This is a genomic window from Streptomyces sp. NRRL F-4489 (assembly GCF_001509485.1).
Lineage (GTDB): Bacteria > Actinomycetota > Actinomycetes > Streptomycetales > Streptomycetaceae > Streptomyces.
The window spans coordinates 108,713-165,213 of record NZ_LLZI01000221.1 but is presented as its reverse complement, the minus strand read 5'-3'; the positions used below and the strand labels follow the sequence as shown (position 1 = coordinate 165,213).

Here is a 56,501-nt window from a genome sequence, read left to right as displayed (position 1 = left end):
CCCGCAGGCGCCTGCGTTCCTCCGCGAGGAAGGCGCGGTTGCGGGACTGGTCGAGGACGAGGAACGCCGAACGGGTGCTGATGTTGGCCAGGTGTGTGTCAAGGCCGATCACCCTGCTCCAACGCACCTGGCGACGGGTGACCCGTAGCCCGGACAGGCCGGCCAGGCGGATGGCGGTGTCGTCGTCGGGGCGGGTGGCAGGCTTCGGTTCCGTACCGCAGTGGTGGGCGATGCGGTCGTGCTGGGCGCGGATCCAGGGCACGTCGAAGGCGGTGGTGTTCCACCAGATCGCCAGCGTGCCGTCCCGCCGCAGGACGCGGAGCGCCTCCGGTACGGAGCGGGTGGGGTCGGTCCACTGCCAGGACTGGGCGTAGGTGAGGAGGTCGTGGGAGGCAGTGGCCAGCGGCAGGGCGTTGCCGTCGCCGCGTAGGACCGGTACGTCCGGCAGCGCCCGGCGGCACTGCGCGGCCATGGCGTCGCCGGGTTCGACCGCGATCACGTCGGCGCCGCGCTCGCGCAGCAGCGCGGTGGCGATCCCGGTGCCCGCGCCGACATCGGCCGCACGGGCCCCGGCCAGGCGCCGGCCCATGCATTCCTCGATGGCGTCGAAGACCGCGGGCGGGTACGAAGGCCGGCTCGCCGCGTACCGGGCGGCGGCCGCGTTGAATGAGTGGGCGCGTGAGGTGGGCATCCTTCCTCCCGGTCGGAGTTGGCAGGTTGGAGGGCCCATCAGATCACGCGGATGGCCGCCCTTCTGCGAGTTGACCTGGCGTTGACCGATTCACTCGGAGGCCGGTCAGCGGCTCGGCCACCGATCCGGCCAGCGGTTCGGCAGCGCCAGGAAACGCAGTCAGCGGTCGAAGGAAGTCCCTGTCGCTCCCTGTCGCCCCGGCACCAGTACCCCCGTTTCATACGCGACCACCACCGCGTGGGTCCGGTTGTCGGCGTTCAGTTTCGCCAGGACGTTCGCCACGTGGGTCTTGACCGTCTCCAGTCGTACCGCCATCCGCCCGGCGATCTGCTGGTTGGACAGGCCCTGGGCCATCAGCCGCAGGGTCTCCTCCTCCCGAGCGGTGAGGGAGGCGGCGCCGGTGCCGCCCACGCCCCGGGCCTGCGGTATCGGCTGCTGCTGGGCGGCGAGCCGCCGGACCGCGTCCGGAAAGAGGAGCGAGTCGCCCTGCGCCACCATCCGTACCACGTCCGCCAGTTGGGCAACGGGAGCGCGTTTGCGGATGAAGCCGTCGGCGCCGGCCAGCAGCGCGTCCCAGACATAGGTGTCGTTCTCGAAGGTGGTGATGACGACGACCTTCGGGGGATCGGCCAGTTCGGCGCGGAGCCGCTTGGTGGCCTGGATCCCGTCGAGCCGGGGCATCCGGACGTCCATCAGCACCACGCGCGGGCGCAGCCGCCGCACGAGCGGAAGGACCTCGGTGCCGTCCGCTGCCTCGCCAACCACCTCCAGGCCGGGCTGTACGGACAGCAGGGCGCGCAGGCCGGCGCGGGTCAACTCCTCGTCGTCCACCACGAGTACGGTCACCGGCGCCGCGGATTCCTCAGTGGGCTGGTGGCCAGGCAGGTCAGGGGTGGGGTGGGCGGCGTTCACGCGTGCGGCCCCAGGGGGAGGTCGGCGGTGACGTGCCAACGGCCGTCGCCGGTGGGGCCCGCGGACAGTTCTCCGCGCAGCAGCCGCACGCGTTCGCCGAGTCCGTCCAGGCCGTGGCCGGGGCGTGCGGTGCGGCCGGTGGGCGGCGGGGTGGGGAGCTGGTTGGTGACCGCCAGGCGCAGCCGGTCACCGCGGACGGCGACGTACAGACGGATGCCGTCCCTCGCGCCGTGCTTCAGCGCGTTGGTCAGGCTCTCCTGAAGGATGCGGTACGCCTCGCGGGAGACCGTGGCCGGTACGCGTCCCAGGTCGCCCTCCGTCTCCACGGCCGGCGCGGCGCCGGTCCGCCGGATCCGCTCGGTCAGCGCGCCGAGGTCGGTGAGGGCGGGCTGCGGCCGGGTCGGGGCCGGGGCCTCGCGCAGGATGCCGACCACGTGGTCGAGGTCGTCCATCGCCGCGCGGGAGGTCTCCTCGATGCTGCTGAGGGCGCGGCGGGCCGCCTGCGGATCGCGGTCCAGCAGCTCCTGCGCGACGGCTGCCTGGATGGTCGAGGCCGTCAGGGTGTGGCCGATGGAGTCGTGGAGTTCCTGGGCGAGGCGGTTGCGCTGGGCCAGCATCCTCGACCGGGCTTCGGCCGCGGCAGCCCGTTCCGCGGGGCCGGGGCCGAGGAGAACGGGCGCGAGGCGCCGCAGCAGCGCCGTCCCGGCCCAGACACACCCCGCGCCTACCAGCAGGAACGCCACCGCGGCCGGCAGGGTCCAGGCACCCGGCAGCCCGCGCGGCGCGGACGCGGTGAACCAGAACACGGCCACCTCGCCGTGGCCGCCCAGCCACACCGCCGGCAACATGAAGGCCGCCATCAGGCACAGACCCGTCACCGCCGCCACCACGCCACCGACCGCCGCGTGCACCGGCAACCAGGCCGCCGCCCGGGCCCGGTCACTCCACGAGCGGGGCGGACCGAGCGGCCGGGGCAGGTCCGTGCCCAGCAACCCGTTGGCCAGGCGCACCCCCGCACGCCGTACGCCGTGCGGCAGCCCCATCGCCCAGGCCGCGATGGCGAATCCGGCAAGGAGCACAGCCACCCGCGCCCCGCCCGGAAACCTGGGCGTCGCGGCGACAACTGCCATCCCCCAAGCAGGAATTCCCCCCACGGCACCCGCACAGGCATACAGCCACCCTCGCAGCTGGGCCCGCCCCGCCGTCCCACTGATCACTTCGCGCATGCCCCGCATGCTACGGATCCGCCCCGGCCCCCACCTCCCCCGATAGAGCCAGGCACCGCCTCGCACATGAGGGCCCCCGGCCGGTGGCTCAGTTGAGTGATGTGCCTGGTGGCGGTCGGTGGAACGGTGAGCGGCCTCGGCCCCGGTTCGCGGCCAGGAACCACCGAATCGCAGAGAGAGCGAAGCGCACCATGACGAGAACAGACGGACGAGACGACACGCGACGCGACGCGGCCAGGCGGGAGAAGTCCGAAGAGAAAACAATCCCCGGCCCGGCGACGCCCGCAGCGCCCGCAGCGCCGGCAACGCCCGCAACGCCCGCAACGCCCGCAGCGCCGGCAACGCCGGCAACGCCCGCAACGCCCGCAGCGCCGGCAACGCCGGCAACGTCCATCGAAGGCACATCACGCCACCGCAAAGGTGTCGCCGCGTTCCTGGTCATAGCCTTCGGTGGCAGTTGGGCGTGGCTGTGGTGCGCGACGGTCGTCCTCGGCCTGTCGCCCGTCCACCCCCTGCTCCAGATACCGGTGGGCTGCATGCCTGGCATCGCGGGTGTGGTGGTACGGCGGTGGGTGACCCGCGAGGGCTTCGCCGATGCCGGGCTGAGGCCCCGGCTGAAGGCTGCCTGGCCCTACTACCTGGCCGCCTGGCTCGGCCCCCTCGCCCTCGCCCTGTGCACCCTCGGCCTCGCCGCCCTCCTCGGCGTGTGGCACCCACGGCTGTCCGGCGCCGCGGGCATCCTCCCCTCCACCGCAGACATACTGTCCGTGCTGGTCCTGATGGTGATCGCGCTGGTGCTCACCCCGCTGTACTGCGGCGAGGAGTTCGGCTGGACCAGCTATCTCCGGCCACGGCTCTTCGGCGGCGCACCCGTGCCGTCGTCCCTCGTCACCGGGCTGATCTGGGCGGTGTGGCACTTCCCCCTCGCCTTCATCGGCTATGTCGACTTCCCGAACGTGGTGCTGGGCCTGCTGATCTGGACCGTCTCCTTCCAACTCCAGGAGATCCTCCTGCTCTGGCTCTACACCCGCAGCGGCAGCATCTGGGTGGCCAGCCTGGCCCACGCCGGCAACAACATGGTGCTGTTCTTCCTGCTGGGCCACGTACTCGACGAGGGAGCCGGGCTCGGCCCGACCTGGCCCATGGCCCTCTCGGCAATCCCGATGGCCGCCCTCTGCCTGGCCATAGCGGCGACATCACGCCGCCGGTCGAGCGACGGGGGGCGGTGACGGCGGGCGGGGCGCCACCGCTGCGCCTTTTCCCGGTCCGGGATGAGCTGTCTCGACTGAGCCACCGCGTACCTGGACGATCTGGACCTGGCGCCGGACATCCTGATCGTGCGGCCGCGCATTCGTTGTTGACGGCAGTCGTGCCTGTTCACCGGGCGTTCGGCAGCGGGTTGGTGGCGGCGGTCGGTGCGGCGTCGGTCGCGGCGCTGACGAAGGCTCGTACGCGGGCTGTGGTGTTCGCCTCGGACCAGATCAGGCCCCGTTCGATGGGTTGGGCGTCGTGCAGGGGCACGTAGGCGAGGTCGGGGCGGGGGTAGTACCGGCGGGCGTGTTCGCCGACCGGGAGGACTCCTCTGCCCATGGCGACCAGGGTGAGCATTTCCGAGAACGAGCCGCCTACGGGCCCCTTCGGGACGGGTCTGCCCGACGGGGTGTGGTCCGGTGTGCGGTCCCGTTTGAAGGTCACGGAGGTCGCGTCCGGGTATTGGATCACGGGATGGTCCGCGAGGACTTCGAGCGATACCGACCGTTCACCGGCGAGCGGATGGCCGGCCGCCACCGCGAGCACCCTTGACTCCCGCAACAGCACCGGGCCGCGGGCCATCCCGTCGAAGGGGAAGGAGGCGAGGAGGATGTCGATCGAACCGTCCCGCAGGCTCGCGCGGGAGTTGGAGAGGTGGACCTCCCGTACCTCGACCCGGCAGTCGGGGTGGCGCTCGGTGAACAGGCTGACCGCTCTGAGCAGTACGGGTGCCGTGACCTCGCCGAGGAAAGCCACCCGCAGCTCTCCCGTAATACCGCGACTGGCGTCGGCCGCCCTGCGCAGTGCGTCGTCCATGGCGGCGGCCAAGGGCGCGAGATCCTCCGCCAGGCACCGCCCGACGTCGGTGAGCCGGACGGTACGGCTGGTGCGTTCGAACAGCGTCCCGCCGATCCGGCGCTCCAGTTGTTTGACCACTTGGCTGACGCGCCCGGTGGTGATCCCCAACCGCTCGGCGGTACGGCCGAAGTGCAGTTCCTCGGCGAGGGCCAGGAAGACCTCGGTTTCCAGGCGTTCCAGCATGCCGGCCCCACCCCACTCCCCCAGCGTTGAACGTGACTCAACGATCGTATCGGGATCATGGCTTGATGGCGCTGGTCCGGTGGCCGAGAGTGGGAGGTGTCGCAGGCGGCGCGGGTGGCGGTCGTCACCGCAGTCGCCGCCGTCGTCACCGCGGTCGCCATCGCCGTCGACTGTGCACGAGGGCGACGGCACCATGATCTGACCACCACCGGCCGGCTCCGCCGTGCCCTCTCTCTGGAAGTGAAGTGACCACTGTGCGCGTCAAGGCATTCGATCACCTGGTTCTCAACGTCGCCGATGTGGAACGGTCCCTGGAGTTCTACGCCGGGCTGCTCGGCCTGGAGCCGGTACGGGTCACCGAGTGGCGGGCGGGCGAGGTCTCCTTCCCGTCGGTCCGGGTCACGCCGGAGACCATCATCGACCTGGTCAGCCGGCCCCGGAACGAATCCAACGTCGACCACATCTGCCTCACCGTGGAACCGTTGGACTGGGACGAGGTCATCGCGTCGGGGACGTTCCACGTCCTTGAGGGTCCCGTGCAGCGGTTCGGTGCGCGAGGCGACGCGACGTCGGTGTACGTGCAGGATCCGGACGGCAACACCGTGGAGCTGCGGTGGTATCCGGAGGACGCGGCAGAGTGAGGGAGCCGCCGGTCAAGTGCCTGGGCCGGGGCTCGGCCCGGGACGGGACGGGGCGAGGCGGTGGGACGGGGCAGGTCCTGACCGAGCGCTGAGTGCCCAGCGCTGAGCGCGGAACTCCCCCGCCCCCGGGGCTCCCGGCTCCCCCATCCCCCCTCGGCGGTGCCGTGCCGCCTCGTACCACGTCACCGCCCCTCACAGGCTCAATGCGATCGCCGCGGTGATTCCGCCCAGGCCGGCGGCCACGGCGGCTCCCGGCCAGCCGCCCGCGCGCCAGGGGAAGAAGCGGTCAACGGACAGCCGGCCGGGGCCGATGGCGGCGACGGCCAGTGCGACGACGGCGATGCAGACGCTGTATTCCACACCGCCGTCCGTGTCCCACAGGCCGTGGGCCGCGGTGACGGTCACCATGGCATTGATCATGACGCCGATGAGGGCGGCGGCCGCGAGCGGTGTGAGGAGGCCGAGGGCCAGACCGAGGCCGCCGAGGAATTCCGAGAGGCCCCCGATCAGCGCGAAGAGTTTGCCGGGGTGGTAGCCGAGGGCCGCGAAACCGTCCGCTGTCCGGGTCAGGCCCCTGCCGCCGAGGATTCCGAAGAGTTTCTGCGAGCCGTGCCCGGCCATCAGGAGCCCGAAGGTCAGCCGGATGAGCAGGAGCCCCCAGTCCGAGGCGCAGGAGAGCGCCCGGGTGGGCCCCCGCGTCGATGTCGATGATGGTGTACGGGGTGGCGCCGGTGTGGGTGCCAGGAGGTGGGTGAGGCGCTTGGTAACCATCGGAGCGCTCCGGTCGTATCGGTCGCCGGACCGGTCCCGTGGTTGTCGCCCGCGGCCGCTCGGCGCCGCGGTACTGGCCTGGTCGTGTCGTGGTGACTGGTCGGTCAGTCGGAGCGCCGGGTGGCGTCGGTGACGTCCTCGGTCGGCAGCTCGGCGAAGTCGCTGTGGTGGCGGGGGCCGCGCATCATCCCGTCGCAGGGCCCAGCTGCACGCAGCATTCCCCGGGGCGCGGGGCGAGGACGGCCTCGACGCCGCTGACCTCCAGGCCCTCCAGATAGCCTGCGAGGAAGGCGTGGTTCATACCGCAGACCAGCTCGGGAGCCTTGGCCGCCAGGGGGTGGAACGGGCAGTTGCGCAGCCGGAGTTGGGTGGGGGTTTCGCGGACCGGCTCGAAACCGTGCTGGTCGAGCATCCGCTCGCAGACGCTCAGTCCACGTTCGGCGCCGAGGCGGCCGGGGCGGGACTGCTCCCGTTCCCGCTCGCCCAGTTCGCGACCGCGCCGGCCGGCTGTGCGCACGGCGGCGTGGGCCGCGGATTCGCCGTCGTCCTCGGTCAGGACGGCTTCCAGCAGGAGATCGGCCAGCAGCTCATGGCGGCGGTCGGGGATGCTGACGTGGAGGTGGCTGTCGGTGGGTTCGTAGACCTTGGGCTGACGGCCGACCTTGCGGATCCCGCCGGGTGATTCGTAGCGGGCGCGCAGCAGGCCGGCGTCCACCAGCTTGTCGAGGTGGAAGGCGGCGAGCTTGCGCGAGATGCCCACGCTGGCGGCGGCCTCGTCCCGGGTCACGGGGCGGCCCTGCCGTCGGATGAACGCGAACATCCGCCGCCGGGAGTCCTCCCCGAGGACGCTGAGGGACTCGATCGCCGCGTCGCCCACGGGAGGCTGCGGCGTTGCGTCAGGGGTCACATCTCCACGATAACGCGTATGCCGGTGGGTGCAACCGGCGAATGCCGTACGACTGTGCGGCCGCGACCTGGGCGTCTTGACGCCCGCCTTGAATAAGTCAAAGATTTGTTGGTGAAATGTGGAGGGGTACGGGAACGGAGCGGGCGGGCCGGAGCCGTGGCGATCGCCCGGTGTGCACTGTTCACCTCGGTGAGCACCGCTCTCGGCCGCTTCCGCCTGGGATATCCGCACCGGCCTCGGCATCCGCACCCGGGGACGCGCCCGCGCCCGCGTCCCCCTCGGCACCCTCATCAACCCCCAGCACCGGCGGTAATTGACATGTCCCAGCCTTCCGAGACTGCCCAGCCCTCCCACCCCGCCCGGCGCCCCGCGGTGAGCGCCCTGGAGACGGGGAGACCGATACCCGCCCAGCCGGCCCTGCGCGTCGTGCACGACACCGACGGCATCGACCTGGCCGCCGCCGAACGCGCCGCCGGGGAGTTCCTCAGGGCTCTCGGCATCAGCACCGATTCCGAGAGCCTGCAAGGCACCCCGGGGCGCATGGCCCGCGCCTACGCCGAGCTGTTCAGCCCCCGCCCGTTCGACCTGACCACCTTCCCCAACGACGAGGGCTACGACGAACTGGTCCTGGCCCGCAGCATCCCGGTGCGCTCGGTCTGCGAACACCATCTGCTGCCGTTCGTCGGCACCGCCCACGTCGGCTACCTGCCCGGCCGCCGCATCCTGGGCCTGTCGAAACTGGCCCGGGTGGTCGAGCACTTCGCGTGCCGTCCGCAGGTCCAGGAACGCCTCACCAAGCAGGTCGCCGACTGGCTCCAGACCCAGCTGGAGCCCAAGGGCGTGGGCGTCGTGATCGAGGCCGAACACACCTGTATGACCCTGCGCGGCGTCCAGGCAACCGGCTCCAGCACGCTCACCTCCACGCTGCTGGGCACATTGCGCAACGACGCCCGCTCACGCGGCGAATTCCTGGCCCTGGCCGGTCTCACCTGATTTCTCCAGCCCTGACAGCCACAGCCCAGTCGTAGTCCCAGCACAGTCACAGATATAGACACAGCCACTCCGCGAGGCCCCGCTTCGCCCATACCGAACGAAAGGCACCGACCCCATGGAAATCTGGATCAACCCCGCCTGCTCCAAGTGCAAGTCCGCCCTGTCGCTCCTGGACGCCGAACAGGCCCAGTACACGGTGCGGTACTACTTGGAGGAACCGCCGACCGTGGACGAGCTGGACGCCGTCCTCCGGCGCCTGGGCCTGGAGCCCTGGGACATCACCCGCCTCGGCGAGCCGGTCGCCGCCGAACTGGGCCTGGCGGCGTGGCCCCGCGAAGCCGCCGAACGCACCCGCTGGCTGGAGGCGCTGGCCGCCCACCCCGCCTTGATCCAGCGCCCGATCATCACCGCCGACGACGGAACGGCCGTACTGGGCCGCTCCCCGGAGGCGGTGCGGTCGGTCCTCCCGTAGCGCGGCCGTCCCGAGGGCGCGCCACCCACCCGCCATCCCCCCAGGTCAGCGGCGCCCGTTGGACTTTCCGCCGAGGGAGTCGGTGCTCCATGGTCGGGAAAGGGCATTGCGCGCAGGGGGGTGCGGACAGGTTGGATTGCTTCCGGATCGAGGCACCGGCGTACGGATCCAGGCACCGGCATGTCACGGATCCATGCACCGGCACACGGGTTCAGGCACCGGCGCAGAAGCGGGCCGGGTCCAGGCCCCGGCGCAGAAAGCACCGAAGGCACAAAACGCACCGAAGGAAGCGAAGGACACCCATGCTCGACGGCTGCACGCCCTGGCCAGAGGAGTTCGCCGACCGCTACTGGGCAGCCGGGCACTGGCGCGGCCATACGCTGGACAACCTGCTGCGCGGCTGGGCCCTGGAGTACGGACCGCGGACCGCGCTCGTGCACGGCGGCACCCGCCTGACCTACGCCAACCTCAACCGGCGCGTGGACCGCATGGCCGCCGGCTTCCATCTGCGCGGCCTCCGGCCCGGCCAACGCGTCATCGTCCAGCTTCCCAACGTCCCCGACCTCGTCATCACCGTCTTCGCCCTGATGCGGGTCGGCGCGATGCCCGTGTTCTGCCCGCTCCCGCACCGCGCCCCCGAGGTGTCGCACCTCGTGCGGACCACCGAAGCCGTCGGCTACGTCGGCCCCTCGGCGTCCGAGGGCTTCGACCCCATGGCGATGGCGGCGGGCATCGCCTCCCAAGGCCCGTTCCTGCGGCGGGTGTTCACCTACGAGCCGCCGGGCACGTCGTCCCCGTTCGGCGGCCTGACGACCGATCCGTCGGGCTGCCACTACTTCCCGCTGGGGTCGATCGACGCCCCGCCCGTGCCGGCGCAGGCACGGAGCGCGGACCAGGTGGCGTTCTTCCTGCTCTCCGCCAGTGCGGCCGAGGCGCCGCTGGGTACGGACGCGGCGCCGCTGCTCGTTCCGCGCACCCACAACGACTACGCCTACCAGGCGCGCGCCGCCGCCGAGTCGGTGTCGCTCACCGAGAACGACGTGTATCTCGCCGCGCACCCCGCCGAGTCCCCCTTCGCCTTGGGCTGCCCCGGCATCGTCGGCACCCTCTCCGCCGGCGGCACCGTCGTCCTGGCCGACAGCGCGGAACCCGCCGACTGCCTTCCGCTCATCGAACGCGAGCGGGTCACCCTCACCTCGCTGCCGCCCGCGGCGGCCCAGCGCTGGCTGGACGAACTGCCCACCATCGGGGCCGACTTGAGCAGTCTCCGTCTCGTTCAGATCGGCGGCGCGCCGTTGTCCCGGGCCACCGCCGAACGGATCGGCCCGGAGCTGGGGTGCCGTCTGCAACAGGTCTTCGGGATGGCCGAGGGGCTGGTCACGCTCACCCGGCCCGCCGATCCGGACGAGACCGTGCTCACCACGCAGGGCCGGCCGCTCTCGCCCGACGACGAGATCCGCGTTGCCGACGCCGACGGCAACGACGTGCCTGACGGGGAGCCCGGCGAACTCCTCGCCCGCGGCCCGTACACCGTACGAGGCTACTACCGCGCGCCCGACCGCAACGCCCGCGCCTTCACCAGCGACGGCTACTTCCGCACCGGCGCCACCGCACGGCGCACGCCGGACGGCAACGTGGTGGTGCGGTAACAGGCCGCCCTATCCTCCTCCCATGGCCGCCTTGCCCTACAGCTCCGCCATCCGGATCACGCGCGTCCATCCGCCCGTCCCGGCGGGTTACGACCGCCGCACCATCGCCCAGGCACCGGCCCACGACCCGGTACGCGCCCGGCGGGTCGTGAGCGAGCTGAGCACGGTCGCCGGGGTGGTGGAGGAGTGCGAGCCGATGCGCCGCCTCGACGTCGGCAGTCCGCGGACCGTGGCGGACTTGGACCGGGTGACCGTTGGCTGCTGGGGTGGCGCGGTGCAGATCACCGATCCCGCGTTCGGCGAGGACGGCATCACCACGCGGAATCTGGACAGCGCATTCGACGCGCAGGTCACGGACCATCCCGACGCCCGCGTCATCGGTGTCTGCGAGATGGATTTCTCCATGAGCTACGTGAAGTATCTGCTCCACGTCCCAGGCGTTCCGCCTGTCCGGGCGGACGGTTGGGACGGCACGGACGGCGGTATGGACCTCACCGGTGACCCCGTGCGGGTCCTCCACGCCATCGGAGTCCCGCCCGGGGATCCAGGCAACTCGCCGGTCTCCTTGGATGACCTCGAACGCTTCCTCTGGAGTGACTACGTGGACGTCGCCTCCTGCGGCCTGAACCAGCCCTTCGCCGACGAGAGCCTGATGGTCTCCGTCTTCAGGGTGCGGCGGTCCGAGGACATCCGGGACGCCATGGACGAGGTCTGGCATCGGGCGTGACCGGCCACGCGACGGCCGCGGCCGGCCGGACCTTCCCTCTCTCCCCTCCCGTTCCGCCAGACAGGTAGTCCGTGTTTTCGGCCGGGAGTGTCCGGATATCCGCCCTACATGATCGGCGCCCGAGTCCGCGACGTCCTGCCCGAGCTGGAAGCCTTCGCCCATGCGGTACAAGCGCGTCGGCCCGACGACGGTACGTGGTGCGAGGCGTGGACCGTCCGCGACGTCCTGATCCATCAGACCGGCAACGCCGAGGAACTCGCCCGGGTACTCCGGGCCCACCTGGAGGGCGAGCCGGTGGAGACCCGCGGTTTCCACCGCGAGGCGCCGTACCGGGCGTTGTCCGACGCCGAGCTGTGGTCGGCGTTCCTGGCCCGCTGCGAAGAGCTGACCGAGGTCACCGCGGCGGCCGAGCAGGATCTGCCGCCGGACACCGATGTGATGTGGACCGGGCGGCATGTCACGCCCCCCTTCTTCGCGGAGCACATGCGCGAGGAACTCATCCTGCACCGCTGGGATCTGACCGGGGACGACCACACGTCCAGGCAGGCGCTGAACGAGTCATGGATGACCGAGCACAGCGTGCGCTCGGTCGGCCGTCCGCTCCTGGCGCGGGGGTCGGCCGGCCTGGATCTCGGCCCGGACGGCCGGGTCGAAGGCCGTCTGCGCACGCCAGGCACCGATGACGTGGTGGTCACGGCGGACGCGCACGGGACCGGCGTCTCGTTCGCCGCGCCCGAGGGGCCGGCCACCATCGAGAGCGACGCGGCGGTACGGGTGCTGCTGCTGTGGGGGCGCCGCCCCGCCGATCCCGGACGCTGGCACAGCGACGCCGGCCCGGGCGCCCTGCGCGCGCTGCGCACCCTCCTGAGCGGCTACTGACCGGCCCGGCCGGGAGCCGGCCCCGCGCCGCCAGGCACACCCACTCATCGGCACACCGGCCCACCGGCGGCTGTTAAGCTGGAGCGGACGTTACCCGTTCGCTGAGGAGCCCAGACATGGTGGTGGACGACGACATCTCCGGGTGAGACCCGGACCCGACAGGCCACCGGCCGGTGCCCAGGAGCGCCGCCGCTGTGGTCTCACTGTCGTTGCCGCCGTCACTTTTCCCCATGTCTGTTGCCGGGGCAGAGGTGTCTCTTCCCTGCCCCCTCCCCCGCGAGGTCGCCTCCATGTCCGACGCCGCCATCGTCTGCTCGAACGTCTCCTTCGCCTGGTCCGACGGCACCCCCGTCTTCCAGGATCTTTCCTTCACCGCCGGCCCCGGCCGCACGGGTCTTGTCGCGCCGAACGGCTCCGGCAAGAGCACGCTGCTGCGGCTGATCGCCGGGGAACTGCGGCCCGGCGCCGGTTCGGTCACCGCGGCCGGCACCCTCGGCTACCTCCCACAGAACCTTCCTCTGACCGGCGACCTGACCGTCGCCGAGGTGCTGGGCGTCGCCGCCGTCATCCGCGCCCTGGACGCCGTCGAGAACGGCGACGTGAGCGAGGAGCACTTCGCCACCATCGGCGATGACTGGGACATCGAGGACCGCACCCGGGCCCAACTCGACCGCCTGGGACTGGCCGACGTCACCCTGGACCGGCGCCTGGGCACCCTCAGCGGCGGCCAGGTCATCACGCTCGGCCTCGCCGCGCAGCTGCTGAAGCGGCCCGATGTGCTGCTGCTCGACGAGCCCACCAACAACCTGGACACCGATGCCAGGCATACGCTCTACGCGGCGCTGGAGGACTTCAGCGGCTGCCTGCTGCTGGTCAGCCACGATCGCGCGCTGCTCGACCGGATGGACCGCATCGCCGAACTCGACCGCGGTGAACTGCGGTTCCACGGCGGGAACTTCACCGCGTACGAGGAGGCCGTCCGGGCCGAGCAGGAGGCCGCCGAGAAGAACGTCCGCACCGCCGAACAGCAGCTGAAGCGGGAGAAGCGGGAGCTGCAGCAGGCCCGCGAGCGCGCCGAGCGCCGGGCGAGCAACGCCGCCCGCAACCTCAAGAACGCCGGCCTCCCCAGGATCGTCGCGGGCGGTCTGAAGCGGAGCGCGCAGGAGTCCGCGGGCCGGGCGGGCCAGACACACGCCGGCCGGGTCAGCGAGGCCAGGGCCCGCCTGGACGAGGCCGAGCGGTCACTGCGCGACGAACAGCGCATCACCCTGGACCTGCCGGACACCCGCGTGCCCGCCGGCCGCACCCTCGTCCTCGGCGAGCGGCTGCGCGTCCGGCTCGGCGAGAAGGAGGTGTTCGCGGGCCGGGGCATCGATCTGACCATCCGGGGGCCGGAGCGCATCGCGCTGACGGGCGCCAACGGCGCCGGGAAGAGCACACTGCTGCGGCTGCTCAACGGCGATCTGGTCCCGGAGAGCGGCGAGATCAAGCGGGCCGACGGGCGCGTGGCCTACCTGTCCCAGCGGCTGGACCTGCTGGATCCGGACCGCACGGTCGCGGAGAACTTCGCCGCGTACGCCCCGGAGCGGCCGGAGGCCGAGCGGCTGACCCTGCTCGCCCGCTTCCTCTTCCGCGGCGCCCGTGCCCATCTGCCCGTCCGCGCGCTCTCCGGCGGGGAGCGGCTGCGCGCCACCCTGGCCTGCGTGCTGTGCGCGGAGCCGGCACCGCATCTGCTGCTGCTGGACGAGCCGACGAACAACCTCGACCTGGTGAGCGTCGGCCAGTTGGAGAGCGCCCTCGATTCCTACCAGGGGGCGTTCGTGGTGGTCAGCCACGACGAGCGGTTCCTCCGCGCGATCGGCGTGGAGCGGTGGCTGCGGCTGGCCGGCGGGGAGGTGCGGGAGATCGCGGGCCCGGAGGCGCAGGCATAGGCCGCGGCCCGCTCAGGCGTCCCGGGCCTCCTCGGCCGTGAGGAGGGCCAGCAGGCCCGGGAAGCGCTGCTCGATGTCGTCGCGGCGGAGGGTGGCCATGCGGCTGTTCCCCCGGTCGACCTGGCGGACCAGTCCGGCCTCGCGCAGCGTGCGGAAGTGATGGGTGACGGTCGCCTTGCTCACCGGCAGGGCGAAGGAACTGCAGGTACGCGCCTCGCCGTGCGGTCCGGCCGCCAGCTCCCGTACGACGCGCCGCCGCAGCGGGTCGGCCAGCGCGGCGAGCACCTTGCCCAGTTCCATCTCCGCGACCTCGGGGTGCCCCTCGTCGTCGGGCATCACCCTCACCTCCCAGGCATCAAGGCGTCTCACCATTAGGTACGGCTTGCATCGTACCTTGCGGGGCGCTAGCGTCCGCCAGGTACGAAGATCACCGTACCTAGGCACGTACGCCGAGGCGCGCCGACCGGCGTGCCTGTGCGCGCTCGACGACGCCCATCGAACGACACCCATCGGAGGCCCCATGGACCAGCCCTTCACCCTCGTCGGCACCGCCCGTCCCAAGCCCGAGCGGGCGGAGGAGCTGCGGCAGCTCCTCCTCTCGTTCGTCGAACCGACGCGCCAGGAGCCCGGCTGCCTGGAGTACCACTTCCACGAGGACCGGGACGCCCCCGGCGTCTTCGTCTTCTACGAGGCGTGGCGGAGCGAGGAGGACCTCAACGCCCATCTCGCCCTGCCCCACCTGCGGGATTTCTGGGAGCGGCGCATGGACTACCTGGAGCGCGACCTGGAGATCCGGTACCTCACCATGCACAGTCCGTACGAGGAGCGGGCCGGCCGCGCGTGAGGCGGCGCGCCGGCGGTGGTCACCGCCTCCAGAACAGGAGGTGGGTGACCCCGCTGGCGCTCGGCACCTTCTCCAGATGGAAGCGGTCGAGGAGTTCGTCGGGGCTTTCCCACAGCCGTTCGCCCCGGCCGAGGTCGACCGGCGCGACCGCGATGTGCAGGGTGTCGACCAGATCCGCTTCGAGGAATTCGCGGACCGTGGCGACGCCGCCGCCGAGCCGCACATCCCGGCCGCCGGCGGCCTCCTTGGCGCGGGCCAGCGCCTCGGCCGGGGTCGCGTCGAGGAAGTGGAAGGTGGTGTCCCCCAGGGTGAAGGAGGGGCGCTCGTGGTGGGTGAGGACGAAGACCGGCGCGTGGAACGGCGGGTTGTCGCCCCACCACCCCTTCCAGTCGTGGTTCTCCCAAGGGCCGCGCTGGGGGCCGAACTTGTTGCGGCCCATGATCTCGGCGCCCATGCCGCGGGCGTGGTCGCGGGTCAGGTAGTCGTCCAGGCCGCGCGTGCCGCCCGGGTCGGTGCGGTTCACCCAGCTCGCGGTGGCGCCCGCCCAGGAGAACAGGGCGGCGGGGTCCGCGTGGCCGAAGGGCCGTTCCAGGCTCTGCCCCTCACCGGACCCGAACCCGTCCCGCGACACATTGAAGCACTGCACTCTCAACAGCTGTGACATGCACCCTCCTTGGGGGCCGACCGCCGCTTCTGATTGCAATTCGCAACCGGTAGTACTCTACCGCCCCATGGACGCTCCGCAAGCAGTTCCGGCCGATGGCTTGCCTGGGTCGGCCGACCGCCTGTCCCGGCCGGCCGGCCGCCTGCCGGTGCCCGCCGGGAAGTCGGGCTGCCCGATCAACCTGACCATGGAGCTGCTGGGCGACCGGTGGAGCCTGGTCGTCCTGCGGGACGTGATGTTCGGCGGCTACCGGCACTACCGCGAGCTGCTCGGCCACTCGATGGAAGGCATCGCGTCGAACATCCTCGCCGCGCGCCTGGCGAAGCTCGTGGACGCGGGCCTGCTCACCCGGCACGACGATCCGAGCCACCGGCAGAAGATCGAGTACCGGCTCACCGAAGCGGCGATCCAACTCGTCCCGCTGATCGTGGATTTGGGCGCCTGGGGAGCCCGTTGGCTGCCGACCTCACCCGAGCTGTCGATCCGCGCCGAACTCCTCGCCCAAGGCGGTCCGGCGATGGCGGAACGGTTCATGGACGAGCTGCGCGCCATGCACCTCGAAGGCCGCCCGCAACGCCCCGACGGCGTGCTCGCCGAACTCACCCGGGCCTACGAAAGCGCCGCCGGGACGGCCCCGCGAGGGTAGACGGAACCCCACCGGCCGCGGGCAACAAAAAGGCAAGGGAGTCATCCTCTCCTTGCCATGTTCAAGATATAGCGCACTGGGGGGCTTGCGGCAAGGCCCCGGTGGTGCCGCAGAATCACCGACCGTAGCCAGAAACGCCTGGCGCGTCTTCCTCCCTACCGATCCGCACCTCGCCGTCCCCTCCCCTGGCCTTCTCCCCTCCCGATCCCCGGACGCCTTGCCGCGACGCGATGGGCCGCAAGCGGCCTCCCACCGGAGCTGATGTACGTGAATTCCCTGACCACCCACGCCTTCGACCTGCCCGGCCGCCTCGCCGCCAAGGCCGACCCGGCGCTGATCGCCGGTGACGAGCAGCACTTCGCGGCCATCGCGGACTGCCTTGAGCGGTCGATCGCCGAGCTGTCCGACCGCCTGGACGAGCTGCGCAGGTCACCCGGCGGTCTGGGCCGCCAGGCGATGGACCGGGACGCCGAGATCCACCGGCTGACCGCCCGCCTGCGGGCCCTGCGCCGGTTCGGGCTGGACCTGTGCCTGGGGCGCATGGTCGGCGCGGACCACCCCGAGCCCGTCTACATCGGGCGCCTCGGCCTCACCGACAGCGCGGGCCGCCGGCTGCTGGTGGACTGGCGCTCCCCCGCGGCCGAGCCGTTCTTCGGCGCCACCCACGCCAACCCGATGGGCCTGGCCAGCCGCCGCAGGTACCGCTGGACCGGCGGCCGGATCAGCGACTACTGGGACGAGGTGTTCACCGCGGACGCGTTCGCCGGGCATGCCGCGCTGGACGACCAGTCGGCGTTCATCGCCAGCCTGGGCAGCAGCCGGTCGCCGCGGATGCGGGACGTCCTCGGGACCATCCAGGCCGACCAGGACGCCATCATCCGGGCCGGGTCCCGCGGCGCGCTCGTCGTGGACGGCGGGCCGGGTACGGGCAAGACCGTCGTCGCCCTGCACCGCTCCGCCTACCTGCTCTACGCCGACCCGCGCTTCGGCAACCGCCGGGGCGGCGTCCTGTTCGTCGGCCCGCACCAGCCCTATCTGTCCTACGTCGCCGACGTCCTGCCCAGCCTGGGCGAGGAGGGCGTACAGACCTGCACCCTGCGGGATCTCGTGGCCGAGGGAGCCGGAGCGGGGCGCGAGACCGACCCGGAGGTGGCCCGTCTGAAGTCGTCCGCGCGGATGGCGCAGGCGATCGAGGCGGCCGTCCGCTTCTACGAGGAGCCGCCCGCCGAGGGGATGACCGTCACCACCGACTGGTCCGACGTCTGGCTGGACGCCGATGACTGGGCCGAGGCGTTCGACGCACCGGAACCAGGCACTCCGCACAACGAGGCACGCGAGCAGATCTGGGACGAACTGGTCACGATCCTGCTGGACAAGCTCGGCGCCGACGTCCCGCCCGACCTCTTCCGGCGGTCGCTGCGGCAGGACGAGGAGCTGGTCACCACCCTCAACCGCGCCTGGCCGCTGCTGGAGGCGGCCGATCTCGTGGGCGATCTGTGGACCGTACCCGCGTACCTGCGGAGGTGTGCGCCCTGGCTCAGCCGGGAGGAGATCCGCGCGCTCCAGCGCCCGGACGCGCAGGCATGGACGGTATCCGACCTGCCGCTGCTGGACGCGGCCCGGCAGCGGCTCGGCGACCCGGAGACGGCCCGGCGGAACGTCCGGCGCAAGGCCGCGGTGGCCGCCCAGCGCGCGCGGATGGCCGACGTGATCGACAACCTGGTCGCGGCCGACGCCGACGGTGAAGGCGCGGTGACCATGCTGCGCGGCCAGGACCTCCAGGAGCGGCTGATCGACGAGACCGCGCTGCCCGCTACCGACCCGGACCGGCTGGCCGGCCCGTTCGCGCACATCGTGGTGGACGAGGCGCAGGAACTCACCGACGCCGAATGGCAGATGCTGCTGCTCCGCTGCCCGTCCCGGAGCTTCACCATCGTCGGGGACCGCGCCCAGGCCAGGCACGGCTTCACCGAATCGTGGCAGGAGCGGCTGGCCCGGGTCGGGTTCGGCCAGGTCGCGGTGGCCGCGCTGACCGTCAACTACCGCACGCCGGAAGAGGTCATGGCGGAAGCCGCACCGGTCATCCGCGCCGCGCTCCCGGACGCCAACGTGCCGGCCTCCATCCGCAGCAGCGGCGTCCCCGTCCTGCGCGGCTCGGTCGCCGAGCGCGACGCGATCCTGGATGACTGGCTGGCCGGGCACGCGGAGGGCACCGCCTGCGTCATCGGCGATCCGGCGTTCCGGGAGACGGCCCGCGTCCGGTCCCTGTCCCCCGAGCTGGCGAAGGGCCTCGAATTCGACCTGGTCGTCCTCGTCGACCCGGACGCCTTCGGCGAGGGCGTGGCGGGGGCGGTGGACCGCTATGTGGCGATGACCCGCGCGACCCAGCGGCTCGTCGTCCTCACCAGCGGCGGACGCTCCGGTGCCTGACGTCTCAACGGCAACGCCCCTCTCTCCAACTCCCTCTCCTCGAACGGACCTTGTGATGAGCAACGTGAGTGACACAAGCACCATGAGCAGTGACGTGAACGACGTGAGCAACGTAAGCGAAGTAAGTGACGTGATCGTCGTCGGCGGCGGCCCCACCGGCCTGATGCTCGCCTGCGAACTGCGGCTGCACGGCGTGCGGGTGGTCGTACTGGAGAAGCTGGCCGAGCCGACCGAGCAGTCGCGCGGGCAGGGCCTGCACGTGCGCAGTGTCGAGCTGATGGACCAGCGCGGGCTGCTCGACCGGTTCCTCGCGGTCAGTGAGACGTTCCGGGCCGGTGGTCTCTTCGGCGGCGTCATGAAGCCGTGGCCGGACGGGCTGGACACCGCGCACCCGTACGGCGTCGCCATCCCGCAGCCGGACACCGAGCGGCTGCTCAACGAGCGCGCGGTGGAGCTGGGCGCCGAGATCCGGCGCGGCCGCGAGGTGGTGGGGCTGAGCCAGGACGCGGACGGGGTGGCCGTCGAGCTGGCGGACGGCACGCGGCTGCGGACGCGCTACCTCGTCGGCTGCGACGGCGGCCGCAGCACGGTGCGCAAACTGCTCGGGGTCGGTTTCCCCGGCGAACCCGCCCGGGTCGAGACGCTGCTGGGCGATATGGCGGCGACCGAGGATCCGGCGGTGATCGAGGCCGTGGTCGCGGAGGTCCGCGCCACGCACCTGCGGTTCGGCCTCATGCCGCTCGGCGAGGGGCGGTACCGCGTCATCGTGCCCGCCGACGGCGTGGCCGAGGACCGGGCGGCCGCGCCGACCCTGGAGGAGTTCCGGCAGCGGCTGCGGACGGTGGCGGGCACCGACTTCGGGGTGCACTCACCGCGCTGGCTGTCGCGGTTCGGCGACGCCACCCGGCAGGCCGAGCGGTATCGGGTCGGCCGGGTGCTGCTGGCCGGCGACGCGGCGCACATCCATCCGCCGACCGGCGGGCAGGGCCTCAACCTCGGTGTCCAGGACGCGTTCAACCTCGGCTGGAAGCTGGCCGCCGAGGTGGCCGGCTGGGCGCCGGAGGGCCTGCTGGACAGCTACCACAGCGAACGGCATCCGGTGGGCGCCGCCGTGCTGGAGAACACCCGCGCGCAGATCACGCTGCTGGGCACCGATCCGGGCGCGGCCGCGCTGCGCGGGCTGTTCTCCAGGCTGATGGACTTCGAGGAGGTGAACCGGTACGTGACGGGCATGATCACCGCCGTCGATGTGCGGTACGACGTCGGCGAGGGCCACCCCCTCCTCGGCCGGCGGTTGCGGGACCTGCGGCTGAAGGGCGGCCGCCTCTACGCGCTGATGCACGGCGGCCGCGGTCTGCTGCTCGACCGGACCGGCCGGCTCTGCGTGGACGGGTGGGCGGACCGCGTGGACCACGTCGTTGACGAGATCGAGGACGGTGAGGAGTTGGCCGCGCCGGCGGTGCTGCTGCGTCCGGACGGGCATGTGGTGTGGGCCGGCGCGGACCAGGCGGAGCTGGTCGGGCCGCTGCGGCGGTGGTTCGGCGCGCCCGGCGGCGCCCGGTAGCCGAGCGGGCGGTAGCGGGCGGGCGGCGCCGCGTGGGCAGGAGGAGGCCCCGCCTCCGGGTCACGCGGTGGCCGAATATAGGCTCTCGCCCGTAACGAGCCTGACGGGGGAGAGAGCACCGAGTGGAGAGGCTGCGGCAGGACGATCCTGCGCGGATCGGGGACTTCGTGACGCTGGCGCGGCTGGACGCCGACGGCAGCCGGGGCGTTCCGGAACGCCGCTATCTGGCCCGCAGTGCGGACGGCGGGCACACCGTACTGGCCTGCCTGCCGCCGCCCGGCGGTGACCCGGCGCGGTGGGCGGCCGAGGCGCAGCAGGCGGCGCGGCTGGCCCAGCCCGGCTTCTGGCCGGTCGGCGGGCTCGGCGGGACGCCGGCGTTCCCGTGGTGGGCGTCCCCGTACCGGCCCGTTCTGCCGCTGCCGGCGGTGCTGGCCGCGCACGGCGGGCCGTTGCCGGAGCCGGTGGTCCGGACGCTCGGCGGCACCCTGGCCGAAGCGCTGGCCTCGGCGCATGTGCTGGGCGTCGTGCACGGCGGGGTGTGCCCGGCGGGTGTGCTGCTGACCGTCTGCGGGCCGCTGCTGAGCTGCTTCGGCGCGACCCGCGCGAACCCGGTGGCCGGGGACGTCCCCATGGGGCGGAGCGTGTTGGAGACCGGGTGCCTGGCTCCCGAACTGGCGGCCGGCGGGCCGGTGGACCGGGCCGCGGACGTCTACGCGCTGGGCGCGGTGCTGGCGTACGCGGCGACCGGGCACACCGTGCCCGAGCGGGAGGAGATCCCGGCCGGTCTGCGCGATATCGTCACCGCGTGCCGCTCGCGTGATCCGCAGGGGCGGCCCGAACCGGCAAGGGTGCTGGCCGAGTTGGTGCCGGGCGCGGCGTACGGCGCGCTGACCGGCGCGACCGAGCCGGTGCCGCTGCCCGGCCGGGTGGTCGAGGCGCTGTCCCGTCAGTCGGCGGAGGTCCTCGCCGCCGCACTCCCCACGCAAGGGAGCTGAAGGCCATGATCTCTCCCCTTCTGCACGACGATCCGCACACCGTCGGGCCGTTCCGGATCCTCGCGCGCCTCGGCGGCGGCGGGATGGGCACCGTGTACCTGGGCCGTTCGGCGGCCGGGGGGACCGTCGCGGTCAAGACGCTGCACACCCGGCTCGCCGGGGACACCACGCTGCGGACCCGTTTCCGGCTGGAGGCGGACGCGGCGCGGGTGATCGGCGCCGTCCACGGGGCGGCCGTTGTCGATGCCGATCCGCAGGCGCCGACGCCGTGGCTGGCGACGGAGTACGTCCTCGGGCCGCCGCTGGACACCGCCGTCGAGGCGGGCGGGCCGCTGCCGGAGCCGGCCGTGCGGGCGCTGGGCGCGGCGCTCGCCGCGGGGCTGGAGCAGCTGCACCGCTCGGAGGTGGTGCACCGCGATCTGAAGCCGTCCAACATCCTGGTGACCGCGCAGGGCCCGCGGATCATCGACTTCGGGATCGCCCGGGCGTTCGGCGACGAGCATCTGACGAACGTCGGGAGCGCGGTGGGCACACCGGCGTTCATGTCGCCGGAGCAGGCGGCGGGTCTGGAACACGCGGCGGCGGGCGATGTGTTCGCGCTGGCCGGGGTGCTGGTCTTCGCCGCCACCGGCACCGGCCCGTTCGGCGGCGGGGCGCCCACCGATCTGCTGTACCGCGTCCGGTTCGGCGAGCCGGAACTGGGCGGCGTCCCCGAGGCGCTGCGTCCGCTGCTGGCCCGCTGCCTGGCGAAGGATCCCGCGCACCGCCCGTCCACCGCCGAACTGGGGTCCGCGCTGGGCGGTGCCGCGGGCGTCCCGGGTGACCGCGGCGCGTTCGCGGTCCTGCTGCCCGATGCCGTACTGCGGGAGATCGCCCGGCGCAGCGACGAGGTGTGGCGGGAGCCGCCGCACCGGCTGCCGCCGCCGGTGCCCGCCGAGGCGCCGCGGGCCGGGGCCGCCCCGGCGGCGGGGGTGTCGCGGCGGCGGCTGCTGGCCGTGGCCGGCGGCGCGCTGCTGGGCGGCGGCCTGCTCGGTGGCGCGGGCTGGGCCCTGTTCTCGGGCCCGGACGACAACGGGGGCGGCGGCAAGAAGAAGGACGCCGTCGACCGCCCGAAGCCGCCGGCCGCGCTGTGGAGCGCCGGACTGTGGTGCCCGGACTCCGGCGGCGAGGTGATGCCGGTGGGCCGGAACCTCGCCATGCGCGCGGGGATCGTGCTCTGCGGTATCAACGCCGAGTCGGGCCAGTCCACTTGGCAGGCGAACATCGCCGATGTCTGGCGTTCGGCCACCGACGGCACCCGGATGTACGCGCTGCGCGACTACCGGGACGACGCGGCGGCCCTGGCGGTGTGCGAGGTCGCGCAGACCGACGGCCAGTTGGGGAAGCCGCTGGCGGAGCTGGCCGCGTTCACCGGCAAGGAGCAGTTCAACCAGCTGCTGTGCGTGGCCGGCGGCGTCGCGTACCTGGTGGCGCGGGCCGCGTCGGGGGGCCGCTGGTTCCTGGTCGCGGCCGACCTGGGCACGGGCAAGGAGCGCTGGCGCGGTCCGGTGGACGAGCCGCGGACCAAGGGCTTCCCGCCGGCCCTGTTCGGCGGTGTGGTGGGCTCGCGGGTGGTGGTGTGCGCCGGCCCGTCCGAGGGCTCGAAGTTCATCGGCCTCTCGGCGTACGACAAGACCAACGGCAAGCAGCTGTGGACGATGTCGGAGACGTTCGCGGGCGCCCCGCCGACCCGTCTGGTCGCCGACGACCACAACCTCTACCTGGGCGCGGAGAACCTCACCGCGCGCCGGCTCTCCGACGGCGGGCTGGAGTGGCTCTTCGGCAACGGGCGGGACACGGGCGGCAGCGGCGGTGACGAGCGGCGCTATGGCGCCCCGGCCCTCCAGGACGGGGTCGTCTACTGCGTCGAGGCGGACCGGGGCCTGGTCGCCGTCGATGCCCTCTCCGGCACGCTGAACTGGCAGGAGAAGGGGTTGTCGGGCCGCAGGAACAAGCGGGACGCGGCCCCGGCGATCGGCAAGCGGTACGCCTACTGCGCCGACGACAAGGGCGTGCGGGCCATCGATCTCCAGGCGCACCAGGCCGTCTGGACGTACGACAGCCAGCCGGTCGTGCTGACCGCCGACGCCAAGGGCGGCCGGCTCTACGTCCGCCAGGAGAAGCGCACCCTCGCCCTCCCGCTCGCCTGACGCCCGCCACCACCGACCCCTTTTTTCCTCTGACAGGAGACGAGACCGCCCGTGAAACCCCTCGGCCAGGGAGACCCGCTGCGCCTGGGCCCGTACCGCCTGCACGGCGTCCTCGGTGAGGGCGGGATGGGCAAGGTGTACTTCGGCGCGGACGCCGCCGGTCAGCCCGCGGCGGTGAAGGTGCTGCTGCCGGAACTCGCCCACGACGGGCACCTGGCGGACCGCTTCCTGCGGGAGGCGCGCACCGCGCGGGCGGTGACCAGCGACGGCGTGGCCCGGGTGCTGGCCGCCGAGCTGGAGGGCGGCCGGCCGTGGATCGCCACGGAGTTCCTCGCCGGTCCGACGCTGGACGAGGCGGTGGCGCGCTTCGGGCCGCTCGGGGACGCGGCCGTACGGGAGTTGGCGCGGTCGCTGGCCCGTACGCTCCAGGACGTGCACGCCACCGGCCTGGTCCACCGGGACGTGAAGCCGCCCAACGTGGTCCTCACCTCGCGCGGGCCGCGCCTGATCGACTTCGGTATCGCCCGCCCCGAGCACGGCCTGACGCTGACCCGCACCGGGCAGATCCCGGTCACGCCCGGCTACGGCGCGCCGGAACAGGTCCTGGGGCAGCGCGTGGGCCCGGCCGCCGACGTCTTCTCGCTCGGCGCCGTACTGGCCTTCGCCGCGGCCGGCCGGCCCCCGTACACGGGTGCCGAGATCACCGCCGTCCTGTACGAGGTCGTGCACGGCGAGCCGGATCTGGCGGGCGTGCCCGAGGGCCTGCGGTACCTCGTCACGCCGTGCTTCGCCAAGGACCCGGCGGCCCGCCCGCTGCCCGGTCAGGTCGCCGAGGCCGCGGCGGCGCCCCGGCAGCCGGAGCGGCTGTGGAAGTCCGGTCCGCTGGGGGACGAGATCCGCCAACGGGAGGCAGCGGCACGGCGCCTGACGGACCGTTCGGTCACGGCTTCCCCCGGGGGCGGGCCGGGCGGTGCCACCGGCGTGACCCGGCGGCGGCTGCTGGCGGCGGCCGGCGGCGGGGTGCTGCTGGCCGCGGGCGGCGGCACCGCCTGGTGGCTCACCCGCGGCGACGCCCCGGCCGACCCCTTCGACATCCCGCCGGCGGCCGCGGTGCGGGCCGCGCCGCTCGGCTCCGCCGACGGCTCCCCGACGCCGCTGTGGGGCCCGCTCCAGGACGTGGCCGACACCGGGTCGCCGGCGCCGCTGCCGGTCCGCGATGTGGTGGTCTTCGCGGCGGCCGGCGGCGGTATCGCGGCCCGCGAGGTCACGGACGGCCGGGAACGGTGGCGGGTCAGCGGCGCCAAGGCGTCCGCCGGCTACCTCTCGATCGGCGGCCGGCTGGTGGCCACCGCCGACGCCCGCGGCACGCTGCGTACGTGGGTGGCCGCCACCGGCTCCCCCCGCTGGACCGTGGACGCGCAGGCGGCCGCCCTGCTGGCCGCCGACGCCGGCGCCGTCTACCTGCTGACCTCCAACGGGCAGCTGCGCTGCGTCGGCACGGACGGGAAGGTGCGCTGGACCCGGCAGCCGCCGCTGGCGCTGTCGGGCGGCCGCCCCGCCGCGGCGCTCGGCGGTGGGCACCTGGTGCTGTGCACGGAGAAGGGCGATGTGGCCGCGGTCCGCGCCCAGGACGGTGCCCGTGCCTGGGTCCGCACGGGCCAGGCGGACGGGGCGCTGCGGCCCGCGATCGACCGCGACACCGTCTACCTCGGCGGCCGCACCCTCGCGGCGGTACGGATCGGCGACGGGCACCAGCTCTGGTCCCTCGACCCGACGCGCCCGCCCCGGCGGGGCGCCGATGGCTGGGGCCCGCCCGCGGTGGCCGACGGGGTGGTGTACGCGCTGGACTGCGCGGCCCTGCGGTCGCTGCACGCCGACGGCTCCCAGGCCGCCGACCCGGTGATGATCGCCGGCGTCGTCCCGCCGTGGCAGCCGCCGGCCGTCCAGGGCCACGGTGTCTGGATCGTGGAGAGCGAGGAGACCGGCGTGAGCGGTATGCCCCGCTCCGGCCAGGGCCGGCCGCAGACCTACGCCCTCACCACCGCCGCCTCCCGCACCCTCGCGGCCGACGCCAACCGCCTCTTCGTCCTCAACGGCACGTCGTTGGTGGCGCTGCCGGTGTATTAGGGGCGGAGCCCCTCTGAACGGCCTTCTCCCCGTGAGCTAGCCGGACGCGCTGTCCGTGGCCCGCAGCGCGCGGCGGGCCGTTTCGCGGAGGTGGGTGCGGACGGCGGGGTCGGCGTCGAGGTCGTAGTCGGTGTCGAGGGCGGCCAGGGTCTGGGCGATGCGGGTCAGGGAGTCGTCGGAGGCGTCGAAGCGGCAGGTGGCGGCGTCGATCGGCTGGAGTCGGTTGCCCAGGCGGCGGACTCGCGCGCGTACGTGAGCGGCGGGGGCGTGGACGGTGGCGACGGCCCGGTAGCGGGTGGGGGCGGCGACCAGCCGGCCGGCGACGTACGCGGCGGGGTCGCCGCCGGGCACCTCGCGGGGCGGAACGCGGCGGCCCGTTGGCAGCACGCCGCTGATGCGGTCGAGGCGGAAGAGGCGCCAGTCGTTCCTGCCGGTGTCGTGGGCGAGGAGGTACCACAGGTCACCCGAGGCGACGAGGTGGCACGGCTCGGCCCGGCGCGGCGTGGCGGCGCCGTCCCGGGCGACGTAGTCGAAGGTGAGGATCTCGTGATCGCGGCAGGCGACGGCGAGGGTGGCCAGGAGTCCCGGGTCGGCGCGCGGCCCCTGGGTCTCCCAGGCGATACCGGCCAGTGAGGTCTGGAGGGCGGTGACCTGGCCGCGCAGACGTCGCGGAAGGACGTGTTCCAGCTTGGCCAGGGCCCGCAGGGCGGTCTCCTCGATGCCGGTCAGTCCGCCCGCGGCGGTGCGCAGGGCGACGGCGATGGCCACGGCCTCGTCGTCGTCCAGCAGGAGGGGCGGGAGGTCGGTGCCGGCGGCCAGGCGGTAGCCGCCGGCGTGGCCGCGGGCGCTGTCAACGGGGTAGCCCAGCTCGCGGAGCCGGTCGATGTCACGCCGGACGGTGCGGACGGTCACCGAGAGTCGTTCCGCCAGGTCGGAGCCGGACCACTCGCGCCGGGTCTGCAACAGGGACAGCAGCCGCAGCATGCGGGCGGTCATCTCGCTCGTCATGACACCCACTATGCCCGGCATCAAAGGACAGGAGCTGTCCTGAATGGCTCCTAGTGTGGGGACGGTCCGCCGGAACGAAGCGGAATGAACGCGATCGAAACGGGCTGAAAGCCCACGCCGCCACGGAGGCCCTGATGAACAGTCCTACGCACGCCCCGACGACCGCCCCCGCGAAGATCGCCGTTCTCGGTACGGGCGGGGGCGCCCGCGCGCACGCCGCGAAGCTCCTCGAACTCGGCCATGAGGTCCACGTCGGCACCCGCGATCCGCAGACCACCCTGGCCCGCACCGAACCCGACATGATGGGCAACCCGCCCTGCGCCCAGTGGCTCGCCGACCATCCAGGCATCACCCTGAGCACCTTCGGCGAGGCCGCCGACGCGGCGGACGACCTGGTCATCAACGGAATCGACGGCCGCAACGCCGTCTCCGCGCTCACCGCCATCGCCGGCCCGCTCACCGGCAAAACCCTCGCCGACTACGCCGTCCCCTTCCGCTACGACCCGCAGATCGAGCACCCCTGGCCGACCCCGTGGGGCGTCATGCCGACGCTCGATCCGTGCGACAGCGACAGTCTCGGGGAACAGATCCAGCGGGCGCTGCCCGACGTGAAGGTCGTCAAGTCCTTCGTCACCCAGGAACAGGCGACCGTCGTCAACCCCGGCGCCATCGGCGGCGGCGACCACACCATGTTCGTCGCCGGCGACCACGCCGACGCCAAGCAGCAGGTCACCGACCTGCTGGCGTCCTACGGCTGGACCGACATCCTCGACCTCGGCCCCCTGGTATGCGCCCGCGGTATGGAGATGTACGCGCACCTGCACTCCGCCATCGGCTTCGGCCTCGGCCAGCGGTCCGGCGGCCACTTCGGCATCAAGGTCGTGCGCTAGCTTCGCCGTTCCGAACGTCAGCCACGAACACACAAGGACCGCACCACAGGATGACTGCCCCCCTCCCCCGCATCACCGCCGCCCAGCGCCGCGCCCGTCTCGTGCGCAACCACCTGCTCGCGCCCTCCCTGCGCAAGGCCGGAGCCGAGGAGGTGGCGCACGCCCTCGTCGGCCTGCACGCCACCGATCCGGCCACCGTCTTCCTCGCCGCGGCCGCCCGTATGCGGGCACCGACCCCGGCCGCCATCGACCGCTCCCTCTACGACACCGCCGACGGCACCCCGGGACTGGAGCGCATCCGCTGTATGCGCCGCACCATGTTCGTCGTCCCCCGCCAACTGGCCCCGGCCGTCCACGCCGCGACCGTACGGGACCTGCCCCGCCACCGCGCCGACGCCGTGGCCCGACTGCGCCAGAGCCTGGACTGGGACGAACGGCGCTACGCGGCCGCCGAACAAGCCGTCCTGACGACCCTGACCGCACGGGGCGAGGCCACCGCATCCCAACTCGCCGCCGACATAGCCGACTTGCGCCAGCAGATCGTCATGTCTCCCGGCAAGCCGTACGAGGCCCGTCAGCGCGTCAGCGCGACCGTCCTGGGCGTGCTCGCCGCCGAAGGCCGCATCCGGCGCTCCCGGCCCACGGGTTCCTGGACCTCCGCGCAGTTCCGCTGGGCCCCGGCCCGGCCCCTGCCCCGTATCCCCGCCGCCGAGGCGAAATCCGCGCTGGCCCGCCACTACCTCGCCGCGTTCGGCCCCGCCACCCTCGACGATCTCAAGTGGTGGACCGGCTGGAACCTCACCGACACCCGCAAGGCCGTCGCCGCCACCGGCGCCCACGCGGTCGAACTCGACGAAGGCACCGGCTACCTCCTGCCCGACGACCTCGACGCCCTCGGCAACGACGCACCGCCGGCCCCGCCCGAGCCCGCGGCGGCCCTGCTGCCCGGCCTGGACCCGACCCCCATGGGCTGGCGCCACCGCGACTGGTACCTCGACCCCGAGCACACCAAGTCCCTCTTCGACCGCAACGGCAACATCGGCCCCACGGTCTGGTGGAACGGCCGCATCATCGGTGCCTGGGCGCACCACCGTGACGGCCGCATCAACCACCACCTGCTCACCGACCCCGGCCAGGAGGCCCGCACCGCCATCGCCGAAGAGATCACCCGCCTGTCCGCGTTCCTGGGCGGCACCCGAGTCACCCCCTGCTACCGCACCCCACTCGAACGCCACCTCGCGGCGTGACCCGACACCCCACCGGGCCCGCCCGGGTTATGTTCGGGCGGTGACGGACGAGGCGGCTGCCGAAGAGGGCGGCAAGGGATATCTGCTCGACAATCGGCAGGCCGAGGCCGGGGAGCGGTTCGCGGCGTTGGCGGAGTTGTTCGACCCGGTGACGTTCCGGCGCCTGCGGGCGCTGGGGGTCGCGGACGGCTGGCACTGCTGGGAGGTGGGGGCCGGCGGCCCGAGCGTGCCCGGATGGCTGGCCGCGCGGGCCGGCGCGCGGGGCCGGGTGCTGGCCACCGATCTCGATACGTCGTGGATGCCGAAGTCCGGCGCTCCGTACGAGGTGCTGCGGCACGATGTGGGCGCCGAGGAACCCCCGGAGGGGCCGTTCGACCTGGTGCACGCGCGGCTCGTCCTGGTGCATGTGGCGCGGCGCGAGGCCGCGTTGCGGGCGATGGTGCGGGCGTTGCGGCCCGGCGGGTGGCTGCTGGTGGAGGATGCCGATCCGGCGCTCCAGCCGCTGGCCTGCCCGGACGAGTACGGCCCCGAGCAGCGACTCGCCAACCGCGTCCGGCGCGGCTTCCGCGCACTGCTCGCGGAACGGGGCGCGCGGCTCGACTTCGGGCGGACGCTGCCCCGGCTGCTGCGCACGGCGGGACTGGCGGAGGTCGAGGCCGATGCGTACTTCCCCATCACCTCTCCGGCGGGGAGCGCGCTGGAGGCCGCGACCGTACGGCAGATCCGCGACCGGCTGATCGAGGCCGGACTGGCGACGGCCGAGGAGATCCAGGAGCATCTGGCGAACCTCGCGACCGGTCAACTCGACACTACCACCGCACCGTTGATCTCCGCTTGGGGGCGCAAGCCTTCCAGTCACGACGGCCTCTGAAGTTCCAGGGCCACGGCCTACCCGTAGAGGACCGCCTTGAGGAGGTGCCGCTTCGTCACGCCGTTGCTGCTGGTGAGTTCCACGCGGCGTTGGGCGACCAGGACGGCGTGGTTGCCCTGGATGTCGTAGCCGATCTCGGAGGTGCCGGGGACCACGGTGACCGCGCCGAGCCGGTCGGCGTCGAAGTCCAGGCGCTCCAGCAGCAGTTGGAGCTCTCGTTGGAGGGCTTCCTCCGGGTCGGGCAGCCCGATGGGCGGTGGTCCGCTGACGGGCTGGTCGGACATTCCCATCACCCTGCGGAAGGAGGAGACGATGGAGGTCACGGTGCCATCGGCGGCGACGATGACCTGGAACGTGCCGGCGTCGGGCGTGACCACCGGCAGGTGCTCGATGAGTTGGCGGAACTCCACGAGCGTCGCCCGGTGCGCGGGCCGGTAAGGGGGCGGGATGCTCACGCGCGAGGTGTCTTCGTACAGGTGGGCGATCCGTTCCGCACGGTAGAGGGAGAGCGGCAGGTCGAATTCGCGCAGGGCTTGTTCGGCGAGGGCCAGGGCCTGCTCGTCGGGGAGCTGCGGTCCGCCGTACTCGATGTGGTCGGCCAGTTCGGCCAGATGCACGCACCAGCGGCCGCTCTGCTCCATGGTCAGGCGGCGCCCGCCATCGGCCGCGACCAGGCGCGAGTCCTCCAGGTGCAGCGTTTCGGGATCGATGGCGAACCGCCGGGCCAGGGCCGCGGGCGGGAAGGCGAACCCGGGATCGAGCACCGCGATCTGGAGGGTGGGCGGGTAGACCAGGTTGGGTTCGTGAAGCCTGGCCACCTCTTCCAGGGACACCCATTCCCATACCTCCGGATCCACCGCCTCGGCGGAGAAGACCTTCTCCCGCCACAGGCGTTCGTGGGTCTCCGGCGGCTCAGCACCGCAGGCCGTGGCCACGGGGATCTGGCCGGGGTCGGCGTCCCAGGCGGCCAGCAGGAAGGCCACGCTGAAGCAGAACCCCCAGCGCGCGTTGCGGACGAAGGCGGCCCCGTAGCCCGGATCGTCGCTGCAACTGGTCTCGTACCCGAAGATCATCCGGAAGCCGTGGTTGGCGGGCCGCCAGGTGCGCCACGGGGTGTACGGGCCTTTGATGAGCGTGGAGTTGCAGGTGGACCAGAAGACGTAGCGGCAGCGCCGGGCACCGATCGCCATCAGGTCCGAGTAGGCGCCGCAGTCACCTTGGTGGTAGAGGATCGCGGCGTAGACGCCTTCGTCGTCGGTGCCGCCGTGGCCGGCGTGGTACGATACCACGTTGGTATCGATCCCGTTCGGCCGGCCGGGGTCGTGGTACAGGACGCCGTACACCTCGGCGTCCTTGAACGAGAACGTCAGCGGGACGCGGAGACTGGCCGCCAGGGCATCGACCTCCGGGCCGGGGTACTCCAGATCGTCGTCCGGCGCGCAGAGGCTCCGGGTCACGCTGAACGCCCCCACATAGCCGCCGGTGATCCCCGGCTCGAACAACGGGTCCGTCGCCACCGGCACCGACGGCCAGAACCGCGGACGCGGAATCAGGTGCTGCTGCTCCTCTGCGGACATATTCCCTCCCCGGGTCTCCAGCCCCCACACCCCACCACTGCAATAGAAAACGGGGGCTAAATGTCCGATACCCCCGACAAAGATCTATACGCGGATAATTTCTGCGATAGAGGTGATTCGGGGTGATATCGGGGGCATGGGGAATATCTGGTATCCGGCTCATCCAGGAGGCCCCAGGACGCCCCAGGGCGCTGCCGTGTTGGAAGCGACGCAGGAGGCGGGGAAATCAGGAGGTGGGGCAAGCAGGAGGTGGGGCAAGCAGGAGGTGGGGCAAGCAGGAGGTGGGGCAATAACGTCGCCTACGCAATCAGGGCGGCGATCAGGGCGGCGATTCCGCCGGTGAGCAAGCCCACGGCGAGAATAAGGGGGCTGCCTTTGAGGGCCGCGGTCAGATGGAATCGCAGGTCGCGGTATTCGGCCATACCTTCGGTGCCGGGCAGGACCAGCAGGCGGGGGCGCAGCCCGGCGAGGATGAGCCAGTCAAGGACGATGAGGTCCCAGACGGTCAGGGTGGCGAAGACGAGGGCCGCGCAGACCGCCGCGGGCAGGAATGACAGGCCGTCGGGCAGGGCACCGTGCAGGCCGGCCATGGCCGCGACCATCAGCGGAAGGCCGCAGACACCCCAGACGAAGACACCGAAGAGGGTGGCGACCCGGCGGCCGCGGGCGCTTTTGGGCTTGCCGTACCGGTGTTGGATCGCGGGCGGATAGTCGTCGAGCAGGAAGTCCCGGCTGGCGGCCGCCCCGGCGAACACCCCCGCCGTGAACAGGAGGCTGAGGGCCAGTCCGTAACCCACGCCATAGCCGACGACCACCGACCACTGCACGCCAGCCTCCCCAAGACAACCCGGCGTTCGGCTTCCCAGTCACCGGCTGCCGGTCTCCGCACCTTCGGTAAGGTTTACCTAACCTCCAATCGTTCGGGAAGTCAACGAGCAGGCGATGGGCCCACTGCGAACGTCGTGCCAGGCCCGCCCCGCCCCGTCCCATCCCGCCCGACGGCCCGTCAGAACCCGTCAGAACCCCGTCGGCTCCCGAGGCGTGTACGGGCCTTCCAAGGCTTCGAGTTCGGCGGTGTCGAGGTGCACGTCGAGGGCGGCTGCCGCGTCGTCCAGGTGGGTCGGGCGGGTGGCGCCGACGATGGGGGCCGCGACGACGGGATTGTTCAGGACCCAGGCAAGGGCTGTCCGGGCCATCGGGATCCCACGGGCCGCCGCGATGCGTTCGACGGCTTCGACGATCGGTCGGTCGACGTCGCCGAAGAACCGCTGCCCCATCGGATCGCCCGCCGAGCGGGTGGTCACCTGGCCGCGCGGACGGGCCAGCCGCCCCTTGGCCAGGGGGCACCACGGCAGGCTGGCCACGCCCTGGTCCGCGAGCAGCGGGAACATCTCCCGCTCGTCCTCGCGCTGGACCAGGCTGTACTGGTTCTGCATCGACACGAACGGCGTGTGGCCGTTCCGGGCCGCGGTGTGCTGCATCTTGGCGAACTGCCAGGCCCACATCGACGAGGCGCCGAGGTGGCGGACCTTGCCTGCCGCGACCACCTCGTGGAGCGCCGCCATCGTTTCCTCGACCGGCGTCGCCGGGTCGAACCGGTGGATCTGGTAGAGGTCGATGTAGTCCGTGCCGAGGCGGGTGAGCGAGGCGTCGACCTGCGTGAGGATCGCCCGGCGCGACAGGCCCGCGCCTCCGGGCCCGCTGTGCATGGGGAGTCCGACCTTGGTGGCGAGGACGACGTCCTCCCGCCGGGTGTACGTCTTGAGGGCGCGGCCGACGATCTCCTCGGAGGTGCCGCCGCCGTAGACGTTCGCGGTGTCCCACAGGGTGATGCCCAGTTCGACGGCCCGCCGGAACATCGGCGCGGCGGCCTCTTCGTCCAGCGCCCAGGGGTTCACCCCCTGCGCCGGGTCCGCGAATCCCATGCAGCCGAGGGCGATCCGGCTGACCTTCAGATCGGTGGTGCCGAGCGTGGTGTACTGCATCGTCGTCTCTCTCCTTCGTGCTGGACTTGCTCACGCCGGGTACGGAGCGGCGGCGCGCGCCGACCGGAGGGCGCCCGCCCACCAGGCAAGCTGCTCCAGCAGCGTCTTGGCGTATCCGGGCGCCTCGGGGTCGAGCGGCCGGCCGTCCTCCCAGGCGGTGAAGTAGTTGGGGAAGGCGAGGCCGTCGCGGATGGTCACCGCGTGCAGTTCGGTCAGGACGTTCTCCAGGTGGAGGACCGCGTGCCGGCCGCCCGCCGCGCCGCCGTAGCTGACGAACGCGACCGGCTTGGCCGTCCACTGGGTGAAGTGCCAGTCGATGGCGGCCTTCAGCGAGGCCGGGTAACTGTGGTTGTACTCCGGCGTGACCACGATGAACGCGTCCGCGCTCTCCAGTGCCGAGGTCAGCGCCGCCATCCCGGCGGGCCGGGGATATGCGTCGCCGGCGAACTTCGGCGGTGCCGCGGGCAGGGCCAGCGGGATGTCGATATCGGCCAGGTCGATGGTCTCGACGTCGAAAGCGCCGTGCGCGGCGGCCTGTTCGGCGACCCATGAGCCCACGACCGGGCCGAACCGGCCCTCCCGGACGCTGCCGACGATGACCACGAGCTTGTGCTTGGTGTTGGTGTCCATGCCCACAACCATCGGGCCGCGCGGTGATCCGAACCAGGCCGTGCTCAGGCTGGCCCCCGCAGGGCCACCCTGAGCACTGCGCGGGCGGGGCACGGCGTCGTATTCTCACGGCATGGGTACGCCACTGGGGGATTTCATCCGTGCCAAGCGCGACAGCATCCAGCCGGAGACGCTGGGCCTGCCGGACCACGGCCGCCGCCGGGCGCCGGGCCTGCGCCGTTCGGATCTGGCGACGCGGGCCGGCATCAGCGTCGAATACCTGACCCGCATCGAGCAGGGCCGGGACCGCAACCCCTCGACGGCGGTGGTGAACGCGCTCGCCGACGCGCTGAGCCTGGACCCGGCCGAACGCAACCACCTGCGCTACCTCGCCAAGATCGCCGGCGGTGCCTGCTCCGCGCACGCCCGTCCCACGCCCCCGCCCCGCCAGGTGCGCCCCGCCGTCCTCCAGACCCTCCGCCTCCTCGAACCAGGCATCGCCCTGGTGACCAACCGGCTCGGCGACGTCCTCGCCTACACCGGTGCGTACGAGGCGGTGACGAGCGGGACCGGCCTGCTCGACGCGGAGACCCCGAATCTGACCCGCTACGTCTTCACCGACCCGCGCGCCCGCACGTTCTTCGCGGACTGGGACGAGGTCGCCGACGAGCAGGCGTTCGACCTGTGGCTCGGGCCGGCCGTCGAGAACTCCGAATGGCTCAGCGCGGAACTGGCGCCGGTCGCCGGACCCGACTTCACCCGGCGCATGAACCGCCATGTGGTACCGCCGCGCGGCGTCCTGCGGCTCAACCATCCATCCGGCACCGAACTCCGGCTGCTGCGCGAGACGTTGGACCTCTCCTCCGACGCCCAGCAGATGGTGGTCTTCCTTCCCGCCGACGAGCACACGGCCCAGGCCGTCGACCGGCTCCGCCACCGCTCCCGCGGCCAGCTGCGGGCGATTTCGTAGCAGGGGTGGCAGGCGGCGGGGGCCGGATGGTGTGCCGCGCACTCCTGTCGCGCGGCTGGGCGTCAACATGGCGCCTATGGACCACCCCCGCCACTCCGCACCTTGACCACCGGCACCATCTCCCGTCCCCCGCCCCTCATTTCGCGTGCGTTTGCCGTGCGGGGACTTCGCCGTCGCGGGGCGCGCGGGCCGCATACGCTTGTTCGGCGGCCCGGGCCCCGTTCAAGATGACCACGTGGCGGAACGACACAGTCACGTACAGCGATACGGGCGCGGGGCGGCCGATCCTGGCGCCGACCGGCGGCGGGCGGCCCTGGCCGTCCTGCTCGCCGGCACCTTCCTCGCCAACCTCGACGTCTTCATCGTCGTCGTGGCGATACCCGCGCTCCAGCGCGGCCTGCACACCACCACGGGTGAGGAGCAGCTCGTCCTCGCCGGATACCAACTGGTGTACGGGCTGGGGCTGATCGCCGGCGGGCGCCTGGGCGACGCGTTCGGCTGCTTCCGCGTCTTCGGCGCCGGAATGGCGCTCTTCACCGCCGCCTCGCTCGCCTGCGGCCTCGCGCCGTCGGCTCCCGTACTCGTCGTGTCCCGCCTGGCTCAGGGCGCCGGCACCGCGCTGCTGGTGCCGCAGGTCTACCTGGCGGCGCAGACCCTCTTCCCCGACGAGGCCGAGCGCCGCACGGCGTTCGCGGCGACCGGTGCGGTGATGGGGATCGGCGCGGTGTCCGGGCAGCTGCTGGGCGGCTGGCTGCTGGCCGCCGATGTCGCCGGGCTCGGGTGGCGCACGGTCTTCCTGGTCAACGTTCCGGTGGGGGGCGCGGCGCTGGCGCTGCTGCCGTGGGCGGCCGGGGGCGCCCCGGTCCGGGTCTACGCGTCGAGGGCTCCGGGCACGGCGGTCCGGGCGGGCCTGGACCCGCTCGGCACCGTGCTCGCCGCCGGTGCGCTCGGCCTGTTCACCGTCCCGCTGGTCATCGGCCAGGCACACGGCTATCCGCTCCGGACCCTGCTCTGCCTGGCCGGCTCGTTCGTCCCGGCGGCCGGCTTCCTCCGGTACGAGCGTGCGCTGCGGGCGCGCGGCGGCGCACCGCTCCTGCCTCCGGAACTGCTCCGGCTGTCCGGCTTCCGCCGCGGACTGGCCCTGGTGGCCCTGCTCAACTGCGGTCTGAACGCGTTCGTCCTGATCCTCGGCCTGCTGCTCCAACAGGGTCTGGGCTGGGGCCCGTTGGCGACCGGCGCCGGCATACTGCCGTCCGCGGGCACCTTCGCGCTCGCCTCGCTCCTCGCCCCGCGGCTGCTCCGCCGCATACCGGACCGGGTGCTGCTCTGCCTGGCGGCCGCCCTGGCGTCCGCGGGGTACGCCGGGTGCGTACTGAGCGCGGCGTACGGTTCGGTGCCGTGGCTGCTGGCGGCGCTGGGTGCGGCCGGTGCCGGACTGGGACTGTTCGTCACGCCGGTGCTCGCGGTGACCCTGCGCACGGTCCCCCAGGCGGATTCCGGCGCGGCGTCGGGCGTGGTCTCCACCGTCCAGCAGCTCGGGGCCGCGCTCGGGGTGTGCGGTTTCGGGGCGGTGTTCTTCGCCCGCGTCCAGGCAGGCGACCCGCCCACCCGGGCGTTCGCCGCCACGACGGCCGTCATCGCCCTCACGGCGGTGGCCAGCGGCGTGCTCGCCCTCTTCGTCGAGCCGACCGCCGAACCGCCCCGCTCCGCACCGGACACCCGTACCCCGGCCACCGTCAAGGCGCCTCCTTCCCACGGCCGTTGACACCACTCCACTCCGCACCCACGCACCTCAACGCCCCTCGTCCGTACCACCACCTCTCGGAGCCCTGCTTGTCCCCCACTTCCCGCGCCGAGGCGCACATCAGCAGCCTCTTCCCCGACGTCCGGCACCACCTCGCCGAACTCGTCGAGCGGCACTACGCGGCCCGCCACCCGGTGCTCCGCACCTCCCTGGCCGGCCTCGTCACGCACGGGCGGCACGACCCCCAGGAGTTCGCCCTCCCCCTCCTCGTCCACGCGGCCATCAGCGGCAGCGCGGCGCCCGCGGTACCGGTCGCCGCGGTCCACGCCCTGTGGTGGCGGTCGGCCAACACCTTCGACGACGTGGCCGACGGCGACGCCGGCACGCTGATGTACGGAATGAACGGCGGTGCGGCCATGACCGCCGCCCTGGAGTGCGGATACGGGCTGCCGCTGCGCGCGCTCGCCGCCCTGCCCGTACCCCAGGCACTGCGCCAGGCCCTGAGCACCGACTATCTGGACGGCTGGGCCGCCGCCAGCGACGGACAGATCCGCGACATCCTCAACCAACCGCATCGGATGGGCACCGAGGACGTGTACGAGGTCTACCGGAAGAAGAGCGGCGCGGTGTACGCGATGGCCTGCGCCATGTCCGCGAGGCTGGCCCACGGCACCGGCACCGGCACCGGCCCGGACAGCGTCGCGGCCTGGCACGAATTCGGCGAAGTGCTGGGGACCCTGGCCCAGATCCGCAACGACCACGACGACGTGTGCGGCGGTCCCGGAACGGATCTGCGCAACGGCACCGCCACGTACCTCCTGGTCCACCTGCTCAACCGGTCCGCTCCGGACACCCGGGCACACGCCCTGCGCCTCCTGGAACAGGCCGCCCGCTCGGACGTCCCGCACCGCGAGCTGACCGACCTGCTGCTCAGCCCGCAGGTGCTCGACCCGTACAACGAGTTCGTGGCCGCGTTGCGCCGTCGCGCGCACACCCTCCTGGACACCCTCGCCCCGGCGTCCCCGTACGCCGAACCGCTCCGCGCCCGCGTGGACCTCAACGCCCGCCCACTCCGGCCCCGCACAGGCACAGACACAAACACGGGCACAGGCACAGGAACGGGAACAGGCAGCCTGGCGGGACAGGGGCAGCGGCAGGCACGCACCCCCTACGAGGCGTTCGTCTGAAACAGCACGGCCTCATCGGCCCGCCCTGGCCCGGGCGCGTATCGGCGGCGACCGCCAACTGGCCGAAGCCGCCTGCCAGATCGTGTCCATCGTGTAGTGATCCGGCGGCGCCCGGCGCCCGCGGTGCCGTCCCGGTCGGACATACTTTCCCGGAGCCGGGCCGACCCGACCCGCCCCGCCCGCCGTGCGGGAAAGCGCCGAGGCGGCCCCGCAGAGGAGAGGGAGACACGAGACACGTGAGCAAGGCCACGAGAACGAGCACGAGCACGAGCGCAGGCACGGGTACGGGTACGAGCACGGCCGCGGCCCCGCCCGGTCCACACGTCGCCGACAGCCACGAGGTGATCCGCGTGCACGGCGCGCGGGAGAACAACCTCAAGGACGTCAGCGTCGAGATCCCCAAGCGGCGGCTGACGGTGTTCACCGGCGTTTCCGGCTCGGGCAAGAGCTCGCTGGTCTTCGACACGATCGCCGCCGAGTCGCAGCGGCTGATCAACGAGACGTACAGCGCGTTCGTCCAGGGTTTCATGCCGACCCTGGCCCGGCCCGAGGTGGACGTGCTCGAGGGGCTGACCACCGCGATCATCGTCGACCAGCAGCGGATGGGCGCCGACCCCCGCTCCACGGTCGGCACCGCCACCGACGCCAACGCGATGCTGCGCATCCTCTTCAGCCGGCTCGGCAGGCCGCACATCGGCTCGCCCAAGGCGTACTCCTTCAACGTCGCCTCGATCAGCGGGGCCGGCGCGGTCACCGTGGAGCGCGGCGGTCAGCAGGTCAAGGAGCGTCGCAGCTTCAGCATCACCGGCGGTATGTGCCCGCGCTGCGAGGGCCGGGGCTCGGTCACCGACCTCGACCTCGCCCAGCTCTTCGACGACTCCCTGTCCCTCAACGAGGGCGCGCTGACCGTCCCCGGCTACAAGACCGGTGGCTGGAACTACCGCCTCTACACCGAGTCCGGCCTGTACGACCCGGACAAGCCGATCCGGAAATTCACCAAGCGGGAGCTGCAGGACTTCCTGTACAAGGAACCGACCCGGATGAAGATCGCGGGCATCAACATGACCTACGAGGGTCTGATCCCGCGGATCCAGAAGTCGATGCTCGCCAAGGACAAGGAGGGCATGCAGCCGCATATCCGGGCGTTCGTGGACCGTGCGGTCACCTTCACCGACTGCCCCGACTGCGACGGCACCCGGCTCACCGCGGCGGCCCGGTCCTCGAAGATCGCGGGCGTCAGCATCGCCGACGCGTGCGCGATGCAGATCAGCGACCTGGCGGAGTGGGTACGGTCGCTGTCCGAGCCGACGGTGGCACCGCTGCTGGCGTCCCTGCGGCACACCCTGGACTCGTTCGTGGAGATCGGCCTCGGCTATCTCTCGCTCGACCGGCCGGCGGGCACGCTGTCGGGCGGCGAGGCCCAGCGCGTGAAGATGATCCGCCACCTCGGCTCGTCGCTCACCGACGTGACGTACGTCTTCGACGAGCCGACCATCGGCCTGCACCCGCACGACATCCAGCGGATGAACGAACTCCTGCTGCGCCTGCGGGACAAGGGCAACACCGTGCTGGTCGTGGAGCACAAGCCGGAGGCGATCGCGATCGCCGACCATGTCGTGGACCTCGGCCCCGGCGCCGGTACGGCGGGCGGCACCGTCTGCTTCGAGGGCACCGTGGACGGGCTGCGGGCCGGCGGCACCCTCACCGGCCGCCATCTGGACGACCGGGCCCGCGTCAAGGACACCGTGCGCAAGCCCTCCGGTTCCCTGGAGATCAGGGGCGCGACGACGCACAACCTGCGGGACGTGGACGTGGACATCCCGCTGGGCGTGCTCTGTGTCGTCACGGGTGTCGCGGGCTCCGGCAAGAGTTCGCTGGTGCACGGCTCGATGCCGGCGGGCGCGGACGTCGTGTCCATCGACCAGACTCCGATCCGCGGCTCGCGGCGCAGCAACCCGGCGACGTACACCGGGCTGCTGGAGCCGATCCGCAAGGCGTTCGCCAAGGCCAACGGGGTGAAGCCGGCGCTGTTCAGCGCGAACTCGGAAGGCGCGTGCCCCACCTGCAACGGCGCCGGTGTCGTCTACACCGACCTGGCGATGATGGCCGGTGTCGCCACGACCTGCGAGGAGTGCGAGGGCAAACGATTCCAGGCATCGGTGCTGGAGTACACCTTCGGCGGGCGGGACATCGCGGAGGTGCTGGCGATGCCGGTGACCGAGGCGGAGGAGTTCTTCGCCTCGGACGAGGCGCGGATTCCGGCGGCCCACAAGATCCTTGCGCGCATGTCCGACGTCGGCCTCGGCTACCTCACCCTGGGCCAGCCGCTCACCACGCTCTCCGGCGGGGAGCGCCAGCGGCTGAAGCTGGCCACGCACATGGCCGGCAAGGGCGGCGTCTACGTCCTGGACGAGCCGACGACCGGCCTCCACCTGGCCGACGTCGAGCAGCTCCTCGGCCTCCTGGACCGCCTGGTCGACTCCGGCAAGTCGGTCATCGTCGTCGAACACCACCAGGCCGTCATGGCGCACGCCGACTGGATCATCGACCTCGGCCCGGGCGCCGGCCACGACGGCGGCCGCGTCGTCTTCGAGGGCACCCCCGCCGACCTCGTCGCCGCCCGCTCAACCCTCACGGGCGAACATCTGGCGGCGTACGTCGGCGGCTGACCGCGCCCGGCCCCGCGGCGCGGCGGGCGTCGCGGGGGCGAGGCCGGGGCGGGCCCAGGCACGCCGGGGCCGGGGCGGGGCGGCCCCGGCATCGCGGGCCGGGACCGTCCCCGTCAGCTCACCGCCCGCGTCACCAGCTCCGCGATACGTACCTCATCGCGGGCCGTCAGCTCGCCGGTCAGCGCGTACGCGGCCGGCCACATCGCGCCGCCGTCGTCCAGGTTGGCCTGGTCACTGAAGCCGAGCGTGGAGTAGCGGGCCTTGAACTTCGCGGAGCACTGGAAGAAGCAGACGATCTTGCCGTCCTTCGCGTACGCGGGCATGCTCATCGCCGCCTCCGTCTGTGCCTGTGCCTGTGCCTGTGCCGGTGTGGAACACGCCCGTGGGGAATGCCTTGATACTAGGGCGGCGCTGCCGGGGGCGACTTCTCGAAAACTGATCGATCGGGGACCACGATCCCGTGCCCTCCCTCCCCCTACTCCCCCTACTCCCCCTACCCCTCCCTCGACAGCCGGCGGGCCTGCCTCACCTCCCGGTCGACGGCCCAGGCATCGGCGACCGGCCCCATGTGGCCGAGCTTGTCGGGGTTGATCACCGTGCGAATGGTCTGGATCCGGCCGTCGAGCACGTCGAGGGCCATGATGTTGTGCACGTTGCCGTCCCGGTCGCGGAAGACGGCGCCGGGCTGGCCATTGATCTCCCGCGGCTCGCAGGTCATGGCGATCCGGGTCAGCCAGGGGAAGGCCGTACCCAGCAGCCGGGCCACCTTCTCCGCGCCCACCACGGCCCTGGCCAGCTGCGGTGCCTTGCCTCCGCCGTCCCCGACGAACTGCACATCGGCGGCCAGCAGATCCCGCAGCCCGCCGACATCACCGTCCTTGAGCGCCTCGAAGAACCGCGTCGCCAGTGCCTGCCGCTCCTGCCGGTCCGCTGCGAAGCGTGGCCGCCCGGCCTCCATATGCCGCCGCGCCCGCACCACCAGCTGGCGGCACGCCGCCTCCGACCGTCCCACCGCCGCGGCGATCTCGTCGAATCCGAACGCGAAGACCTCCCGCAGCACGAACGCCGCCCGCTCCAGCGGACTGAGCCGCTCCAGCAGCAGAAGCGCCGCCATGGACACCGAATCCGCCAACTCCACGGACCGGGCCGGGTCCTGATACGGATCGCTGAGCAGCGGTTCGGGGAACCAGGGGCCCACGTATTCCTCCCGCCGCACCCGCGCCGAACGCAACACATCGATCGCGATACGCGTCACCGTCGCCGACAGGAACGCCTTGGTCGACGCGGGCCGGGTCGCCGAGCCGTCGAACCGCAGCCAGGTCTCCTGCACCGCGTCCTCGGCCTCGCTCACACTGCCCAGGATCCGGTAGGCGATCGAGAACAACAGCGACCGCAGCTCCTCGAATTCCTCCACCTTGCTCACGCCGCATTCCTTCCCCGTAACCGGCACGTCAGAGTAGCGCCACGGGGGCCGGGACCCAGGCCCCGACCCCCTTGACCGGCTTGCCCGCCTACCGCTGCTCAGTGGGACTGGCCCGGCTCGTAGCCACCGGCCGGCTGCTGCGTGATGATGTTGAGCCGGTTCGCCGCGTTCATGAAGGAGACGAGGGCCACCAGGGCCGCAAGCTGCTCCTCGTCGTAGTGCTTGGCCGCGTTGGCCCACACCTCGTCACTGACACCGCCCGCGCCGTCCGCGATCCGGGTGCCCTGCTCGGCCAGTTCCAACGCGGCCCGCTCGGCCTCGGTGAAGACCGCGGCCTCCCGCCACGCCGCCACCAGGTGCAGCCGCACCGAGGTCTCGCCGGCAGCGGTGGCGTCCTTGGTGTGCATATCGATGCAGAAGGCGCAGCCGTTGATCTGGCTGACGCGCAGCGCCACCAACTCCTGTGTCGCGGCGGGCAGCACGGAGTCCTTGATCGCCTTGCCGGCCGCCATGAAGTGCTTGAGGAGCTTGCCTGCGGCCGGGAGGGCGAAGAAGTCCAGTCGCGCGTTCATGATGTGCTCCCTACTGATCGTGAGTGCCTACACCCCTTCAGACGAGGCAGCCCGGCCCCCTGTGACACGGACGGATGTGACCTGCGTCGCCTCAGCCTCGATCCACCGGTGTGCTAGCTGGGAGATGTGCTGCTGGAGCGCATGAGATGCCTCGTGACCTGTGATGAAAGGCTTGTCGAAGAATTCTTCACGCATGATCGGCGAGGCATCTCGTGGGTGACAGCAACTCGTGCCACTCCGGCGCCGGTAACCTATGCACGTGACGCTATCTGGCACCACATCAGGGGACCTTGAGGCTGTGGACGAATTCACCTATCGCGTGGCAGAGAGCGAGAGGGACAAGTCCGCCGTCATCAAGGGCGAGTTCGTCTCGGACACCGTCTTCGAAGTGGTCGGCTCCGGGAGCGGGTTCACCTTCCGGCCGGTCAAGCTGGACCAGCCGGTTCACAAGGTCTTTCCCGACGATGAGCCCGAGCGCGATGAGGTGTCGGAGGGCAATCGCCGGTTTGTCGCACTGGATCGTGATCGCGTGTGCGGCTATGTCGACACGGAGTACGAGCCCTGGAACCGTCGCCTGACCATTGCCGATATCGAGGTGGCGGGGCCGTACCAGGGCCGGGGAATCGGACGCACGCTGATGAGCCACGCCATCGACTGGGCCCGGGAACGCGGTGCCGGGCATGTCTGGCTGGAAGTGACGAACATCAACGCTCCGGCCATCCGCGTCTACCAGCGGATGGGTTTCATCTTCTGCGGCCTCGACACTTCTCTCTACAGCGGTACCAAGTCTGATGGGGAGACGGCGCTGTACATGAGCCTCTTCCTGGACTGATCCGCTGGCCAGCAGCGCGTCCGATCGCCCCAACTTCCGCCCCGACGTCCCCCGGAGACACCATGACCAGCGCACTTCTCGTGATGGACGTCCAGCAGGCCATCGTGGACATCGCCGGCGCCGACGCCGCGTACCTGTCCCGCGTGCGCCGGGCGATCGACGCGGCCCGGGCGGCGGACATGCCTGTCATCTACGTGGTCATCGGCTTCCGTCCCGGCTTCCCGGAAGTCGGTACGCGCAACAGGGCTCTGGCCGCCATCGCCCAGGCCGGCCTGTATGCCGAGGGCGCGCCAGGCACCGGGATCCACCCCGAAGTCGCGCCCCGGCCGGGCGATGTGGTGGTCACCAAGAGGCGGGCGAGCGCGTTCTCGGGCAGCGATCTCGACGTGCTGCTCAGAGCACGCGGTATCGACAGCCTCGTCCTCACCGGCATCGCCACCAGCGCCGTGGTGCTGTCCACCCTGTGCCAGGCGAACGACTTGGACTTCGGCCTCACCGTCCTGGCCGACGGCTGTCTGGACCTCGACCCGGAGGTGCACCGGGTCCTCACCGAGCGGCTGTTCCCGCAGTGGGCGGACGTCCTCACCGTCGATGACTGGGTGAGGACGATCGCGCCTCGGTAGCGGCTGGTTGGTGAGTGCGGCGCGGGTCAGCCGGCCGCTGGCCCATCAGCCGCGCCCGTCAGCCTCGGGTCAGCCGGCGGCTCTGCCATTCGACGGCGGCCACGGTCAGCGCCAGGCCCCACGCCGTACCGGCGAAGCGGCCCAAGTCGTCCACGTACGTCTGCTGCCCGTCCAAATACCTCTGCAGTGCGAGCGCGAAAAGTACGGCGCCCAGCGCGGCGAGCGCTATCGCCATGGGCCCGGAGGAACGGCTCTCGGACAAGTGATTCTCCCCTGTGTATCGGCCGGACGTCACCGCCCGGCGGCGGACATCATCACCAGCAGCGGCACGACCCGGTCGCCCGGAATCTCGTACCGGCCGCGGGCGGTGGTGTGCAGCCAGCCCGCGGCGGTCAGCTGCCGCAGATGGTGGTAGATCTGGCCGGTGGTGCCGGTGCCGTCGAGCTCGGTGAGTTCGGCGGCGGTGCAGCGACCGCCGAGGATCTCGCGCAGCAGCCGCAACCGCACCGGCTGGCCGAGCGCCGCGAACACCTCGGACGCGTCGGCCCAGTCACCCTCCAGTACGGTGTCGGTGGCCACGCCGTACTGCCACTCGTAGTGCAGCCCCACCGGCGTCCGTACGGCCCCGGTGAACAGCACTCCCCCGTTGGCCGCGCCCACCTCGGCGAGCTGGCCCTTCAGGCCGTGCAGGGCCCAGAGCGCATCGTCGGGGTCCCGTTCGGGTGCGGGCGAGGGCGCGGGGGCCGTCTCCTCGGCGGCCTCGGCACGCTCTTCGCCCGCGGCCCCGGCCGCCCGTTCCAGCGCGGCCAGCCGGCGCTCCAGCTCGGCCACCCGCCGTTCGAGATCCATGCCCGTAGATTACGTAATTACGTAATCACGAGCAAGCGGGGGCCGGGGCGCGGTCCATGACGGCGCCAGGGGGAAGCCACCCGGCCGGTCAGCCGCCCGGTCAGCCGCCCACCCGCCCGAAGCAGCGCTCCAGTTCGCGCAGGTCGTAGAAGTGGCTGTGCTTGGCGATGGGCCGGCAGCCCGCCTTGAAGGGGGTTTCCTTCTCGTTGTAGAGCATGCGGATGAGGTAGGTGTCGCCCTTGCGGTACATGTCCCATTGGATGTTGGTGGCCATCGGGGACACGGCCGCGCCGCGCCAGGGATTGCCGGCGTAGGTGTAGGGCGTGGCCGGCGCGGCCGCCTCGGTGCTGCCGGGCAGTCCCATCAGCGCGGCGAGCGGGATGATCTCTTCGGCGTGGGTGAAACGCAGTTCCGCGCCCAGGGTGCTGGTGCCGTCCCGCTTGGCCTCGGCCTGCCGGAAGAAGTCGTCGAGGAGGACGCCGGCCATGCGGTAGGTGATGTCGCTGCCGGCGAAGCTGGGCCCCTTCTTGTAGAACTCCTCCGCGTCGTTCAGATAGCCGAACCAGTCGGCGTCGCGGCGAGTGAGGTAGCGGTCCATGTGCCAGCCGCCGCCGCGCGGGCTTTCGTCGCGCATCGCCGGGGCGGTGCTGTAGAGGTCGTAGACGGCCCGGGCGGCGGTGACCTCGTTGCCGATGGAGCCGAACTCCCCCTTGGCCACGCGCTGTACGAACGCCGGCGTGAAGATCCTCGCCAGGATGTTCCGGGCGGCGGTGCGGGTGGCGGGCCGGTCGTCGAGGTTCTTGAGGGTGTCCGCCAGGCGCTGGTCGTGGGCGAGCCAGTCACGGTAGGCGGCGCCGCCGGCGGACTTGTGGAAGTAGAGCAGGTCCTTGTCGGTCCGTGCCTGGCCGATGTGCGGCTTGAGCGCCGGGTCCGCCTGGGCGAGGGCGTCGGTGAAGACCGTCCCGCTGTCCACGGCGCGTCCCTGGCCGGAGCTGACGACGTCGATGGATTCGCCGTCCTTGACGATGGTGTCGAACAACCGCGGCAGCCGCTGCGCCATCCGCAGGGCCGTACCGTGGAGTTCACGCTTGCCGCGTCCGCTGAGCTTGCCGTAGCCGGTCTGCCCCATGGCGGCGAGCAGGGCACGCACGTCAGGACCGAAGTCCCGCCCGAGTCGCGTCAGTTGACCGTCCTCCCGGGCCCGATCCCACAGTCGCAGGATCAGGTCGCCGTCCTCGCTGTCGGTCGCGGACCGGGAACCGTGCCGGGAGACGTTCTCGGTGAAGACCGGTACGAAACCCTCGGGCGCGGGTTCGTACGTCCGCGGGTCCTGCCGGGGCTCGTACGGCGTTTTGGTGCTGTAGGCGGTGGTGGTGGGGGCGCTCGCGTGGGCGCGTGCATGCGGTCCGTTCGCGGCCCGGGCGGGCGCGGAGGCGGCCATGGTCGCGGCCAGCACGACACTCACCGGCAGAGCGAGGGCGGAAGGGGTCCAGCGCTTGGGAGTTGTTCGTCGCATGGCCCCATAGTGTGCAGCGGAATTGAACGCCAGGTGTCGTTACGGGCCGGGCGGCCGGCGGTCGCGCCGACCACCGGCCCCCGATCGCCGATTTGAGACTTCGCGGCCCGCTGGGCGGCGCCGGCCTCCGCAACCTTCAACGAGTGCTTCAACGATACGATTGAGGCACATGAGCCAGGACATCGGAGGCTTCCTGCCTCCCTCATGCCATCTTTTTGCCCTGGGTGAACCAACCCATCAGGAACCGGCGTTCGGCCATCTCCGCAACGCGCTCTTCGCGCAACTGGCCGGCCTCGGCTTCCGGTCCATCGCCCTCGAAACGGACCGCGTGGCCGCGCTCCTCGTCGACGACTTCGTGCAGGGCGGAACCGGCGACCTCGACACCGTGTTGAGCGAGGGTTTCACCCACAACTTCGGAGAGCTGGAACCCAACAGGCAGTTGATCGCCTGGATGCGGCGGTACAACCGGAACCGCCCACCGCAGCAACGACTGGCCTTCCACGGCTTCGACGCGCCGACCGAGAACACCACCGCGCCCAGCCCGCGGCGCTGTCTCGAGTACGCCCGCGACTACCTGCGCCGCACCCCCGACCTCAGCTTCGCCCTCGACCTCGACCCCGACGGCGCCGGGCTCCGCGGCCTGCTCGGCGACGACGAACGCTGGCATCGCACGGAAGCGATCATGGACCCGGCCATGTCGATCGGCGCCACCGCGGAGGCCGGGAAACTGCGGGTGCTCGCCGATGACATGCTCACCCTGCTCCACGCCCGCGCACCGCTGCTGATCGCGGCCACCTCACGCGCCGAGTGGCGCAGGGCCAAGACGCACCTCACCGCCGGCATCGGCCTGCTCCGCTACCACAAGCAGGCCGCGCAGCCTGGCGAGCAGACCGCACGGGTGTGCCGCCTGCTCGCCACCCGGGACGCCCTCATGGCGGAGAACCTTCTCGACATCCGGAGCACGGAAGCGGACCGCGGCCCCACCCTGATCTTCGCCAACAACCTCCACCTCCAGCGCAACCCCAGCACATGGCGGATGGGAGACACAGACATCACCTGGTCCGGCGCCGGCTCCATCCTGGCCTCCCTGATGGGCAAGCACTACGCCTTCGTCGCCGGCAGCCTGGGACGCAGCCAGGCCCTCGACCTGCCGGAACCCGAACCGGACACGTACGAGGCCGCCATGCAACGCCGCTTCCCCGCCTGGGGCCTCACCGCGACCACCACCGTCCCGCCCGCCCGCACCCGGACCGACACCGCTCCATACCAGGGCTACTTCCCGCTCGACCAGGCAACGGTCGACGCGGCCGACGCCCTGCTGCACATCAACGACGGCGCGGCCACTACAGCCACCATCCAGGCCGAGGCCCACGCGCCGGACCCGGCCCCGTAAGGCCGGGGCGGAAGGTGGTGACGCCTTCGGGCAGGTCGCCGCCCTGGGGGCTCAGGCCCCCGGGGCGTCGCGGCCCGCGGCGTTCAAGCCGACGCTCTGGGCGAGTTGGCGGACGGCCTGCTCGAAGAAGGCGTTGCGGGCCTCGATGACCCGGTTGAACTGACCGAAGATCTCGAAGCTGAGCAGACCGAAGAGCTGGGCCCAGGCACCGACCAGGCGGGCCACTACGGTGGGCGGCAGCTCCACGCCCAACTGCGCGCCGAGGGACAGCGCGTCCGCCACGACGCTCTCGGGCAACGGTTCCGCGGGCTCCGTCACCAGCCCGGCGGCGTACGCGTCGCGGAGGACGCCGATGAGGGTGAGCGCGACGCGGGCGGCGGGCTCGGTGGTGGTGCGGGGTGCGTGGTAGCCGGGGACGGGTGAACCGTAGATCAGCGCGTATTCGTGCGGGTGGGCCAGGGCCCAGTCGCGTACGGCCGTGCAGATGGCGCACCACCGGCTGACAGCCTGTTCGGTGGTGGAGGGGGCGGGGCGGGCGTCGCGGGCCTGCTCGGCGGCCTGGCCGACCGCGTCGTAGGCGTCGACGATCAGGGCCGTGAGCAGCTCGTCACGGCTGGGGAAGTAGCGGTAGAGAGCGGACGAGGCCATGCCGAGTTCCCGTGCGACCGCGCGCAGCGAGAGCTTGGCGGCCCCTTCGGCGGCGAGCTGCTTCCGCGCCTCCGCCTTGATGGCCTCGGTGATTTCGCTGCGGGCTCGTTCCCTGGCTCCCCGGATCACTGTCATGAGAGCAGTGTGCCAGCGTCCGGAGCAGCGAACAAAAACGAGAGCAGTGCTCTTGCTTCGGAGCGGCGCCTGCGTGCACACTGGCCGCAAGCGTGAGCACTGCTCTCGTTACGGAACGTCGATCGCGGGAGGGGAGATCCCTCCCCCGCCGACGATCCGGCCAGTCTCAACTGCCCAAGCCCCCAAGACGTCAAGCCCCCCACACCCCAAGACCCGAGAAACCGAGGCCCGTATGTCCTACTACCTGAAGCCGCGCGGATTCGCCGCCCGGCTCAACGGAGCGATCGGCTGGCTCGCCCGCCGCGGTATCAGCCTCGCCGGCTCCGCCGACTTGGCCGTCCGCGGCCGGAAGAGCGGCGAATGGCGGCGGGTGCCGGTCAACCCCATGCCGTACGAGGGTGCCCACTACCTCGTCTCGACGCGCGGCGAATCGGAGTGGGTGCGCAATATGCGCGCGGCCGGCGGCGGTGAGCTGCGCGTCGGGCGGCGCACCCGGCCCTTCACCGCGGTCGAACTGCCGCCGGCCGAGACCCCGCACCTGCTGCGCGCGTACCTGGACCGGTGGGAGTGGGAGGTGAAGGCGTACTTCGGCGGCCTGACCGCCGGGTCCACGGACGAGGAGTTCCTCGCCGCGGCCCCTCGCCATCCCGTCTTCCGGATCACCGAGTCCTGAGCGCGACATCACCGAGTCCCGAGCGCGACGGGCTCGCGCGGCCGGGAGGCAGCGCCGCGAGGCAGCGCCCGGAGACCGCACCGGAACGCAGCACCGGAACGCAGCGCCGGGAAAACGCCGTGACGGTACGGCTTCCACCCCCTAGGGTCGGTTGCCATGCTTTCCCGTCCCTCCTCCGTCAGCGATGACGACGTCGCCGGCGCGGTCGCGGCGCACTGGTTGCCCGGCGTCGCCCAAGTCAGCGAGATCACCTACCTGCCGGTGGGATTCGGAGCCCATCACTGGCGGGCGGTCGCGGGCGGAATGGCCCTGTTCGTGACCCTGGACCAGTTGGCGCCGCGGCACACCGAGGCGTCGCTGGAGGCGGCCTACGCGGGAGCGGCCGCGCTGGCCGCCGCGGGCCTGGAGGCGGTGTGCCCGCCCCTGCCCACCCCGTCCGGGCGGTTCACCGTTCCCTTTCAGGGGGGTGCGCTCAGTGCGACGCCGTGGGTCGTGGGGCGGACGCCCACGGAGGAGGAGGCCGCCGAGCCCGGCCACGTCCGCCAGGTCGCCACCGCGCTCGCGGCCCTGCACGCGGCCGCGCCGCCGGACGGCCTGCGGCAATGGTCCCCACGGGTCGGCCCCGCCTTCGCCCAGGAGTTGGACCGCCGCACCGCCCAGCCCTGGACGTCCGGCCCCCTCGCGGAAGAGGCCAGGACGGCGATGGCCGCGCGCAGCGGGGCGGTCCATCGCTGGACGGCCCGGTACCACCAGTTGGCGCAACTCGCCGCCAGGCACCGCGACCGGTGGGTGGTGACCCACGGCGAACCGCACCACGCCAACCAGATCATCACCCCCGGCGGACTGCGGCTGGTCGACTGGGAGTCGCTGGCGCTCGCACCGCGCGAGCGCGACTACGCCGACCTGCTCGAAGCCGGCGCCGCCGATCCCGTACGACCCGATCCCGTACGGTCCGGTCCCGTACAGCACGTCCTCGTACGACCCGATCCGGCCATGGTGGAATTGTTCGCCCTCGACTGGCGGCTGTCCGAACTCGACGAATTCGCGCGCTGGTTCAGCTCTCCCCATACGGGTGCCGAGGACGACCACACGGCGCTGGCGGGACTGTACGAGGAGCTGGCGGAGGCGGACGCGTAGGCAGCGGGCCCCAGCCACCCCCACCCGACCGATCGCCCCCTGGTGCACAGCTCGCTGAAGCGCTTCACTCCTGTCCCATGAGACGAGTTCTGCTCACCCTGTGCGCCGCCGTCACCGGGCTGGTGCTGGCCGCGGTGCCGGCCGTGGAAGCCGCGGCCGCGCAGCCGCCCGCCGAGTTCGGGACCCAGTGGCACGATCCCGTCACCGCGGGACCGCCCGTATCCGTACCGGACACGCCTTCCTGCCGCGTAACGGTCGCCGATACCGAGTTCCGCGACTACACGCCCTACACAGGCACCTACCGCCCGCCCCAGGCATGCGGCCGGCATTGGAACAAGGTCGTACTCCGGCTCGAAGGTGCCGTCGCGGGGCGGCAGTTCGACAGGCTGGGCTATCTGCACATAGGCGGGGTGGAGGTCCTCCGCACGTCCACCCCCGAGCCCTCCCCCCAAGGCATCACCTGGAAAGTCGAGAAGGACGTCACCCGCTACGCCGCCACGCTCCACGAGCAGCAGCCCGTCGAGATGCTCATCGGCAACACCGTCGACGGCACCTACACCGGCGTCATCAAGGTCAAGGTCACACTGACCTTCTACACCGCGCAGGGCAGGGCGAAGGAGGCCGCCGTCCCCGACAAGGTCCTCACCCTGCAGAACGCGCACAGCCAAGACGGCGCGTACGAGGGCCAGTTGACGACTCCGCGGAACAGTGAGCGCATCGTGGCCGAGGTGTACGCCACCGGTTCGGGCGGCGGCTGCGAGGAGTTCTGGTACCTGACGGTGCCGGACGGCGTGCCGTACTCCTGCCGGGCCAAGGACGGCCCGTACCGCGAGGTGCGGGTATCGGTGGACGGCAAACTCGCCGGTATCGCCGCGCCGTATCCGACGGTGTGGACCGGCGGCTGGTCCAACCCGTTCCTGTGGTACGTGATCCCCGGGCCGCGGGCCTTCGATGTGCGGCCGGTGGAATACGACCTCACCCCCTTCGCCGGGCTGCTCAACGACGGGCGCCCGCACCGGATCGCGGTATCGGTCACCGGTCTGCCCGCGGGCCAGGCAGGCTGGAGCACCCCCACCAACGTCCTCGTCTGGCAGGACGCCAAGGCCAGGCAGGTCACCGGCGGGCTCCTCACGGACCAGGCAGGCGACCTCGTCAACAAGACCGCGTACGAGCCCGGTTCCGAGCGCCGGCTGACGGCGAGCGGCGGGCACCGGCTCACCGTGTCCGGCTACCTCGACACCTCGCACGGCCGCGTCACCACGACCGTCACCCGCACGCTGACCGCGCACTCCACCCACCGCTGGAACGCCGACGAAACCACCGACGCGCTCCAGGCACGCTGGAACGATGACGAAACGGTGGTGACGGCGCACGGCCCCGGCGCCGCCGGCCTCAGCGACAGGCACCCGGCCCCCACCACCACCCGCGCCCACCGCACCTACACCATGGACGGCGCGACGACCGTCGATTCCGCCAACCGGCTGCGCACGACCATGACCATGGGCGACCGCGCGGACACCACCACCCTGCGGGGCACCCGGCCGACCGACCGGTCACGGCTGGACGATACGTACACCGGCGACGCCTCCTACAACCAGAACGTGCCCCGCGAGCAGCGGCACGCCACGGGCGTCTCGCGCGAGCGCTACCGCTTGTACGGGCCGGGCTCCCGCTACGACCGGACGCTGGCCACGGCCCAGGGCGAGCTGACGGAGGACAGGTACGGCTGCTGAGTGCGGCGAACGGGGCGGTGGCCGGGCCGGGGCCCGTTCCCGGACCTTCTCGTTCACACGCCTTCCTTCCGCGGCGTGCGTACCGCAGAATCCGGCGGTGGAACCGGCCGGCCGGCGGATCGGCCGGCCGCCGAGCCCCTGCCCACGGGAGGTTGGACGGTTATGCCACCGGACCCGCGCGTTCACCGACGTCCGCACCCGCTCCCGCGTTCCCGGGCGCGTCCGGCTCCGCGCCCGTTCCGCCGCCGTGCCGTGACGGCTCTCGCGCTGGCCGCGACTGTGCTGTGCGCCGTACCGGCGGCCGCGGCCTCCGGGCCCGCGCCGGGGGCGAAGGCGCCGGCGCGGGTGGCCGACCGGGACGGGCGGGCCGGTGCCTGGCCCGTCCCTACCGGCACCGTCACCGCGCCCGACGGCCGTACGCTCTTCACCGACCGCCACGGCCGGGTCCTGCGGCTGCGCGGCCTCAACCTCGGCAAGACCGACACCGTCACCGAGCGGCATCTCGCCGAAATGGCCGATGACGGCTTCGACTTGATGCGTTTGAACATCCAATGGGAGAAGGTGGAACCGCGCCGCGGTCACTACGACACCGGCTATCTGCGCTACCTCGACCGCGTCCTGTCGTGGGCCGACCGCCACCGGGTCCTGGTCCTGATCGACTGGCACCAGGACGTCTTCGGCCCGGCGTTCGGACACAACGGCATCCCCGCCTGGGCCACCCGCACCGACGGGCTGCCGTTCGAGCCCAACCCCGATGACTGGTTCGCCGACTACTTCCAGCCCGCCGTCCAGGCCGCCTTCACCCACCTCTACGACGATCCCGACCTGCGCGCCGCCCAGACCGCCGTGTACCGGAAGGTCGCCACGGCGCTGCGCGGACACCGCTCCCTGCTCGGCTACGACCTGTTCAACGAGCCCTCCGGACCGATCCCCGGCGACCCGGCGAACCCCGAGGACCAGATCGCCGCCTCCGCCGCCCTGGAACGCGGCCGGCTGGCAGGCATGTACCGGCGGCTCATCACGGCCGTCCGGTCCGCCGACCCGGATGCCTGGCTCTTGGTCGAGCCAACGGTCCTGGTCGGGCAGGGCGTTCCCACCCGCCTGCCCGGCTTCCACGACCCGCGGCCCGGCGCCGCCCGCCTGGGCTACGCGCCGCACTACTACGACACCGCCGTCGAATCCGGCGCCGACTGGGACCCGTCCAACCACTTCATCGAACGCTATGAGGCCGCCATCGGCCCGTACCCCACCGCGCACCGGCTGCCGGTACTGGTCGGCGAATGGGGCCCGCCCCAGGCCACCACCCCCGGAAACGCGGAGTTGTTCCGCCGCCAAGTCACCTCGATGGACCACTTCGCCACGGGCTGGGCCCTCTGGTACGACTGCCGCGCCAAGAACGGCGGCGGCTACTGCGCGTACGACCCGAACGGCGACCCGGCGCCGGGCAAGGAACCCGCCTTCACCCCGCACGCCCCCGCGGTGGCCGGCCTCCCCGGCACCGAGTCCTACGCCCCCGCCACCAGGACGTACGCCCTCACCTTGACCGCCGACCGCACCACCCGCCACGCCTGGACACTGCTGACCCTGCCCGGCACCGCCTTCCCGCACGGCGCGCGGATAACGGTGACTGGGGCAGGCGGCCCGGCCCGAGTCGTCGTAACGGAGGCGGGCGGCGCGCGCCAGGCAAGACTGCTGCTCCCGTCGGCCCGGCCAGGCTCCACGGTACGGGTGACAGCGACCGCCCGCTGACGGGCGCCTGGCCGCCGGCGGGTTACCGGCCCGCTAGTGACGGTCCCGGGTCCACCTCGTCTCAGCCGGCGGCCGGCCGGGAGTCGGACGGACGGCGGCGGAGGGCCGGTGTGGTGAGGGCCGGCGGGGTCCAGACACCGTCCGGCGGGTAGACGTCGGCGCCGGGCGGGACGATGGCGTCGATCCGGTCGAGGGCGGCGTCGTCCAGCACCACCGCGCTGCCCTTGAGGGTGTTCCGGAGCTGGTCCATGGTGCGCGGGCCGATGATCACCGAGGTGACGGCCGGGTGGACGAGCGGGAAGGCGATCGCCAACTCCGGCAGGGAGCAGCCCAGTTCACCGGCCACGGTGACGAGTTGCTCGACGGCTTCCAGCTTCGCGGCGGTGAGCGGAGCCGACGGGTCGAAGCGGCCCGGGTGCAGGGTGGGGCGGCCGCTGCTCATGTCGATCGCCTGGCCCTTGCGGTAGCGGCCGGTCAGGAAGCCCGAGGCCAGCGGGCTCCAGGTCAGTACGCCCATGCCCAGGCGCTGGGCCACCGGCAGCACGTGCTTCTCAACGCCCCGGGCGAGCAGCGAATAGGGCGGCTGCTCGGTGCGGAACCGGTGGAGCCCGCGGCGTTCGGCCACGTGGTACGCCTCGACGATCTCGTCCGCGGGGAACGTGGAACAGCCGAACGCCCTGATCTTGCCCTGGCGCACCAGGTCGGTGAGGGCGGAGAGCGTCTCCTCGATATCGGTGGTGTGGTCGGGCCGGTGCACCTGGTAGAGGTCGATCCAGTCCGTGCCGAGCCGCCGCAGGCTGTCCTCGACCTCCCGGATGATCCAGCGCCGCGAGTTGCCGCCGCGGTTGGGCCCCTCCCCCATCGGGAAGTGCACCTTCGTCGCCAGCACCACGTCGTCCCGGCGGTCCTTCAGCGCCTTGCCGACGATCGTCTCCGACTCCCCGGCCGAATACATATCGGCGGTGTCGACGAAGTTGATCCCTTCGTCGAGCGCGGCGTGGATGATCCGTACGCAGTCATCGTGGTCCGGATTGCCGACGGAACCGAACATCATGGTGCCGAGGCAGTAGGCGCTGACCTCGATGCCGGTACCGCCCAGAGCGCGATAGCGCATGCAACTCTCCTTGGCTGTCACCCTGTTGGGAAGCGGGAGCGTGAGCATACGAGTTGGAGTGCGCTCCAGGGCAAGTACCTCGGGCGGACCACCGGCTCCGGGCGCGGGTGCGGGCGTGCCGGGCTACGCGGATTCCACCCGCCTCTTGAGTTGGTTGAGGTCGGCGGCGACCATGGTGGCGTCGCGCTCGAAGTCGGCGTCGGTGGTTCCTGGTTGGCGGCGGAGGGTGAAGACCACCTCGCTGCCCGAGCCGTCGGCGATCACGCGGACGGGGTTGTAAACCGTCTCGCCGGAGGGGAGGGTGACGTCGTGGTCGAGCACCCCCAGGTCGTTGGGTGGCGCGAAGGCGACCACGACGCGGCCCAGGAGGGTGGATTCCGCGACCCATTGATCGCCGACCTTTGTGATGGATTCTCCCAGACCGTGGGCCCAGTCAGGCAGGTTGGCCGGGTTCGACGCGTAGGCGTAGACCTCCTGGACGGGCCGGTCGATGCGGACGCTGAGGTGGCGGGACGGGGTGCCGGCGCTGTCGGTGGTGTCGGTGCTGTTCATGGGTGGTGACGGTAGAGGTTGCCGCCCCCGTCCGCTTGAACGAATCGGACGGGGGCGGCACACTGGCGAGCCGCGCGTCGCGGACACGTCGAGGGACGTCATCCCGGTCGGGCCGGTGGAGGCTCCCGATCAGGACAGTCTCTCGGTCAGCGCAGGCTCCCGATCAGGGCGGGGACGTCGGCGAACGCGGCGTCGGCGGGCTGTCCGCAGACCTTGCCCGCGGTCTCGCCGGCGAAGCTGAACACGCCGACCAGTTCCGGTCCGCGCCGGCCCCAGGTGACCAGCGGGCTGCCGCTGTCCCCGAAGCACATGGTGGTACGGCCGGTGGGCACATCGCGGGCGCAGAAGACCGATGCCTGGTCCACCACGGCCGGTGTCTGGGCGGCGCACTGCGCGTGGGTGCGTACGGTGAGATCGCCGCGGCGCAGCACGTCCCCGCGGATGTCCCGGTCGGGGTGGGCGGGGTCCGGTGCGGCGGTGGTGCCGTGGCTGAAGAGGGAGACGGGCGTGCCTGGTGCGGGCCGGTGCCTGGCGATGGGCAGGGGCCGGACACCCGGCACCGGGGCGCTGAGCCGGATCTCCGCGAGGTCACCGGCCGCCGAGGACAGCTCGGGGCTGCCCGGGTCGACGGGTGACGGCAGGAGCCGGTACTGGGGATGGAGGGTGACGCCGCGGATGCCGCGTACGGTGCCGGGATCGCGCGAGAGCACCGAGGAGCCAATGTGCACCTCCGCCTTGGTCGCGTCCTGGCCGGCCAGGCAGTGGGCCGCGGTGAGCACCCGGTCCGGGGCGATGAGGGCCCCGCCGCAGGAGGCGCGGTTCAGCAGCGGCCCGTCGCCTGTGACGGCCAGCGTCGCCAGCCAGGGGGCGGCACCGGGCTGCGGCAGCTGCGTTCCGCCCGACATGGCGTGCGCCGTCCCGGCCGCCCCGAGGGTCCCGGCCGTGCCCAGTACCGCGGCGGCGAGCACGGCCGCGCCGAACGCCGCTCCGGTCCGCGCCCGGCCGCGACCGCGGCGCGCCACCGCCCTGCCCCACCGGCCCGCGACGCCCCCGTCCGCCAGGCCGCCGACCATCGCGCCACCTGCCGACTGGTCGTTGATTCCCATCCGCTCCCCCGTGCTTTCCCGTGCTTTTTCGTGTCCCAGATCGCCTGCTTCTCTTCTGTTCTTCTGTGCCCGAACGTAGTCGGCGAGTTGGCGGGCATCGTCAGACCACGGTCGCGTTCGCGGTCATCCTGGGGGCGGA

General features: G+C 72.2%; 51 protein-coding genes and 1 pseudogene (1 of these 52 cut by a window edge). 29 read left to right on the top strand and 23 right to left on the bottom strand.

Features of this window, described 5'->3' with window-relative positions; all coding sequences use genetic code 11:
* From ADL22_RS16890 to ADL22_RS16880, 3 genes are all read right to left on the bottom strand, one after another.
* Positions 1-691, bottom strand: partial view of a class I SAM-dependent methyltransferase gene (locus tag ADL22_RS16890; RefSeq protein WP_079064193.1) — the 5' portion only. Its footprint begins 68 nt before the window's first position; only the first 691 of its 759 coding nucleotides appear in the window; it begins with the start codon at positions 689-691; its stop codon lies beyond the left edge, outside the window.
* Positions 692-850: 159 nt separating this feature from the next.
* On the bottom strand, positions 851-1,537 hold the full coding sequence (locus tag ADL22_RS16885) for a response regulator transcription factor (RefSeq protein WP_324615569.1): 687 nt from the start codon (positions 1,535-1,537) through the stop codon (positions 851-853).
* Positions 1,538-1,599: 62 nt separating this feature from the next.
* Positions 1,600-2,688 carry a sensor histidine kinase gene (locus ADL22_RS16880; RefSeq protein ID WP_159048681.1) on the bottom strand — a complete coding sequence of 363 codons (1,089 nt, stop codon included), beginning with the start codon at positions 2,686-2,688 and terminating at the stop codon, positions 1,600-1,602.
* A gap of 677 nt (positions 2,689-3,365) precedes the next feature.
* On the opposite strand from ADL22_RS16880, the gene ADL22_RS16875 reads away from it, so the two are divergent.
* Complete coding sequence (locus tag ADL22_RS16875) at positions 3,366-4,058, top strand: CPBP family intramembrane glutamic endopeptidase (protein ID WP_234430728.1); 693 nt, start codon at positions 3,366-3,368, stop codon at positions 4,056-4,058.
* Positions 4,059-4,206: 148 nt separating this feature from the next.
* On the opposite strand, the gene ADL22_RS16870 is transcribed toward ADL22_RS16875, so the two are convergent.
* The gene (locus ADL22_RS16870) at positions 4,207-5,121 is read right to left on the bottom strand and encodes a LysR family transcriptional regulator (RefSeq protein ID WP_066979514.1); all 915 of its coding nucleotides are present in this window, start codon (positions 5,119-5,121) and stop codon (positions 4,207-4,209) included.
* Between the two features lie 254 nt (positions 5,122-5,375).
* Between ADL22_RS16870 and ADL22_RS16865 the strand changes: the two genes are divergently transcribed.
* On the top strand, positions 5,376-5,762 hold the full coding sequence (locus ADL22_RS16865) for a VOC family protein (protein WP_079064208.1): 387 nt from the start codon (positions 5,376-5,378) through the stop codon (positions 5,760-5,762).
* A 192-nt stretch (positions 5,763-5,954) separates the two neighbouring features.
* Here ADL22_RS16865 and ADL22_RS16860 read toward each other — a convergent pair whose 3' ends face one another.
* Both ADL22_RS16860 and ADL22_RS16855 read right to left on the bottom strand, forming a co-directional pair.
* Entirely contained in the window at positions 5,955-6,533 is a 579-nt protein-coding gene (locus ADL22_RS16860; RefSeq protein WP_079064190.1) for a DoxX family protein, read from the bottom strand.
* Between the two features lie 184 nt (positions 6,534-6,717).
* Positions 6,718-7,440 carry a helix-turn-helix transcriptional regulator gene (locus ADL22_RS16855; protein WP_199836314.1) on the bottom strand — a complete coding sequence of 241 codons (723 nt, stop codon included), beginning with the start codon at positions 7,438-7,440 and terminating at the stop codon, positions 6,718-6,720.
* A gap of 318 nt (positions 7,441-7,758) precedes the next feature.
* On the opposite strand from ADL22_RS16855, the gene folE reads away from it, so the two are divergent.
* The 6 genes from folE (at position 7,759) to abc-f (ending at position 14,091) form a co-directional block, all read left to right on the top strand.
* Positions 7,759-8,433, top strand: coding sequence for a GTP cyclohydrolase I FolE (folE, locus tag ADL22_RS16850; RefSeq protein WP_079064189.1), 675 nt, complete (start codon positions 7,759-7,761; stop codon positions 8,431-8,433).
* Positions 8,434-8,548: 115 nt separating this feature from the next.
* Entirely contained in the window at positions 8,549-8,905 is a 357-nt protein-coding gene (locus ADL22_RS16845; protein ID WP_066979504.1) for an arsenate reductase family protein, read from the top strand.
* A gap of 302 nt (positions 8,906-9,207) precedes the next feature.
* Positions 9,208-10,554, top strand: coding sequence for a (2,3-dihydroxybenzoyl)adenylate synthase (locus ADL22_RS16840; RefSeq protein ID WP_066979501.1), 1,347 nt, complete (start codon positions 9,208-9,210; stop codon positions 10,552-10,554).
* Positions 10,555-10,576: 22 nt separating this feature from the next.
* Positions 10,577-11,281 (top strand): DUF6333 family protein, encoded by a 705-nt coding sequence (locus ADL22_RS16835; protein WP_066979499.1) that lies wholly within the window; start codon positions 10,577-10,579, stop codon positions 11,279-11,281.
* Positions 11,282-11,389: 108 nt separating this feature from the next.
* On the top strand, positions 11,390-12,160 hold the full coding sequence (locus ADL22_RS16830; protein WP_066979496.1) for a maleylpyruvate isomerase N-terminal domain-containing protein: 771 nt from the start codon (positions 11,390-11,392) through the stop codon (positions 12,158-12,160).
* A 290-nt stretch (positions 12,161-12,450) separates the two neighbouring features.
* Complete coding sequence (gene abc-f, locus ADL22_RS16825) at positions 12,451-14,091, top strand: ribosomal protection-like ABC-F family protein (protein ID WP_066979493.1); 1,641 nt, start codon at positions 12,451-12,453, stop codon at positions 14,089-14,091.
* A gap of 12 nt (positions 14,092-14,103) precedes the next feature.
* Here abc-f and ADL22_RS16820 read toward each other — a convergent pair whose 3' ends face one another.
* Complete coding sequence (locus ADL22_RS16820) at positions 14,104-14,427, bottom strand: ArsR/SmtB family transcription factor (RefSeq protein WP_066979490.1); 324 nt, start codon at positions 14,425-14,427, stop codon at positions 14,104-14,106.
* 184 nt (positions 14,428-14,611) lie between these two features.
* Here ADL22_RS16820 and ADL22_RS16815 point away from each other — a divergent pair, with 184 nt between their 5' ends.
* Positions 14,612-14,935: a putative quinol monooxygenase gene (locus ADL22_RS16815; RefSeq protein ID WP_066979487.1), complete on the top strand. Its 324-nt coding sequence runs from the start codon at positions 14,612-14,614 to the stop codon at positions 14,933-14,935.
* 19 nt (positions 14,936-14,954) lie between these two features.
* On the opposite strand, the gene ADL22_RS16810 is transcribed toward ADL22_RS16815, so the two are convergent.
* Complete coding sequence (locus ADL22_RS16810) at positions 14,955-15,599, bottom strand: dihydrofolate reductase family protein (protein ID WP_066979485.1); 645 nt, start codon at positions 15,597-15,599, stop codon at positions 14,955-14,957.
* A gap of 67 nt (positions 15,600-15,666) precedes the next feature.
* On the opposite strand from ADL22_RS16810, the gene ADL22_RS16805 reads away from it, so the two are divergent.
* The 6 genes from ADL22_RS16805 to ADL22_RS16780 all read left to right on the top strand — a co-directional run bounded on the left by ADL22_RS16805 (position 15,667) and on the right by ADL22_RS16780 (position 25,550).
* Entirely contained in the window at positions 15,667-16,245 is a 579-nt protein-coding gene (locus tag ADL22_RS16805) for a winged helix-turn-helix transcriptional regulator (RefSeq protein WP_079064188.1), read from the top strand.
* A gap of 261 nt (positions 16,246-16,506) precedes the next feature.
* Entirely contained in the window at positions 16,507-18,675 is a 2,169-nt protein-coding gene (gene helR, locus ADL22_RS16800) for an RNA polymerase recycling motor ATPase HelR (RefSeq protein WP_199836313.1), read from the top strand.
* A gap of 82 nt (positions 18,676-18,757) precedes the next feature.
* Positions 18,758-20,239: a rifampin monooxygenase gene (rox, locus tag ADL22_RS16795; protein ID WP_066979482.1), complete on the top strand. Its 1,482-nt coding sequence runs from the start codon at positions 18,758-18,760 to the stop codon at positions 20,237-20,239.
* Between the two features lie 122 nt (positions 20,240-20,361).
* A complete protein-coding gene (locus ADL22_RS16790; RefSeq protein ID WP_066979479.1) occupies positions 20,362-21,234 on the top strand; it encodes a serine/threonine protein kinase in 873 nt (290 codons plus the stop codon).
* A gap of 5 nt (positions 21,235-21,239) precedes the next feature.
* Positions 21,240-23,423 (top strand): protein kinase domain-containing protein, encoded by a 2,184-nt coding sequence (locus tag ADL22_RS16785; RefSeq protein WP_066979477.1) that lies wholly within the window; start codon positions 21,240-21,242, stop codon positions 23,421-23,423.
* A 51-nt stretch (positions 23,424-23,474) separates the two neighbouring features.
* Positions 23,475-25,550, top strand: coding sequence for a protein kinase domain-containing protein (locus tag ADL22_RS16780; RefSeq protein ID WP_066979474.1), 2,076 nt, complete (start codon positions 23,475-23,477; stop codon positions 25,548-25,550).
* 36 nt (positions 25,551-25,586) lie between these two features.
* Here the strand turns inward: ADL22_RS16780 and ADL22_RS16775 are convergent, their stop codons facing one another.
* Positions 25,587-26,558, bottom strand: a complete 972-nt coding sequence (locus ADL22_RS16775) for a helix-turn-helix transcriptional regulator (RefSeq protein WP_066979639.1) — start codon at positions 26,556-26,558, stop codon at positions 25,587-25,589.
* A gap of 134 nt (positions 26,559-26,692) precedes the next feature.
* On the opposite strand from ADL22_RS16775, the gene ADL22_RS16770 reads away from it, so the two are divergent.
* The 3 genes from ADL22_RS16770 to ADL22_RS16760 are packed head-to-tail and all read left to right on the top strand — an operon-like array spanning position 26,693 to position 29,566.
* The gene (locus ADL22_RS16770; protein WP_066979472.1) at positions 26,693-27,448 is read left to right on the top strand and encodes an NADPH-dependent F420 reductase; all 756 of its coding nucleotides are present in this window, start codon (positions 26,693-26,695) and stop codon (positions 27,446-27,448) included.
* Positions 27,449-27,498: 50 nt separating this feature from the next.
* A complete protein-coding gene (locus ADL22_RS16765) occupies positions 27,499-28,695 on the top strand; it encodes a winged helix DNA-binding domain-containing protein (protein ID WP_066979469.1) in 1,197 nt (398 codons plus the stop codon).
* Positions 28,696-28,735: 40 nt separating this feature from the next.
* Positions 28,736-29,566, top strand: a complete 831-nt coding sequence (locus tag ADL22_RS16760; RefSeq protein WP_066979466.1) for a methyltransferase domain-containing protein — start codon at positions 28,736-28,738, stop codon at positions 29,564-29,566.
* Between the two features lie 17 nt (positions 29,567-29,583).
* Here ADL22_RS16760 and ADL22_RS16755 read toward each other — a convergent pair whose 3' ends face one another.
* The 4 genes from ADL22_RS16755 to ADL22_RS16740 all read right to left on the bottom strand — a co-directional run bounded on the left by ADL22_RS16755 (position 29,584) and on the right by ADL22_RS16740 (position 33,758).
* The gene (locus ADL22_RS16755) at positions 29,584-31,143 is read right to left on the bottom strand and encodes a DUF6345 domain-containing protein (RefSeq protein WP_066979463.1); all 1,560 of its coding nucleotides are present in this window, start codon (positions 31,141-31,143) and stop codon (positions 29,584-29,586) included.
* A gap of 299 nt (positions 31,144-31,442) precedes the next feature.
* On the bottom strand, positions 31,443-31,970 hold the full coding sequence (locus ADL22_RS35400; RefSeq protein ID WP_066979460.1) for a hypothetical protein: 528 nt from the start codon (positions 31,968-31,970) through the stop codon (positions 31,443-31,445).
* Positions 31,971-32,159: 189 nt separating this feature from the next.
* Entirely contained in the window at positions 32,160-33,128 is a 969-nt protein-coding gene (locus tag ADL22_RS16745) for an aldo/keto reductase (RefSeq protein ID WP_066979458.1), read from the bottom strand.
* 30 nt (positions 33,129-33,158) lie between these two features.
* The gene (locus tag ADL22_RS16740; protein ID WP_066979455.1) at positions 33,159-33,758 is read right to left on the bottom strand and encodes an NADPH-dependent FMN reductase; all 600 of its coding nucleotides are present in this window, start codon (positions 33,756-33,758) and stop codon (positions 33,159-33,161) included.
* Between the two features lie 112 nt (positions 33,759-33,870).
* Here ADL22_RS16740 and ADL22_RS16735 point away from each other — a divergent pair, with 112 nt between their 5' ends.
* The 4 genes from ADL22_RS16735 (at position 33,871) to ADL22_RS16720 (ending at position 40,307) form a co-directional block, all read left to right on the top strand.
* A complete protein-coding gene (locus ADL22_RS16735; protein WP_066979452.1) occupies positions 33,871-34,707 on the top strand; it encodes a helix-turn-helix domain-containing protein in 837 nt (278 codons plus the stop codon).
* 235 nt (positions 34,708-34,942) lie between these two features.
* Positions 34,943-36,472, top strand: a complete 1,530-nt coding sequence (locus ADL22_RS16730) for an MFS transporter (protein WP_066979449.1) — start codon at positions 34,943-34,945, stop codon at positions 36,470-36,472.
* Between the two features lie 68 nt (positions 36,473-36,540).
* Positions 36,541-37,638, top strand: a complete 1,098-nt coding sequence (locus ADL22_RS16725) for a polyprenyl synthetase family protein (RefSeq protein WP_066979448.1) — start codon at positions 36,541-36,543, stop codon at positions 37,636-37,638.
* A gap of 341 nt (positions 37,639-37,979) precedes the next feature.
* The gene (locus ADL22_RS16720) at positions 37,980-40,307 is read left to right on the top strand and encodes an ATP-binding cassette domain-containing protein (RefSeq protein ID WP_066979446.1); all 2,328 of its coding nucleotides are present in this window, start codon (positions 37,980-37,982) and stop codon (positions 40,305-40,307) included.
* A 113-nt stretch (positions 40,308-40,420) separates the two neighbouring features.
* Here ADL22_RS16720 and ADL22_RS16715 read toward each other — a convergent pair.
* From ADL22_RS16715 to ADL22_RS16705, 3 genes and pseudogenes are all read right to left on the bottom strand, one after another.
* A pseudogene (locus ADL22_RS16715) lies at positions 40,421-40,630 on the bottom strand (hypothetical protein); the annotation flags it as partial.
* 170 nt (positions 40,631-40,800) lie between these two features.
* Positions 40,801-41,730, bottom strand: coding sequence for an RNA polymerase sigma-70 factor (locus tag ADL22_RS16710; RefSeq protein WP_066979445.1), 930 nt, complete (start codon positions 41,728-41,730; stop codon positions 40,801-40,803).
* Positions 41,731-41,828: 98 nt separating this feature from the next.
* Positions 41,829-42,302, bottom strand: a complete 474-nt coding sequence (locus ADL22_RS16705) for a carboxymuconolactone decarboxylase family protein (RefSeq protein WP_066979444.1) — start codon at positions 42,300-42,302, stop codon at positions 41,829-41,831.
* Between the two features lie 298 nt (positions 42,303-42,600).
* Here ADL22_RS16705 and ADL22_RS16700 point away from each other — a divergent pair, with 298 nt between their 5' ends.
* The gene (locus ADL22_RS16700) at positions 42,601-43,134 is read left to right on the top strand and encodes a GNAT family N-acetyltransferase (protein ID WP_079064206.1); all 534 of its coding nucleotides are present in this window, start codon (positions 42,601-42,603) and stop codon (positions 43,132-43,134) included.
* Between the two features lie 62 nt (positions 43,135-43,196).
* Positions 43,197-43,757 carry a cysteine hydrolase family protein gene (locus ADL22_RS16695; protein ID WP_066979438.1) on the top strand — a complete coding sequence of 187 codons (561 nt, stop codon included), beginning with the start codon at positions 43,197-43,199 and terminating at the stop codon, positions 43,755-43,757.
* A 58-nt stretch (positions 43,758-43,815) separates the two neighbouring features.
* Here ADL22_RS16695 and ADL22_RS35395 read toward each other — a convergent pair whose 3' ends face one another.
* The 3 genes from ADL22_RS35395 to ADL22_RS16685 all read right to left on the bottom strand — a co-directional run bounded on the left by ADL22_RS35395 (position 43,816) and on the right by ADL22_RS16685 (position 46,122).
* A complete protein-coding gene (locus ADL22_RS35395) occupies positions 43,816-44,019 on the bottom strand; it encodes a hypothetical protein (RefSeq protein ID WP_159048680.1) in 204 nt (67 codons plus the stop codon).
* Between the two features lie 29 nt (positions 44,020-44,048).
* Positions 44,049-44,606: an ArsR/SmtB family transcription factor gene (locus ADL22_RS16690; protein WP_066979435.1), complete on the bottom strand. Its 558-nt coding sequence runs from the start codon at positions 44,604-44,606 to the stop codon at positions 44,049-44,051.
* 100 nt (positions 44,607-44,706) lie between these two features.
* A complete protein-coding gene (locus tag ADL22_RS16685) occupies positions 44,707-46,122 on the bottom strand; it encodes a histidine-type phosphatase (protein WP_066979433.1) in 1,416 nt (471 codons plus the stop codon).
* Between the two features lie 169 nt (positions 46,123-46,291).
* Between ADL22_RS16685 and ADL22_RS16680 the strand changes: the two genes are divergently transcribed.
* Positions 46,292-47,515: an erythromycin esterase family protein gene (locus ADL22_RS16680; RefSeq protein ID WP_066979431.1), complete on the top strand. Its 1,224-nt coding sequence runs from the start codon at positions 46,292-46,294 to the stop codon at positions 47,513-47,515.
* A 51-nt stretch (positions 47,516-47,566) separates the two neighbouring features.
* Here the strand turns inward: ADL22_RS16680 and ADL22_RS16675 are convergent, their stop codons facing one another.
* Positions 47,567-48,298 carry a TetR/AcrR family transcriptional regulator gene (locus tag ADL22_RS16675; protein ID WP_066979428.1) on the bottom strand — a complete coding sequence of 244 codons (732 nt, stop codon included), beginning with the start codon at positions 48,296-48,298 and terminating at the stop codon, positions 47,567-47,569.
* Positions 48,299-48,530: 232 nt separating this feature from the next.
* On the opposite strand from ADL22_RS16675, the gene ADL22_RS16670 reads away from it, so the two are divergent.
* The 4 genes from ADL22_RS16670 (at position 48,531) to ADL22_RS16655 (ending at position 53,590) form a co-directional block, all read left to right on the top strand.
* Complete coding sequence (locus ADL22_RS16670; protein ID WP_066979424.1) at positions 48,531-48,971, top strand: nitroreductase family deazaflavin-dependent oxidoreductase; 441 nt, start codon at positions 48,531-48,533, stop codon at positions 48,969-48,971.
* Between the two features lie 156 nt (positions 48,972-49,127).
* Positions 49,128-50,108: a phosphotransferase family protein gene (locus tag ADL22_RS16665; protein WP_066979421.1), complete on the top strand. Its 981-nt coding sequence runs from the start codon at positions 49,128-49,130 to the stop codon at positions 50,106-50,108.
* A gap of 77 nt (positions 50,109-50,185) precedes the next feature.
* A complete protein-coding gene (locus ADL22_RS16660; RefSeq protein ID WP_066979418.1) occupies positions 50,186-51,841 on the top strand; it encodes a peptide-N4-asparagine amidase in 1,656 nt (551 codons plus the stop codon).
* Between the two features lie 252 nt (positions 51,842-52,093).
* Positions 52,094-53,590 (top strand): cellulase family glycosylhydrolase, encoded by a 1,497-nt coding sequence (locus ADL22_RS16655; protein ID WP_066979415.1) that lies wholly within the window; start codon positions 52,094-52,096, stop codon positions 53,588-53,590.
* A gap of 61 nt (positions 53,591-53,651) precedes the next feature.
* Here the strand turns inward: ADL22_RS16655 and ADL22_RS16650 are convergent, their stop codons facing one another.
* The 3 genes from ADL22_RS16650 to ADL22_RS16640 all read right to left on the bottom strand — a co-directional run bounded on the left by ADL22_RS16650 (position 53,652) and on the right by ADL22_RS16640 (position 56,362).
* Complete coding sequence (locus ADL22_RS16650; RefSeq protein ID WP_066979408.1) at positions 53,652-54,704, bottom strand: aldo/keto reductase; 1,053 nt, start codon at positions 54,702-54,704, stop codon at positions 53,652-53,654.
* Positions 54,705-54,827: 123 nt separating this feature from the next.
* Positions 54,828-55,256 (bottom strand): SRPBCC family protein, encoded by a 429-nt coding sequence (locus ADL22_RS16645; protein WP_066979406.1) that lies wholly within the window; start codon positions 55,254-55,256, stop codon positions 54,828-54,830.
* A gap of 146 nt (positions 55,257-55,402) precedes the next feature.
* The gene (locus tag ADL22_RS16640) at positions 55,403-56,362 is read right to left on the bottom strand and encodes a S1 family peptidase (RefSeq protein WP_234430727.1); all 960 of its coding nucleotides are present in this window, start codon (positions 56,360-56,362) and stop codon (positions 55,403-55,405) included.
* Positions 56,363-56,501: the final 139 nt, after the last annotated feature.

Excerpts from the sequence above, each read along its gene's own strand:
- ADL22_RS16705 (WP_066979444.1), bottom strand. The coding sequence starts at position 42,302 with ATGAACGCGCGACTGGACTTCTTCGCCCTCCCGGCCGCAGGCAAGCTC.
- ADL22_RS16645 (WP_066979406.1), bottom strand. The coding sequence starts at position 55,256 with ATGAACAGCACCGACACCACCGACAGCGCCGGCACCCCGTCCCGCCAC.
- ADL22_RS16755 (WP_066979463.1), bottom strand. The coding sequence starts at position 31,143 with ATGTCCGCAGAGGAGCAGCAGCACCTGATTCCGCGTCCGCGGTTCTGG.
- rox (WP_066979482.1), top strand. The coding sequence starts at position 18,758 with ATGAGCAGTGACGTGAACGACGTGAGCAACGTAAGCGAAGTAAGTGAC.
- ADL22_RS16815 (WP_066979487.1), top strand. The coding sequence starts at position 14,612 with ATGGACCAGCCCTTCACCCTCGTCGGCACCGCCCGTCCCAAGCCCGAG.
- helR (WP_199836313.1), top strand. The coding sequence starts at position 16,507 with ATGTACGTGAATTCCCTGACCACCCACGCCTTCGACCTGCCCGGCCGC.
- ADL22_RS16805 (WP_079064188.1), top strand. The coding sequence starts at position 15,667 with ATGGACGCTCCGCAAGCAGTTCCGGCCGATGGCTTGCCTGGGTCGGCC.
- ADL22_RS16840 (WP_066979501.1), top strand. The coding sequence starts at position 9,208 with ATGCTCGACGGCTGCACGCCCTGGCCAGAGGAGTTCGCCGACCGCTAC.
- ADL22_RS16770 (WP_066979472.1), top strand. The coding sequence starts at position 26,693 with ATGAACAGTCCTACGCACGCCCCGACGACCGCCCCCGCGAAGATCGCC.
- ADL22_RS16735 (WP_066979452.1), top strand. The coding sequence starts at position 33,871 with ATGGGTACGCCACTGGGGGATTTCATCCGTGCCAAGCGCGACAGCATC.
- ADL22_RS16660 (WP_066979418.1), top strand. The coding sequence starts at position 50,186 with ATGAGACGAGTTCTGCTCACCCTGTGCGCCGCCGTCACCGGGCTGGTG.
- ADL22_RS16640 (WP_234430727.1), bottom strand. The coding sequence starts at position 56,362 with ATGGGAATCAACGACCAGTCGGCAGGTGGCGCGATGGTCGGCGGCCTG.
- ADL22_RS16820 (WP_066979490.1), bottom strand. The coding sequence starts at position 14,427 with ATGCCCGACGACGAGGGGCACCCCGAGGTCGCGGAGATGGAACTGGGC.
- ADL22_RS16650 (WP_066979408.1), bottom strand. The coding sequence starts at position 54,704 with ATGCGCTATCGCGCTCTGGGCGGTACCGGCATCGAGGTCAGCGCCTAC.
- ADL22_RS16680 (WP_066979431.1), top strand. The coding sequence starts at position 46,292 with ATGAGCCAGGACATCGGAGGCTTCCTGCCTCCCTCATGCCATCTTTTT.
- ADL22_RS16810 (WP_066979485.1), bottom strand. The coding sequence starts at position 15,599 with ATGTCACAGCTGTTGAGAGTGCAGTGCTTCAATGTGTCGCGGGACGGG.
- abc-f (WP_066979493.1), top strand. The coding sequence starts at position 12,451 with ATGTCCGACGCCGCCATCGTCTGCTCGAACGTCTCCTTCGCCTGGTCC.
- ADL22_RS16665 (WP_066979421.1), top strand. The coding sequence starts at position 49,128 with ATGCTTTCCCGTCCCTCCTCCGTCAGCGATGACGACGTCGCCGGCGCG.
- ADL22_RS16775 (WP_066979639.1), bottom strand. The coding sequence starts at position 26,558 with ATGACGAGCGAGATGACCGCCCGCATGCTGCGGCTGCTGTCCCTGTTG.
- folE (WP_079064189.1), top strand. The coding sequence starts at position 7,759 with ATGTCCCAGCCTTCCGAGACTGCCCAGCCCTCCCACCCCGCCCGGCGC.
- ADL22_RS16765 (WP_066979469.1), top strand. The coding sequence starts at position 27,499 with ATGACTGCCCCCCTCCCCCGCATCACCGCCGCCCAGCGCCGCGCCCGT.
- ADL22_RS16835 (WP_066979499.1), top strand. The coding sequence starts at position 10,577 with ATGGCCGCCTTGCCCTACAGCTCCGCCATCCGGATCACGCGCGTCCAT.
- ADL22_RS16745 (WP_066979458.1), bottom strand. The coding sequence starts at position 33,128 with ATGCAGTACACCACGCTCGGCACCACCGATCTGAAGGTCAGCCGGATC.
- ADL22_RS16860 (WP_079064190.1), bottom strand. The coding sequence starts at position 6,533 with ATGGTTACCAAGCGCCTCACCCACCTCCTGGCACCCACACCGGCGCCA.
- ADL22_RS16690 (WP_066979435.1), bottom strand. The coding sequence starts at position 44,606 with ATGGATCTCGAACGGCGGGTGGCCGAGCTGGAGCGCCGGCTGGCCGCG.
- ADL22_RS16830 (WP_066979496.1), top strand. The coding sequence starts at position 11,390 with ATGATCGGCGCCCGAGTCCGCGACGTCCTGCCCGAGCTGGAAGCCTTC.
- ADL22_RS16675 (WP_066979428.1), bottom strand. The coding sequence starts at position 48,298 with ATGACAGTGATCCGGGGAGCCAGGGAACGAGCCCGCAGCGAAATCACC.
- ADL22_RS16785 (WP_066979477.1), top strand. The coding sequence starts at position 21,240 with ATGATCTCTCCCCTTCTGCACGACGATCCGCACACCGTCGGGCCGTTC.
- ADL22_RS16670 (WP_066979424.1), top strand. The coding sequence starts at position 48,531 with ATGTCCTACTACCTGAAGCCGCGCGGATTCGCCGCCCGGCTCAACGGA.
- ADL22_RS16875 (WP_234430728.1), top strand. The coding sequence starts at position 3,366 with ATGCCTGGCATCGCGGGTGTGGTGGTACGGCGGTGGGTGACCCGCGAG.
- ADL22_RS16740 (WP_066979455.1), bottom strand. The coding sequence starts at position 33,758 with ATGGACACCAACACCAAGCACAAGCTCGTGGTCATCGTCGGCAGCGTC.
- ADL22_RS16870 (WP_066979514.1), bottom strand. The coding sequence starts at position 5,121 with ATGCTGGAACGCCTGGAAACCGAGGTCTTCCTGGCCCTCGCCGAGGAA.
- ADL22_RS16845 (WP_066979504.1), top strand. The coding sequence starts at position 8,549 with ATGGAAATCTGGATCAACCCCGCCTGCTCCAAGTGCAAGTCCGCCCTG.
- ADL22_RS16695 (WP_066979438.1), top strand. The coding sequence starts at position 43,197 with ATGACCAGCGCACTTCTCGTGATGGACGTCCAGCAGGCCATCGTGGAC.
- ADL22_RS16685 (WP_066979433.1), bottom strand. The coding sequence starts at position 46,122 with ATGCGACGAACAACTCCCAAGCGCTGGACCCCTTCCGCCCTCGCTCTG.